General features: G+C 64.4%; 51 protein-coding genes and 2 pseudogenes (2 of these 53 only partly in view). 17 read left to right on the top strand and 36 right to left on the bottom strand.

Annotation, left to right across the window (positions count from 1 at the left end):
* The 8 genes from H7A19_13305 to H7A19_13340 all read right to left on the bottom strand — a co-directional run.
* On the bottom strand, positions 1-481 hold the 5' portion of the coding sequence (locus tag H7A19_13305; GenBank protein ID MCP5475806.1) for a (d)CMP kinase. 200 nt of this gene lie to the left of the window's left edge; 481 of the gene's 681 nt are visible here — the first part of the coding sequence; its start codon is at positions 479-481; its stop codon lies off the left edge, out of view.
* Positions 482-486: 5 nt separating this feature from the next.
* Complete coding sequence (aroA, locus tag H7A19_13310; protein MCP5475807.1) at positions 487-1,827, bottom strand: 3-phosphoshikimate 1-carboxyvinyltransferase; 1,341 nt, start codon at positions 1,825-1,827, stop codon at positions 487-489.
* Positions 1,824-2,954, bottom strand: coding sequence for a histidinol-phosphate transaminase (locus tag H7A19_13315; protein ID MCP5475808.1), 1,131 nt, complete (start codon positions 2,952-2,954; stop codon positions 1,824-1,826). Before H7A19_13315 ends, aroA begins: the two co-directional genes overlap by 4 nt.
* A gap of 35 nt (positions 2,955-2,989) precedes the next feature.
* Positions 2,990-4,093 carry a prephenate dehydratase gene (gene pheA, locus H7A19_13320; protein ID MCP5475809.1) on the bottom strand — a complete coding sequence of 368 codons (1,104 nt, stop codon included), beginning with the start codon at positions 4,091-4,093 and terminating at the stop codon, positions 2,990-2,992.
* A 45-nt stretch (positions 4,094-4,138) separates the two neighbouring features.
* The gene (locus tag H7A19_13325; protein ID MCP5475810.1) at positions 4,139-5,302 is read right to left on the bottom strand and encodes a phosphoglycerate dehydrogenase; all 1,164 of its coding nucleotides are present in this window, start codon (positions 5,300-5,302) and stop codon (positions 4,139-4,141) included.
* A gap of 17 nt (positions 5,303-5,319) precedes the next feature.
* Positions 5,320-6,402, bottom strand: coding sequence for a 3-phosphoserine/phosphohydroxythreonine transaminase (gene serC / locus H7A19_13330; protein ID MCP5475811.1), 1,083 nt, complete (start codon positions 6,400-6,402; stop codon positions 5,320-5,322).
* A gap of 284 nt (positions 6,403-6,686) precedes the next feature.
* Entirely contained in the window at positions 6,687-7,226 is a 540-nt protein-coding gene (locus H7A19_13335; protein ID MCP5475812.1) for a glycine zipper 2TM domain-containing protein, read from the bottom strand.
* A gap of 229 nt (positions 7,227-7,455) precedes the next feature.
* Positions 7,456-8,826 (bottom strand): formimidoylglutamate deiminase, encoded by a 1,371-nt coding sequence (locus H7A19_13340; GenBank protein MCP5475813.1) that lies wholly within the window; start codon positions 8,824-8,826, stop codon positions 7,456-7,458.
* Between the two features lie 98 nt (positions 8,827-8,924).
* On the opposite strand from H7A19_13340, the gene hutI reads away from it, so the two are divergent.
* Positions 8,925-10,169 carry an imidazolonepropionase gene (gene hutI / locus H7A19_13345; protein MCP5475814.1) on the top strand — a complete coding sequence of 415 codons (1,245 nt, stop codon included), beginning with the start codon at positions 8,925-8,927 and terminating at the stop codon, positions 10,167-10,169.
* Between the two features lie 27 nt (positions 10,170-10,196).
* On the opposite strand, the gene H7A19_13350 is transcribed toward hutI, so the two are convergent.
* The 3 genes from H7A19_13350 to H7A19_13360 form a co-directional block, all read right to left on the bottom strand.
* Positions 10,197-10,316 (bottom strand): 30S ribosomal protein THX, encoded by a 120-nt coding sequence (locus H7A19_13350; protein MCP5475815.1) that lies wholly within the window; start codon positions 10,314-10,316, stop codon positions 10,197-10,199.
* A gap of 71 nt (positions 10,317-10,387) precedes the next feature.
* Positions 10,388-11,365, bottom strand: a complete 978-nt coding sequence (locus H7A19_13355; protein MCP5475816.1) for an FAD-dependent oxidoreductase — start codon at positions 11,363-11,365, stop codon at positions 10,388-10,390.
* Entirely contained in the window at positions 11,365-11,805 is a 441-nt protein-coding gene (locus H7A19_13360; protein ID MCP5475817.1) for a DUF3429 domain-containing protein, read from the bottom strand. Before H7A19_13360 ends, H7A19_13355 begins: the two co-directional genes overlap by 1 nt.
* A gap of 97 nt (positions 11,806-11,902) precedes the next feature.
* Between H7A19_13360 and H7A19_13365 the strand changes: the two genes are divergently transcribed.
* Together H7A19_13365 and H7A19_13370 are read left to right on the top strand one after the other, a co-directional pair.
* Complete coding sequence (locus H7A19_13365; protein MCP5475818.1) at positions 11,903-12,406, top strand: nuclear transport factor 2 family protein; 504 nt, start codon at positions 11,903-11,905, stop codon at positions 12,404-12,406.
* Between the two features lie 41 nt (positions 12,407-12,447).
* On the top strand, positions 12,448-12,879 hold the full coding sequence (locus H7A19_13370) for a VOC family protein (protein MCP5475819.1): 432 nt from the start codon (positions 12,448-12,450) through the stop codon (positions 12,877-12,879).
* A gap of 298 nt (positions 12,880-13,177) precedes the next feature.
* Here H7A19_13370 and H7A19_13375 read toward each other — a convergent pair whose 3' ends face one another.
* Together H7A19_13375 and H7A19_13380 are read right to left on the bottom strand one after the other, a co-directional pair.
* Entirely contained in the window at positions 13,178-14,035 is an 858-nt protein-coding gene (locus tag H7A19_13375) for a serine protein kinase RIO (GenBank protein MCP5475820.1), read from the bottom strand.
* 88 nt (positions 14,036-14,123) lie between these two features.
* On the bottom strand, positions 14,124-17,396 hold the full coding sequence (locus H7A19_13380; GenBank protein MCP5475821.1) for a PDZ domain-containing protein: 3,273 nt from the start codon (positions 17,394-17,396) through the stop codon (positions 14,124-14,126).
* A gap of 403 nt (positions 17,397-17,799) precedes the next feature.
* Here H7A19_13380 and H7A19_13385 point away from each other — a divergent pair, with 403 nt between their 5' ends.
* The 5 genes from H7A19_13385 (at position 17,800) to H7A19_13405 (ending at position 24,046) form a co-directional block, all read left to right on the top strand.
* Positions 17,800-18,531 (top strand): RNA-binding protein, encoded by a 732-nt coding sequence (locus H7A19_13385; GenBank protein ID MCP5475822.1) that lies wholly within the window; start codon positions 17,800-17,802, stop codon positions 18,529-18,531.
* Between the two features lie 152 nt (positions 18,532-18,683).
* Positions 18,684-20,750, top strand: a complete 2,067-nt coding sequence (locus H7A19_13390; protein MCP5475823.1) for a hypothetical protein — start codon at positions 18,684-18,686, stop codon at positions 20,748-20,750.
* A 286-nt stretch (positions 20,751-21,036) separates the two neighbouring features.
* Positions 21,037-21,735: a DUF502 domain-containing protein gene (locus H7A19_13395; protein ID MCP5475824.1), complete on the top strand. Its 699-nt coding sequence runs from the start codon at positions 21,037-21,039 to the stop codon at positions 21,733-21,735.
* Entirely contained in the window at positions 21,732-22,490 is a 759-nt protein-coding gene (locus tag H7A19_13400) for an SDR family oxidoreductase (GenBank protein MCP5475825.1), read from the top strand. Before H7A19_13395 ends, H7A19_13400 begins: the two co-directional genes overlap by 4 nt.
* Before the next feature lie 38 nt (positions 22,491-22,528).
* Complete coding sequence (locus H7A19_13405) at positions 22,529-24,046, top strand: alanine:cation symporter family protein (protein ID MCP5475826.1); 1,518 nt, start codon at positions 22,529-22,531, stop codon at positions 24,044-24,046.
* Positions 24,047-24,101: 55 nt separating this feature from the next.
* Here the strand turns inward: H7A19_13405 and H7A19_13410 are convergent, their stop codons facing one another.
* Genes H7A19_13410 through prpC form a run of 3 tightly spaced genes read right to left on the bottom strand, consistent with a single transcriptional unit; the run spans position 24,102 to position 27,639 of the window.
* Positions 24,102-25,577 (bottom strand): rhomboid family intramembrane serine protease, encoded by a 1,476-nt coding sequence (locus H7A19_13410; GenBank protein MCP5475827.1) that lies wholly within the window; start codon positions 25,575-25,577, stop codon positions 24,102-24,104.
* Between the two features lie 31 nt (positions 25,578-25,608).
* Positions 25,609-26,445 (bottom strand): hypothetical protein, encoded by an 837-nt coding sequence (locus H7A19_13415; protein ID MCP5475828.1) that lies wholly within the window; start codon positions 26,443-26,445, stop codon positions 25,609-25,611.
* 39 nt (positions 26,446-26,484) lie between these two features.
* Positions 26,485-27,639 (bottom strand): 2-methylcitrate synthase, encoded by a 1,155-nt coding sequence (gene prpC / locus H7A19_13420; GenBank protein ID MCP5475829.1) that lies wholly within the window; start codon positions 27,637-27,639, stop codon positions 26,485-26,487.
* Between the two features lie 187 nt (positions 27,640-27,826).
* Between prpC and H7A19_13425 the strand changes: the two genes are divergently transcribed.
* Positions 27,827-29,701 (top strand): SLC13 family permease, encoded by a 1,875-nt coding sequence (locus H7A19_13425; GenBank protein ID MCP5475830.1) that lies wholly within the window; start codon positions 27,827-27,829, stop codon positions 29,699-29,701.
* A 104-nt stretch (positions 29,702-29,805) separates the two neighbouring features.
* Here H7A19_13425 and H7A19_13430 read toward each other — a convergent pair whose 3' ends face one another.
* The 3 genes from H7A19_13430 to H7A19_13440 form a co-directional block, all read right to left on the bottom strand.
* Positions 29,806-30,027 (bottom strand): hypothetical protein, encoded by a 222-nt coding sequence (locus H7A19_13430; GenBank protein ID MCP5475831.1) that lies wholly within the window; start codon positions 30,025-30,027, stop codon positions 29,806-29,808.
* A gap of 73 nt (positions 30,028-30,100) precedes the next feature.
* Positions 30,101-31,114 carry an alpha/beta hydrolase gene (locus tag H7A19_13435; GenBank protein ID MCP5475832.1) on the bottom strand — a complete coding sequence of 338 codons (1,014 nt, stop codon included), beginning with the start codon at positions 31,112-31,114 and terminating at the stop codon, positions 30,101-30,103.
* Between the two features lie 279 nt (positions 31,115-31,393).
* A complete protein-coding gene (locus H7A19_13440; protein MCP5475833.1) occupies positions 31,394-32,899 on the bottom strand; it encodes a mechanosensitive ion channel in 1,506 nt (501 codons plus the stop codon).
* 190 nt (positions 32,900-33,089) lie between these two features.
* On the opposite strand from H7A19_13440, the gene H7A19_13445 reads away from it, so the two are divergent.
* The 4 genes and pseudogenes from H7A19_13445 to H7A19_13460 all read left to right on the top strand — a co-directional run bounded on the left by H7A19_13445 (position 33,090) and on the right by H7A19_13460 (position 37,395).
* On the top strand, positions 33,090-33,803 hold the full coding sequence (locus tag H7A19_13445) for a YebC/PmpR family DNA-binding transcriptional regulator (protein ID MCP5475834.1): 714 nt from the start codon (positions 33,090-33,092) through the stop codon (positions 33,801-33,803).
* A gap of 199 nt (positions 33,804-34,002) precedes the next feature.
* The gene (locus H7A19_13450; protein ID MCP5475835.1) at positions 34,003-36,444 is read left to right on the top strand and encodes a zinc-dependent metalloprotease; all 2,442 of its coding nucleotides are present in this window, start codon (positions 34,003-34,005) and stop codon (positions 36,442-36,444) included.
* A gap of 16 nt (positions 36,445-36,460) precedes the next feature.
* The gene (locus H7A19_13455; protein MCP5475836.1) at positions 36,461-36,817 is read left to right on the top strand and encodes a TfoX/Sxy family protein; all 357 of its coding nucleotides are present in this window, start codon (positions 36,461-36,463) and stop codon (positions 36,815-36,817) included.
* A 40-nt stretch (positions 36,818-36,857) separates the two neighbouring features.
* Positions 36,858-37,395 (top strand): annotated as a pseudogene (locus H7A19_13460) (DUF2058 domain-containing protein).
* A 517-nt stretch (positions 37,396-37,912) separates the two neighbouring features.
* Here H7A19_13460 and H7A19_13465 read toward each other — a convergent pair.
* From H7A19_13465 to H7A19_13475, 3 genes are read right to left on the bottom strand one after another with little or no spacing between them, the layout of a single operon-like run.
* Complete coding sequence (locus H7A19_13465) at positions 37,913-38,239, bottom strand: DUF1840 domain-containing protein (protein MCP5475837.1); 327 nt, start codon at positions 38,237-38,239, stop codon at positions 37,913-37,915.
* 40 nt (positions 38,240-38,279) lie between these two features.
* Positions 38,280-39,821: a PH domain-containing protein gene (locus tag H7A19_13470; protein ID MCP5475838.1), complete on the bottom strand. Its 1,542-nt coding sequence runs from the start codon at positions 39,819-39,821 to the stop codon at positions 38,280-38,282.
* Positions 39,818-40,309 carry a PH domain-containing protein gene (locus H7A19_13475; protein MCP5475839.1) on the bottom strand — a complete coding sequence of 164 codons (492 nt, stop codon included), beginning with the start codon at positions 40,307-40,309 and terminating at the stop codon, positions 39,818-39,820. The genes H7A19_13470 and H7A19_13475 overlap by 4 nt, the downstream gene beginning before the upstream one ends.
* 130 nt (positions 40,310-40,439) lie before the next feature.
* Here H7A19_13475 and H7A19_13480 point away from each other — a divergent pair, with 130 nt between their 5' ends.
* From H7A19_13480 to trpC, 4 genes are all read left to right on the top strand, one after another.
* The gene (locus tag H7A19_13480) at positions 40,440-40,646 is read left to right on the top strand and encodes a hypothetical protein (GenBank protein MCP5475840.1); all 207 of its coding nucleotides are present in this window, start codon (positions 40,440-40,442) and stop codon (positions 40,644-40,646) included.
* A 303-nt stretch (positions 40,647-40,949) separates the two neighbouring features.
* Positions 40,950-41,546: an aminodeoxychorismate/anthranilate synthase component II gene (locus tag H7A19_13485; protein MCP5475841.1), complete on the top strand. Its 597-nt coding sequence runs from the start codon at positions 40,950-40,952 to the stop codon at positions 41,544-41,546.
* A 123-nt stretch (positions 41,547-41,669) separates the two neighbouring features.
* Positions 41,670-42,683 (top strand): anthranilate phosphoribosyltransferase, encoded by a 1,014-nt coding sequence (trpD, locus tag H7A19_13490; GenBank protein MCP5475842.1) that lies wholly within the window; start codon positions 41,670-41,672, stop codon positions 42,681-42,683.
* Positions 42,680-43,468, top strand: coding sequence for an indole-3-glycerol phosphate synthase TrpC (trpC, locus tag H7A19_13495; GenBank protein MCP5475843.1), 789 nt, complete (start codon positions 42,680-42,682; stop codon positions 43,466-43,468). The genes trpD and trpC overlap by 4 nt, the downstream gene beginning before the upstream one ends.
* A gap of 420 nt (positions 43,469-43,888) precedes the next feature.
* Here trpC and H7A19_13500 read toward each other — a convergent pair whose 3' ends face one another.
* The 14 genes and pseudogenes from H7A19_13500 to H7A19_13565 form a co-directional block, all read right to left on the bottom strand.
* Entirely contained in the window at positions 43,889-44,449 is a 561-nt protein-coding gene (locus tag H7A19_13500; protein MCP5475844.1) for a ribonuclease HII, read from the bottom strand.
* 17 nt (positions 44,450-44,466) lie between these two features.
* Positions 44,467-45,605: pseudogene (gene lpxB / locus H7A19_13505) on the bottom strand (lipid-A-disaccharide synthase).
* Between the two features lie 190 nt (positions 45,606-45,795).
* Positions 45,796-46,569 carry an acyl-ACP--UDP-N-acetylglucosamine O-acyltransferase gene (lpxA, locus tag H7A19_13510; GenBank protein ID MCP5475845.1) on the bottom strand — a complete coding sequence of 258 codons (774 nt, stop codon included), beginning with the start codon at positions 46,567-46,569 and terminating at the stop codon, positions 45,796-45,798.
* A complete protein-coding gene (gene fabZ, locus H7A19_13515) occupies positions 46,569-47,039 on the bottom strand; it encodes a 3-hydroxyacyl-ACP dehydratase FabZ (protein ID MCP5475846.1) in 471 nt (156 codons plus the stop codon). The genes lpxA and fabZ overlap by 1 nt, the downstream gene beginning before the upstream one ends.
* 5 nt (positions 47,040-47,044) lie before the next feature.
* Positions 47,045-48,055 (bottom strand): UDP-3-O-(3-hydroxymyristoyl)glucosamine N-acyltransferase, encoded by a 1,011-nt coding sequence (gene lpxD / locus H7A19_13520; GenBank protein MCP5475847.1) that lies wholly within the window; start codon positions 48,053-48,055, stop codon positions 47,045-47,047.
* Positions 48,052-48,609 (bottom strand): OmpH family outer membrane protein, encoded by a 558-nt coding sequence (locus tag H7A19_13525; protein ID MCP5475848.1) that lies wholly within the window; start codon positions 48,607-48,609, stop codon positions 48,052-48,054. The genes lpxD and H7A19_13525 overlap by 4 nt, the downstream gene beginning before the upstream one ends.
* 25 nt (positions 48,610-48,634) lie before the next feature.
* Positions 48,635-50,968: an outer membrane protein assembly factor BamA gene (bamA, locus tag H7A19_13530; GenBank protein MCP5475849.1), complete on the bottom strand. Its 2,334-nt coding sequence runs from the start codon at positions 50,966-50,968 to the stop codon at positions 48,635-48,637.
* 94 nt (positions 50,969-51,062) lie between these two features.
* Positions 51,063-52,409 carry an RIP metalloprotease RseP gene (gene rseP, locus H7A19_13535; protein ID MCP5475850.1) on the bottom strand — a complete coding sequence of 449 codons (1,347 nt, stop codon included), beginning with the start codon at positions 52,407-52,409 and terminating at the stop codon, positions 51,063-51,065.
* A gap of 1 nt (position 52,410) precedes the next feature.
* Positions 52,411-53,589, bottom strand: coding sequence for a 1-deoxy-D-xylulose-5-phosphate reductoisomerase (locus H7A19_13540; GenBank protein ID MCP5475851.1), 1,179 nt, complete (start codon positions 53,587-53,589; stop codon positions 52,411-52,413).
* Positions 53,586-54,449: a phosphatidate cytidylyltransferase gene (locus H7A19_13545; protein ID MCP5475852.1), complete on the bottom strand. Its 864-nt coding sequence runs from the start codon at positions 54,447-54,449 to the stop codon at positions 53,586-53,588. Before H7A19_13545 ends, H7A19_13540 begins: the two co-directional genes overlap by 4 nt.
* Positions 54,442-55,149 (bottom strand): di-trans,poly-cis-decaprenylcistransferase, encoded by a 708-nt coding sequence (gene uppS / locus H7A19_13550; protein ID MCP5475853.1) that lies wholly within the window; start codon positions 55,147-55,149, stop codon positions 54,442-54,444. Before uppS ends, H7A19_13545 begins: the two co-directional genes overlap by 8 nt.
* A gap of 77 nt (positions 55,150-55,226) precedes the next feature.
* Positions 55,227-55,793, bottom strand: a complete 567-nt coding sequence (gene frr, locus H7A19_13555) for a ribosome recycling factor (GenBank protein ID MCP5475854.1) — start codon at positions 55,791-55,793, stop codon at positions 55,227-55,229.
* Between the two features lie 413 nt (positions 55,794-56,206).
* Positions 56,207-56,935 (bottom strand): UMP kinase, encoded by a 729-nt coding sequence (locus H7A19_13560; protein MCP5475855.1) that lies wholly within the window; start codon positions 56,933-56,935, stop codon positions 56,207-56,209.
* Between the two features lie 125 nt (positions 56,936-57,060).
* On the bottom strand, positions 57,061-57,205 hold the end of the coding sequence (locus H7A19_13565; protein MCP5475856.1) for an elongation factor Ts. 737 nt of this gene lie beyond the right edge of the window; 145 of the gene's 882 nt are visible here — the last part of the coding sequence; its start codon lies beyond the right edge, outside the window; its stop codon occupies positions 57,061-57,063.

Consider the following 57,205-nt stretch of genomic DNA (forward strand, 5'->3'; position numbering starts at 1 on the left):
TATGGCGGCGCCGGGCACGTTCTGCCGCACTGGCAGTCAGGAAAACTTTCAATTCGGCCTCGGGAAACACGATGGTTCCCATGTCCCGACCATCGGCCACCAGACCGGGTGCGACCTGGAAAGCCCGTTGCTTGGCCAGCAGCGCCGCCCTCACGGCCGGCTGCGCGGCCACTTTGGAAGCGGCCTGGCCGGCCTCCTCGGTGCGGATATCTGCAGAGATGTCCTCGTCTCCCAGCCAGACATGCGGTTCGGAGTCGATGCGGTCCTCGAAGCGGATATCGGCATCCAGCGCCAGCCTGGCCAGCGCCTGCTCATCGGCCAGATCAGCACCGCTGCGCACCGCCGCAACGCCGACCGCCCGGTAGAGCGCCCCCGAATCCAGGAAATGCCAGCCCAGCGCCCGAGCCACGGCACGGCTGATGGTGCCCTTGCCCGAGCCGCTCGGCCCGTCGATGGTGATGACCGGTGCGGCCTGTGGCAATGGACTCACGCTGAAAGCTCCGGACTACCCTCACGGACCTGCATGGACAATCCGGCGAGTGTCGCCAGTTCGGAGAAGCCCGGGAAGCTGGTATCGACGTTGGCGCAGTCGAGTATGCGGATGACGCCAGTGGCACGCAGCGCGGCTACAGCGAAGCTCATGGCGATGCGGTGATCTCCGTGACTGTCGATATGTCCACCGCTCATCTGTGCCCTGCCCTCTATGGCCATGCCGTCGTCGAATTCCTGTACCTGCACGCCCAGTGCCTCGAGGCCGCGGGCCATCGCCGCAATCCGGTCGCTTTCCTTCACCCGCAACTCGTGGGCGCCGCGGACGCTGCTGGTGCCCTCGGCACAGGCGGCGGCAATGGCAAAGGCCGGGAATTCGTCGATCATATCGGGCACGCGCTCGATCGGCACGTCCACGGCGCGCAGCGCGCTGGCGCGCACGCGCAGATCCCCGACCGGTTCGCCCGCCACCTCGCGTTGATCGAGGATCTCGATGTCGGCGCCCATGTCGATCAGGGTCAGCAACAAGCCGGTTCGGCGCGGATTGAGCCCGACGTTCTCGATGATCAGTTCGCCCTCCGGCGCAATCGCGCCTGCAACCAGAAAAAAGGCCGCGGAGGAAAAATCTCCCGGCACAGCGATCGGCTGCGCGCGAAGCGTTTGACCCGGGTTGAGGCGCACCCGGTTGCCTACAACGGACACATCGGCGCCCAGCGCGGTCAACATGCGCTCAGTGTAGTCGCGGGTGGCGGCGGGTTCGGTGACCTCGGTGGGACCGCTGGCGTACAGACCCGCGAGCAGCACGCAGGACTTGATCTGGGCGCTGGCCACCGGGCAGCGATAGTCGATGCCGCGCAATCCGTCGACGGCATGAATCTGCAGGGGCGCGGTGCCGGCGGTGGTGCACTCGATGCGCGCGCCCATCTGCAGCAAGGGGTCGATGACCCGGCGCATGGGTCGACGCGATAGCGATTCATCACCGATCAGGGTGCTGGCAAAGCGCTGGCCGGCGAGCAAGCCGGTGAGCAGACGCATCGCAGTACCGGCGTTGCCGCAGTCGAGCGCCGCGGCACTTTGCCTGAGGCCGTGCAACCCTACCCCATCGATCCGCAACCCGGTCGCTGCAGTGCGCTCGATGGTGACGCCGAGATCGCGAAGGATCTGCGCGGTCGCCAGGGTGTCGGCGCCGGGCAGGAAGCCGCTGACCTCGGTTCGGCCTTGTGCGAGCGCGCCGAACATGACCGCCCGATGGGAGATCGACTTGTCACCGGGTACGCTGAAGCACCCCTGGACCCGCCGCGACGGCTGACACAGAAACTCGCGCGACGAAGCGCTCATGCCAGGTCCTCCTGCAGCACCTGGGCGAGAATGCCCAGAAACTCGCTGTTTTCCTGCGCCAGCCCCACCGTGATCCGCAAACAGGTCGGTAAACCGTAGCCGCCCATCGGCCGGACGATGGCTCCGCGCCTGAGCAGAGCCTCCTCGATGACCTTGGCCGGGCGCTCGAAATCCACCAGCACGAAGTTGCCCTGCGACGGGAACACGAACAGGCCCAGGGCCCGAAGGCCGGCACTGAGCGACGCGCGCTCTGCCGCATTGCTGCGGCGCACGTCCTCGACATGGGCCACATCGGCGATGGCCGCCGCGGCTGCCGCCTGGGCGTACAGGTTGACATTGAAAGTCAGGCGCGTGCGCTCCAGCACCGCGGCCAGATCGGGATGGCTGATGGCGTAGCCGACCCGCATCGCCGCCAGTCCATGGGCCTTAGAGAAGGTCCGAGTCACCACCAGATTCGGGTGCAGCGCCTGCAGCGACAAGGCATCGGGGACTTCCGCCTCGTCTACGTACTCACGATAGGCCTCGTCGATGACGACCACGGCATGCCGCGGCACCTGGGCCAGGAATTGCGCCAATGTGGCCCGGTCCCACCAGGTCCCCGTCGGGTTGTTGGGATTGGCCAGATACACCAGCTTGGTTCGGGGACCGAGTGCGGCGGTCATGGCGATGGGATCCGCCCCCAGCGGTTGCAGACCTGATCGCGGCAGCGCCGGCACTTCCACGGGCTGGCCACCGCTGGCAATGGCGGCGAGCTTGAACACGGCAAAACCGTGCTGCGCAAAGACCACTTCGTCCCCGGGAGCCACAAAGGTTTCGGCAATCAGCACCAGCAGCTCGTGCGAACCACTGCCGAGCGTGATGGCGCCGGGATCGACCTGCCAGCGCGCGGCGATGGCCTGGCGCAGCTTGCGCGCGGCGGCATCCGGATAGCGGATGGCATCGGCGAAATCGCGCGAGCGCAGCAGTTCGGTGACCGCAGGACTGGCCCCGTATCCGTTTTCGTTGGAGCCCAGTTCGAGCATGCGCGGCAGACCGAGCATCCGACGGATGGTCTCTGGATCGTAGCCGGGATCGTAGGCGGTGAGCTTCTGCACGCCGGGCGCTGCGAGGTCTTCGATACGCATCATGGGCCTGAATGAGGTGAGTAGTGAATGATGCCGAGTCAGACAATCGCTGCCGGGTAGGCCCCCAGCACCTTCAATTGCGCGGCCACCGGGCCCAGGTCGGCCAGCGCCGCCTGCAAGGCGCCGCTCTCGACATGACCCTCGACATCGATGAAGAACACATATTCCCACTTGGCGCCGCGCGCGGGTCGCGACTCGATCCGGGTCATGCTGATGCCGTGCTTCGCCAGCGGCGTGAGCAGTTGATAGAGCGCCCCGGGTTGATCCTTGACGGCCAGCAGCAGCGAGGTCTTGTCGTGACCGCTGGGTGGAAACAGTTCTCGCCCCAGCACCATGAAACGGGTCGTGTTGTCGTCCCTGTCCTCGATGTTGGGCGCCAGCACCTTCAACCCGTAGACCTGGGCTGCGGACAAACCGGCGATGGCCGCGGCGTCTTCGGCATTGCGCGCCCTCCGTGCCGCTTCGGCATTGCTGCTGACGGCAATGCGCTCGGCCTTGGGCAAATGGCGCCGCAGCCAGCCGCGGCACTGCGCCAGCGACTGGGCGTGCGAATAGACCCGTTCGATGTGCTCCAGATCGGCGGCGCGCGACAGCAGGTTCTGATGCACGCGCAGCTCGATTTCACCGCAGATCTTCAGCGGCGTGGTCAGAAACATGTCGAAGGTGTGGTGGACCGCGCCTTCGGTGGAATTCTCGACCGGGACCACGCCGAAGTCTGCGTTGCTGTTTTCGACTTCGCCGAAGACCTCCTCGATGCTGGCCATCGGAATGGCGATGACCGAATGCCCGAAGTGCTTCTGCACGGCGGTCTGACTGAAGGTACCTTCCGGTCCCAGATACGCGATCTTCAGCGGATTCTGCTGCGCCAGGCAGGCCGACATCAGCTCGCGAAACACCCGCACCAGCTCTTCATTCGACAGCGGACCGTGATTGCGGTCAGCGATCGCCCGCAGCACCTGGGCCTCGCGCTCGGGCCGGTAGTAATCGATGGCCTGCTTCAACGGTCCCTTGGCCACACCAACCTGACGGGCATAGCCGGCACGCTCGCCGATCAGTTCCTGGATCTGGCGGTCGACCGCATCAATGCGCTCGCGCAGTTCCGGCAGCGAAATCTTGGGTGTCTGATCAGCTCGCTTCGGCATGGACGGGTCCTTGGCGGACAAGAGATTTCTCGGTCTGGCCCGAAACTACAGTACGCGAACCGCCAGAATGCCTTCAATCTTCTTCACCGCTTCAATCAACTCCGGCGTCATCGGCTGATCGAGATCGAGGATGTTGTAGGCCAGCTCACCGCGCGAGGCATTGTGCATCTGGGTGATGTTGGCACCGGATCCGCCCAGCAGCTGCGACAGCTGACCGATCATGTTCGGCACATTGCGGTTGGCGACGGTGAGGCGCTGAGCCCCGGCGCGGGCCAGGCGCACGCTCGGGAAGTTCACGGCGTTGACCACATTGCCGTTTTCCAGATAGTCGCGCAGCTGATCGGCAACCATGATCGCGCAGTTCTCCTCGGCTTCCGAGGTCGAAGCCCCCAGATGCGGGAAAGCGATGACCTTGGGATGGGCGATCGTGCGCGGGGTCGGAAAATCGCTGACATAGTGACCGAGCTTGCCGCTGTCGAGCGCGGCGATCACGGCTTCTTCGTCGACCACGCCTTCGCGGGCGAAGTTCATCAGCACCAGTCCATCACGGGCACCGGCCAGCGCGGTGGCGTTGATGGTGCCGCGGGTCGCAGCGTTGAGCGGCACGTGCAGCGAGATGAAATCCGAGGCGGCGAGCAATTCGCCCAGACTGCCGGCCTTGTCGACATCGCTGGAGAGCTGCCAGGCGCCTTCGACCGTCATGTGCGGGTCAAAACCGATGACGCGCATGCCGATGCCCTTGGCCGCGTTGGCCACGCGCACACCGATGGCGCCAAGGCCGACCACGCCGAGGGTGCGCCCGACCACTTCGCTGCCCACAAAACGCTTCTTGCCGTCCTCGACCTTGTGCTCCAGTTCCGGATCGGCCGCATCCAGGCCATGCACGAACTCGGTGGCTTCGCGCAGATTGCGCACCGCCATCAGCATGCCGGCCAGCACCAGTTCCTTGACCGCGTTGGCGTTGGCGCCCGGCGCATTGAAAACCACGATGCCGTGCTTGCTGAGCTGGGTCACCGGCACGTTGTTGGTGCCGGCGCCGGCTCGGGCCACGGCCTTCAGCTCGGGATTGACCTCGATGCTGTGGAGATCAGCCGAGCGCACCAGAATCGCATCCGGGTTCTCGAGCTTGTCGCCAATCTGATACAGATCCTTGGGCAGGCGCTCGGTGCCGCTGGTCGAGATCTTGTTGAAAGTGCGGATCTTGAACATCTGGGCTGACTCCTTGATTAGCCGTGGCTGCGCTGAAATTCGCGCATGTAGTCGATGAGGACGCCGACGGCTTCTTCGGAAATGGCGTTGTAGATACTGGCGCGCATGCCACCGACCGCTCGATGACCCTTCAGGCCCAGCAGACCCTGTGCTTCGGCACCCTTGAGGAAGGCGCCGTCCAGATCGGGGTTGGCCAGAATGAAAGGCACATTCATCCAGGAGCGGTAACGCGGATCGACCTTGTTGGTATAGAAACCGCCGGAACCATCGATGGCGGCATACAGGGCCTGGGCCTTGCGCTCGTTGCGCTCACCCAGCGCCTTCAGGCCGCCCTCGCTCTTGACCCAGTCGAACACCAGCGCCGCCACGTACCAGCCGAAGGTCGGCGGCGTGTTCAGCATCGAGCCGTTGTCCGCATGAGCCTTGTAATTCAGGATCTGCGGCATCGGCCGCGGCTTGCGTTCGAGCAGGTCGTCGCGGACGATCATCACGGTGATGCCGGAAGGACCGATGTTCTTCTGCGCACCGGCGTACAGCACCCCGTAGCGGGAGACATCCAGGGGCCGCGACAGGATGGTGCTGGAGACATCGGCCAGTACCGGCGCCGAACTTTCCGGAAGGTCGTAGAACTCGACGCCGTGGATGGTCTCGTTCGGGGTGACGTGCAGATAGGCCGCGTTGTCACTGAGCGCCCAGGTCGACACCTCGGGTACGGTGGTGAAATTGGAGTCGACGCTGCTGGCCGCTGTCCGCGCCGAGCACAGGGTCTTGGCTTCCTTGAAGGCCTTCTCGCCCCAGGCACCGGTGATCACATAGTCGGCGGCTTGATCCGGCGCCGCAAGATTCATCGGCAGCAAGGCGAACTGGGCGGTAGCACCGCCCTGCAGGAACAGCACCTTGTAGTTGGCCGGTATCGCCATGATCTCGCGCAGCGAGGCTTCGGCTGCTTCCGCCAGCTGGACAAAAGCCTTGTCGCGATGGCTGATTTCCATGACCGAGGCGCGGGCCCCGCGCCATTCCAGCATTTCTTCCTGTGCTTGACGCAGCACTGGTTCGGGAAGTGCGCCGGGACCGGCGCTGAAGTTGTAGGCACGGCTCATGGGCGCGCTCCTGTCAGGGCTTGATGCGCCGCAGCATATGACAGCCCCCGCACGCGGCGGAAGGCTTGCGTATTCGAATACACTCAGGTTCAGGAAATTGCCCGCGAAGCGCCCGAGCTCGTATCAATGCGCTAGCGCATCGGATACGGGCGATCCACGTGCGGTTGCAGGTCCAGACATGTACGGGGGCCACCTGCAATCTACAGGTCCAGACTTGTCTGGACGCTCTTTACGGCACCTGTGGGCCAGACTCTGCTCCGGACCCACCAGCGCCCGACAGCCGCCTAGGGATCAGCCGGCTCGACCGACACGCGCACTCGCAGCTTCTCGCCCGGGTCATAACCCAGCCTGGAGAAGAACACTTCGCCGCGATAGCGGTACTCGACGTCGTAACCCACGATGCGGCGCTCGTCATAACCGCTCTCGACCACCCGACAGCGGGTTTCCACGCCGCGACGGCTGCGCGAGGGGTTGTCGTTGGCGTCGACTTCGCGGCCCACGCCTGCGCCGATGACGGCCCCGGCGATGGTGGCAGCCTTGCGGCCATCACCCTTGCCAACCTGATTACCGAGCGCGCCGCCAACCAGTGCACCGACGATGGTACCGGTAGTGGTGTTCTCATAACGACCGCTGGAGCGCGTCACTTCCGCGTCGTAGCACTCTTCGCGCGGCTCATTGATGCGGACGACATCGTAGATCGGATCCACACGCAGCACGTCGGCATAGACCAGACGCACATTTTCGTCCCCTGGATATCCCTGCGGTGGCAGGCGGTCCCGCGGTTGAGCGCCAGCGATGGCCGGCAGACCCAGAACTGCAATCATCAAAACAAAGGACTTGCGCATCGGAGCATCTCCGTGACGGCATGGGTGCCGCTCTCTCGTGGGGGGCATTACATCAGCAGGGCGCTGAATGCTGTCTGAGAATGCGTTCCGGTTCCAGCCCCCTGTTCAGGCTTCGCGAGGGAGCCCGCGAACCGGTACCGACCGGCCCTTGCCGACCAAGGCCACGAGCCGGCGGCGAGCGCAGCGGATTTCGTTCGACACCGCGCACTCAGGCAAGACCAGCGCCAGCTTGCATCAGCTCCCGGTACTCGGATTCGAAGCGTTCGCGCTGCCGATGGCGGCCGGCCTGCACGTATTCCCGTCCGCGGACACCGACTGTGGCGATCGGACGGCGAGCCGGGCCAAACATCCACGAGCCCATCACCTGGTCAACCGTGCACCCGGCCAGGGTCGCATCCTCGGCATCCAGCACCAACCAGTCAGCGTCTGCGCCGACCTGCAGGCCACCACTTCCAGACCCTGCGGCCTGGGAACCACCCTGCACCGCCTCGTTCCACAGATTGACGCCGACGTCTGCTGCGCCCGCATTTGCCAGAACCGTACGTCTGCCGGTGGCCAGACGTGCCTGGTATTCGAGCCAGCGTAATTCCTCACGCGGATCGAGACCGATATGACTGTCCGAGCCTATGCCCCAGGCGCCACCTCGGGCACGTAGATCGGCCAGCTCGAACAGTCCATCGCCGAGATTGGCTTCGGTGGTGGTGCAGATGCCCACCACCGCGCCCGAACTGGCCATCAAGGCGCGTTCGTGGGGCAGCGCATGGGTGGCGTGGACCAGACAGAAGCGCTGGTCCACCGCCAGCGTGTCAAAGAGAAGCTCGATCGGGCGGCGAGCGTGCCGCTGCAGGCAGTCCTCGACCTCCTGGCGCTGCTCGGCGATGTGTATGTGCAGGGGGCGGTCATGCCAGAAATCGTCCGCCAGCAATTCTGTCAACGTCGGCGGAGCCACGGCCCGCAATGAGTGTATGGCCGCGCCAACTCGGACGCCCCCGCCTTCGTGGGCCACGGCCAGCGCTTCGCACAAGCGCATGAATGTCTCTGTAGCGTGCTGGAAGCGCCATTGGCGTGGGGACAAGGGCTGATCTGCGAAACCGCCACGCTGATACAGGGTCGGCAACAGGGTCAAACCGATTCCGACCTCGCCGGCCGCAGCCACCAAGGCGTCGGCCATGGCTGTTTCCGGCTGGTAGGCCTTGCCGTCGGCCTGATGATGGACATAGTGGAACTCACAGACCCGCGTGTAGCCCTGTTCGAGCATTTCCGTGTACAGCCATCGGGCGATGATCCGCAGACGCTCCGGATTCATGCCCCCGGCATGCTGATACATGGTCTCGCGCCAGCTCCAGAAACTGTCGTCGGGCCGGGAATAGCGCTCAGCCCGGCCAGCCATGGCGCGCTGGAAGGCATGGGAATGCAGATTGGGCATGCCCGGCAGCACAAAACGCCCCAGCGAGGGCAAGTCAGCACGCGGCGTGTCTGGAACCACCTCGGCCCAGCGACCGCTGGCATCGGCCCTGAGTGAGACATTGGCGTGCCAGCCGTTCGGCAACAATGCGTGGTCGCAGTGACCGTGGATCATGTGCTATCCCTCATTCCGTGGGCATCGATGCTACGACGCCCGGGCGGCCGTGGGAGCGGATGGCCGAAACCTGCCGATGCTGATGGAACGAGGTTCGCATGTGGGATTGTTTGTGGATTGCTCCCAGGCTCTGGATGGGTGGCCCATCGATGGCCTTGATCGAGGATGCTGCGCTGGCTGTCCAGGGCGACCGGATTGCCTATGTGGGCGCGGTCAAGGATCTACCCGATGCACCCTCGCAACTGGCGCGCGAGGTCAGACGCTATGCCGATGGCCTGCTGACCCCCGGCCTGATCGATTGCCATACCCATATCGTCTTTGCCGGGAACCGCTCCGACGAATACCAGCAGCGGCTGGCCGGTGCGAGCTATGCCGATATCGCCGCCAGAGGCGGCGGCATCGCCCGCAGTGTGCGCCTGACCCGCGCGGCCAGTGTTGACGAGCTTTACGCCCAGGCCCTGCCGCGCGCACGGCAACTGGTGGCTGACGGCGTGACCACGCTGGAAATCAAGAGCGGGTACGGTCTGGATCTGGAAGCCGAGCGCAATATGCTCAAGGTGGCCCGGCGCCTGGGGCGGACGCTCGGGATCACGGTACGCACGACCTACCTGGGATTGCACAGCCTGCCTTTCGATGTAACAGATCGCGCTGCCTACATCGACGACGCGGTCAACGAATGGCTGCCGCAGCTGGCCAGCGAGGGTCTGGTCGACGCAGTCGACGCCTACCACGAGGGCATTGCCTTCAGTGCCGAAGAAGTCGAACGCCTCTATATCAAGGCAGCAGCGCTGAATCTGCCCCTGCGCCTGCACGCCGACCAGCTGTCGAACCAGCAGGGCGCCGCGCTGGCGGCGCGCCATGGCGCGCTGTCGGCGGATCATCTCGAATACACCGACGCCCGCGGCGTCAAGGCCATGGCCGGCGCAGGAACCGTGGCGGTGCTGCTGCCCGGCGCCTTTCTGGTGCTGAAGGAGAAACGCAAGCCGCCGGTGTCCGCGCTGCGCGAGGCCGGTGTCGCCATGGCCGTGGCCACGGATCTGAATCCGGGCACGTCGCCATTGCTGTCGCTGCGGACGGCCGCGCATCTGGCCGTCAGCCTGTTCGATCTGCAGGTGGAGGAAGCGCTGCGTGGCGTGACCGAGCATGCGGCCAGCGCACTTGGGCTGCACGGCAGCCACGGCACGCTCGCAGTCGGCAAGCGCGCCGATTTTGTCTGGTGGGACGCGGAGTTCCCCTCAGATCTGATCTATTGGATCGGTGGCACGCTGGCGAAAGAGGTGATCGCCGGCGGCAGCGTCATCCAGAATCGTGCCAAGGCCAACGGGGCTTCAGAGCGTTACTGAACTCGCAACCCGGCGACGCAGAGACGATCAGGCCTTCTTGGCAGCCTTGACCGGCGCGGCGGCCTTCTTGGCGTGCTGCAGACGGCTATTGCCATAGGAACCCCGGAAAATCTTGCCTTTGCGGCTGCGCTTGTCACCACGACCCATATCAAACTCCAGTTGCTGAAGTCGGCGACAAGCCGACGGAAAGGGCGCGAAGACTAACAGTCACCAGAGCGTTAAGCCAGCTTTGATGCCCATTGCGCCAACAACAGGCCGCTCATCCAGGCACCCTCGATGCGCGAGCCATGGCACCAATCGCCGCCGAGGGCGATCCGCCGCGCCTCGTCCGCGATGATGCCGAGTTCCAGCGGCGGTTGCGCCAGCGCGTATCCCCAGCGGTGCAAGGCACTGCGCGCCGGATCTACCGGGGCTGATCCCAGCGTCGAATGGAAGGCCGAAAGCAATCTCGCCTCGACCTCGGCCGGTGGCAGATCGAAGGTCTCGCGGCTGAACACCGGTCCGGCATGGACCAGCCAGCGTTCGCCCAGCGGTCGCCCCGGCTTGCTGCTGTCCCGGGCGATCCAGGACAAGGGCCCGTCGTTGATGAAGGCCGCATCGAAGTCGACCGGCAGGGCTTCTGCAAAACTCAACATGAGGGCCCAGCACGGACCGAACTGCACGGCTCGGGCAGGCTCGACCACGGACTCGAGCGGCAGAAGTTCCACCGCCTGTGCCGGCGGCAAGGTGCACAACAGTGCCGAAAATGGTCCTCTGGTCGACGCGTCCTTGAGGTGTAGCAGCCATCCCCGGGCTGAATACTCGACCCGCACCACTCTCTGACTGCATTCCAGATCGATGCCCTGCAGCAGATCGGTGGCCAGCTCACGCATCCCGGGCACGCCGACCCAGCGGATCTCGCGCGAATCGAGACGCTGCACGCCCTTCGCATCGATGCTGGCCAGGCGCGGCTGCCAGGCCTGCACCACCCCGGAGGTACGCCAAGCCTGGACCTGCTCCAGAAACCGCGGATCGCGCGCCGTGAAGTACTGGGCGCCGTGATCGAAGTGCGCGCCCTCGCGAGTGCGGGTCGCCGCGCGCCCACCCGGGTTTCGACCCTTGTCGAAGACCCGGACGGAAAAGCCGCGACGGTGCAGTTCCCGGGCTGCGCTGGCACCGGCAATGCCGGCGCCCAGAATCGCCATCGGTAGATTCATCAGCCCTGCCCGGTGGAGGCCAGGAACAACACCAGATGCATGACGACCACCGCTCCCGACAGGCGCGCCCGCAGCTTCATGAACCACGCCGGCCACTCGGGTGCTGGTCTGCGCATGACGTCAAAGACGCCAAGCGCCGCGTACAGCAGGCCGAGTACCTGGACCGCGTCCATGGGATCGATCAGCAGGCAGGCGCAGGCGAAAAGACTGGGCAGCACCGACAGCGTCAGAGGTCGCCAAGAGACTTCTCCGAGCGCCGCGCCCCAGCGCACACCACCGAGAAAGGCCAGAATGACCGCGGAGTAGGCGACAAAGCCACGAAGAGCGATGGCCCGCAACTCGGCGTCTTCGGCGATCATCGCCATCAACGCCGCGAGCGCGAACGGAATCAGCCCCGCGCCACCGAGCCAGGCGGCTGGGGCGGGAATCTGACGAGACATGAATGCGCCTGGTGCTGCCAATGCCCTACTCCTTCACCGGGAGCTGACGCCGGTTGGCATCAGCTAGAGAACTGTTTGAACCATCGCTGGGAGACGCATGATGGAATATCTGGATGTGCTGGAAAGGTGCAAACGCGAGCTGCCACGGGCTTTCGAGCGCGGATCGGCCGAGGAAAAGGCGGCACTGGCGCGTTTCGGCAAGTTCTTTGCCGACTTCTCACCGAACAAGATCGAAGGCCTGCTCGACCAGACCTATGCGCCGGACATCTGGTTCAACGATACGCTGAAGACCATCCAGGGTCGTGATTCCCTGCGCCAGTACCTCAAGCACAGCGCCGAGGCGGTGCAGAATTGCCAGGTGGAGGTCCTCGACACGCTGTCCAATGACCAGGGCGACTATTTCCTTCGTTGGACCATGGTGATCCGTTTCCGCCGTTTCAAGCGCGACCAGGACACCCAGACCATCGGCGTCTCGCATATCCGCTTCGACAGTAACGGCCTGGTGCGTCTGCATCAGGACTACTGGGACTCGACCGCCGGACTGTTCGAGCACATCCCGGTGCTGGGCGCGGGCATTCGGGCGATCAAGCGTCGGGTGTAGACTTTTGGCAAGCTCTGCACCTACCACGCAGGAGTTCCGCCATGACCCAGCCTGCTGCCACGACTGCCACGATCATTCCCACTTTGCGCTATCGCAAGGCGCTGGAGATGATTGACTGGCTGGGCAAGGCCTTCGGCTTCACGCCCCACGCGGTCTACGCCGAGGGCGAGGTGGTGCATCACGCCCAGTTGGTGTTCGGAAACGGCATGATCATGCTCGGCAGTGCACAGGCAGACAGCGAGTGGGGTCAGTTCAGTGCACAGCCCGATGAAGTCGGCGGACGCAACACGCATGGTTGTTGCGTGATCGTGGACGATGCCGATGCGCACCACGAACGCGCCCTGGCCGCTGGCGCCGAAATCGTCATTCCGATCAGCGATCAGGACTATGGTGGTCGCGGCTACGCCGCCCGCGATCCCGAGGGCTTCGTCTGGTGGTTTGGCAGTTACGATCCCTGGGTGGGCTCGAAATAGCCTCGAGCGGCGAAGGCGGTTGAACCTGAAGCCGTTGGTCGCGGATGAATCCGCTCCCACAGGTGCAGCACTATCCTGTCCGTGAGGACTCTGCCCGCGGGAGCTTCCGAGCTTGACCCTGTAGGTCTCCACGCTCTTCTTCGCGTCCTCTCTGCTTTTCCTTTGCGTACTCTGCGTCCAGCCTTTTGGCCTCGATCTGCCTCAGGACAGGATTGCCGTGGCACCAGCCCCGACCTGCCTCAGGACAGGATCGTCGCATAGCCAGTCGCGCCGCAAGGGTGCTCCTGCAGTCCGCAGATCAGGGCTCTTCCGCAGCCGCCTCACGTCCCTGCTGGCGGATCAGCGCCACCTGGCGGGCATCCTCGATCGAATCGAGCACTGCATACAGATCGGCGGTGTGCTCGTCGAACTCGAATTCGCCGGTGAGCGGGGTGTCGGGCTTGAGCTCGCCGTGTTCGTACAGCGCCCACATCTCTTCGCCGTAGTAGGTCTTTGCCAACTCGGGCGCGAAGCGCGACAGGCTGGCGCGCAGATTGTTGACGTCACGCAGCAGCATGGTTCTGGCGGCATTGTTGCCAGCAGCGCTGACCACCTGCGGCAGATCGATGATCACCGGGCCATGGGGCGCCACCAGCACGTTGTACTCGGACAGATCGCCATGGATCAGGCCCAGACAGAGCATGCGCACTACATCGCGCACCAGTCGTTGGTAGTAGTCGCGAGCCTCGTCGGCCGTCAGCTCCACCTCACCCAGGCGCGGCGCGCTGTGGCCATCGGCGTCTGTCACCAGCGCCATCAGCAGCACACCATGAAAATAGCCGTGGGGCCTCGGCACGCACACTCCGGCATCGGCCAGCCGGTAGAGCGCATCCACCTCGGTGTTCTTCCACTCCTCCTCCTGCTCACGACGGCCGAACTTGCTGGCGCGGCTGATCGCCCGCGCCTGCCGGCTGCCGCGCACCTGGCGCCCTTCCTGGTAGCTCACGCGCGCCTGGAAGCTGCGCTGCGCCATGTCCTTGTAGACCTTGGCGCAGAGCACGGCATCGCCGGCGCGAACCACGTACACGGAGGCTTCCTTGCCGCTCTTCAGCGGCAGCAGCACTTCATCTATCAAGCCATCGTCGACCAGCGGTTGCAGGCCCTTGGGAGTTTTCATCGAGTTTTCTGGTAGTCAGCTGTCGCAAGTATGGAGGATTCCACCGATCCACCGATGAACGCTGCGACAGCTTTGCGCCAGGCCAAGGTCAGGAGCCATCATGCGCGGGTTTTCCGCGGGGCGGTATGGGTTGGGAGTCGGGCTGGATGACGGGCTCGGCCTTGAGCTTGTCCGCCAGATACTGCAAGGCGGCTGTCAGCTGTGCGTCCTCGCCCAGCGCGGTGGCGTGGGGTGGATTGTCGACCTCGATGTCGGGCGCCACGCCGGTGCCCTCGATCAGCCAGCGGCCCTGGCGATCGTACTGGGCGTACTCGGCGACTCGGGCCAGACCCTTGTCGAGCAGGCGGTTGCGATCCGACAGCCAGATCCCGGCGCCGGCCGTGCGCATGCCGATCACGGGCCCCAGCTTCAGCGCCTTGATCCCGGCAGCAAAGGTTTCGCCATCGGAGTAGGTGAACTGGTCCGCCAGCACCACCAGATGGCCGCGGAAGCTCTGCTGCTGATTCCAGTAGGGCGCTGCGTCCACCGGATCCCAGTAGGCCCAGGTGCGGCGCAGAAGCTTTTCGATGATCCAGCTGTCGATGTTGCCGCCGCGATTGCGGCGCACGTCAATGATCAGCCCTTCGCGGTCGAACTGGGCATAGAAATCACGCACGAAACTCGCGATGTCGCCTGGACCCATGGCCCGCAGATGCAGATAACCGATGCGGCCCTGGCCGGTCTGCTCCACCGCATCGCGAGTGCCCTGCACCCAGTCCAGATAGCGCAACTGGGCTTCGCGATCGAGATCGATCGGCCGCACCACGGTGCGATGTGCTGCAGCGCCCTTTCGACTCAGCTGCAGCAATACCTGCTGCCCGGCCTGCTGCTGCAGGGCAGCGGCCAGATCGGCCCTGCTCGCAAGCGCTCTGCCGTTGACGGCCACGATACGATCGCCCTCGCGGGCATCGACGCCGGGTTGCAGCAAGGGGGCGCGCTCGGAGGGCAGTTCCGGATCGGTGCGATAGATATGCTCGATGTAGACCCCGTCGGCGGCGATCCGCATTGCCGCGCCCAGCGCGGAAGGTGTGGGCGCGTCGGGATCGGCGCGCAACTCGCTGCCGCGAACCTGCGAATGCAGGATGCCGTGCTCGGCCATCATCTGTGCCAGCAGGTCGTCCAGGTCGGCGCGATCGGCCAGCCGCGGCAGCAGGGTCTCGAAGCGCTGGCGGATGGCTGGCCAATCCTGGCCACGCATGCCCGGATCGAAGGAGAAACTCCGGTGCATGCGCCAGGCATCAGCGAACATCTGCCGCCATTCGGCCACCGGGTTGATCTGGACCGACCAGTCGGCAATGCGCACCTGAGCCTGGTCCAGCGTCTCAGGAAGCTTCTCCGGAGCATCCAGCAGCAACAGCTCGCCGATGTTGCCAGCGTCTCCCTGACGAGCCAGAAACAGGCGCTTGCGATCGGCTGTGAGACTGAAGTCAGCGACGCCCTCGGCCAGCAGCGCCAGCTTGGGCGCCTCGGCATCGATGGCCAGCACCGACAGCCGCGCCTTGGAGCCTGGCCTGGCATCCTGGTCGAGCACATAAAGGCGCTCGGGATGTACCGCCAGCTGTTGGTAATTGGCCGCCGGCACTGGCACTTCGAAGAGTCGATCGGTCAGTCCGTCGAAGGCGATGGCAGGCAGATCCTTGGTGACGTCGGCCTTCGCATCGGTGTCTTCCTTGGCAGTCGGCATCAGCTCGTCCCGCGGCGCAAAGGGAAAGCGCAAGCCCGGCTGCAGCGCCAGCGCGTAGATCCGCGCCCGCCGGTCGAACATCGGGCCGGTGTTGCGATCGCCCCAGGGCGAGGATGGGGTTGGTTCGAAATTGCGGTTGGACAGGAAATACAGCCACTGGCCGTCGGCTGAGAAAGCCGGCGAGTAGGATTCATAGCGATTGCTGGTGACGGTGGTCTTGCGCCCGCTGCTGACCTCGATCAGCACGATCTGGTGGCGCTGCTGCGCACTGTCCGGGCGCGCCAGTGCCAGATAGCGACTGTCGGATGACCAGACCACGGCCGAATAAGGATCATCGCGATCATGCTCGGCGCGCTCGAGCAGTCGGTTCTTCCCGCTGGCGAGTTCCAGCAGACCCAGTCGGCCACCCTTGGCGGTGTGCGCCAGCCAGCGACCATCCGGCGACAGATACAAACGCCAGCGATGTTCGCCGCTGTCGGCCACCAGACGCTGACCGGGACTGCTGCCATCCGCCGGATAGGACCAGATCTCGCTGAGGCCGTCGTGATCCTGAATCGTCAGTACCTGTTTTCCGTCCTGACTCAGGACCGCCTCACGCAGCCGGGCATCGGCAGGACCGGCAATATCGATGCGCCGGCGACTGCCGGTGCTGGCAATGGCCACCTTGCCGCGGGCGCTGACCACCACGGCGTCGCCGGCCGGGGACATGTGTGCCGATTCCAGGTAGTCCAGCGGCTTCTTCAGCCAGCGTGGCTGTCGCTGCTCGAAGTCGGAGACCAACTGGATGTCGATCTTCCGATCCTGCCCGCTGGCGATGTCGTAAAGGCGCAAGTCGGCGCCATGCTGATAGACGATGCGGCCTTGATCCAGACTGGGCGAGCGCACATCAAAATCGGTATGCCGGGTCAGCGCCACGGGATCACCACCGCTCTCCGGCAAGGACCACAGATTGGGTCGGCCATCGGCATCGGCCAGCAGATAGACCCTGCCCTGCCACCACATCGGCCGCGACTGGTTGGCATTCCAGTTCGGCGCCAGACGCGTGGCTTCCTGGTCGGCACCGAGGTTGAAGCGATACAGCTGCGCCATGGCGCCACCGCGGTAGTCGAGGGCGTTGTCGCCGCTGACGTGCAATCCAAAGCGCGTGAACCACAGCCGCTTCCCGCTACTGTCGAAACTGGCCTCGTTGGCGTCGGCCAGCGGCAGGTCACGGCTTTCACCCGTCGCCGGATCCAGCACGCGCAGCACCCGGCGGCCACTGGGGCCGACCACACTGTCGCTGGCGTAAACCAGTTCGCCACCGGGCATATAGCCCTGCAGCGCAATGCGGCCGCCGTCAAAGCTCAGCTGCCGGGGTTGACCGCCGCTCATCGGCATTACATGGACCTCTTCGTCGCCGCCATAGCTGGCAACGAAGGCCAGTTCGCGACCGTCCGGCGACACCGCCGGCTGCGTCTCCTGGGCCGGATGCGTGGTCAGCCGGGTGGCCTGGCCGCCGCTGACGGGCACCGACCACAGGTCTCCTTCGGCCACGAAGACCACCTGATCGCCGTGCAGGGCGGGTTGGCGATAGTAGGCACCGGTGGCGCTCGCCGTCTGGGCGACAGCAAGGAGCAGGAACGGCAACAAAAGACGCATGATCAGGATCCCGACAGCTGGTTTGCCCCGAGTCTCGCGCATCGACCGAGAACTTCAAGTGCTTCTGGTCAGGTTCCGGCGCCACCTCGACAGGTCAAGGCCATTTCCTCGCGACCGCATCAGGTAGGCTGCTAGCCCGCATTTCTCACACCTGTTGCGGAAGATCGCGCAGGGCTTTGCGACTAGCGCAAGGCGCGACGACGAGGAATGGTGATTCCATTGCGAGGAGGAGCAACGCAGCGATAGTCGCAAAGAACCAGCGAGGTCCGCAAAGCGGGCAGATGCAGCCAAACACTCTGTGACTGGTGCGTGCCTCGGAATCCCCTTTTTTCACCACAAGATTGAGGGCATCTGCTCGCGCAGGTGTGAGAAATGCGGGCTAGCATGGGCAATGACCGATCCAATGCCCCCCAAATCAGAAGCAGTCCGCCTGTCCCGGCGCGTGATCGAGCTGTTCCAGTGCTCCCGCAGCATGGCCGAGATGTATATCGAAGGCGGCTGGGTACAGGTCGACGGCGTCGTCGTCGAGGAACCCCAGTTCAAGGTTGGCCCACAGACCATCACCCTGGATCCTGATGCCCAGGTGGCCCCGCTGCGACCGGTCACGCTGATCGCCCACAAGCCGGCCGGTGTCAGTGCCGATGCGCTCATCGACGCCCGCACGCCCTGGGTTAGGACTGGCAATCGGTCGGCACTGGACCAGAGTGCGCAGAAACTCCTGAAGCGTCATACCCGGCACCTGCAGCTGGCGCTGCCGCTGGACGCACAGGCCAGCGGCCTGCTGGTGCTCACCCAGGACACCGGCGTGCTGCGCAAACTTACGCAGACGCAACCCGGCCCCGAACAGGAATACGTGGTCGATCTGAACGCCGAACCCGCGCCGGCAGCGCTGGAACGCTTGCGTCAACCGGCAGGCTCCGGGCCTTACCGACGCTCGGCGATCAAGGTCAGCCTGCAGAGCGAAGCGCGACTGCGCATGGTCGGCAAGGCGCTGAGCGCCGCCAGCATCCGCGAGCACTGCCTGGAAGCCGGCCTGCAGGCCAGCGCGATCAAGCGCATCCGCGTCGGCAGCATTTCCATGGCCAAGCTGGCCAGCGGTGAATGGCGTTACCTGAGCGAATCCGAGCGCTTTTAGGGTCCCCCGCACCTGGACTCGGCAACCTGACCCCTGTCGATTCCTGCTACCGTTTTCAATCGGGTGCAACAGCCAATTCTGTCGTCGGATGAGCATTACCGACGGCTTGAGCCACCTATCATCGAATCGACGCAGACCAGGGAGACTCCATCATGACCCCTAAACTCTGGCTGGCATTGGGACTGACCTGGGCGCTGCCGCTCTGGGCGGTCACCGAAGTCGACATGCCCGGCAATGACATCAGTCGCGCCAGATCCACGGCCGTGGGAGAGACCGTCCAGTTTCAAAGCATGCCGATCGCCTCCGATCAGACAGCTGCGGTGCGCATGAAGCGCATCGACGTCTACGCCAGCGACGCCCGGATTCTGGTGCCGGATGGGGATGGCTTCCGCGAGGTGCCACGCAGCGACTGGCTGCATTTCGTGGCTGATCGCAGTGATCCCGCGGCGCCGCGACTTGGTCTGTCCTTGAGCCCGGATGGGCGTCAGGCCGAGGGGCTGCTGCTGGCCAACGACGGCCTCAGCTACGCCATCGACGGCGTGGTTTTCGGCGATGGGCTGAGACTCAGCCTGAGTGATGCCAGTCGCGATCGCCGCGGCGCCCCGACCGATTTCGTCTGCAGCAATGACCGCGGTGGCTGGAAGTCTCTGGTCCTGCCCGACACCAAGTCGCTGCAGCTGGACCCGGCGCTGATCAAGCTGACGGAGAGTGCATCGCGCTCGGCGGTGGTGGCCGTCGACACCGACAACGAATTCATGCTGCAGAAGTTCAGCGACAACACCACCAACGCCACCAACTATCTGGCGGCCTTGTTCGTGGCCATGAACGTGCTTTACGAGCGCGATCTGGACCTGACCCTGACGCAGGGCACGACCCTCCTGCGCACCTCCGGCACACCGGATCCCTTCGCCGACCCGGGTACCAACGGTCTGGACCAGCTCGACGAGTTCGGCGAAGTCTGGGCGGCCACCCAGAACGCCACGCCGCGCGCGTTTGCGATGCTGCTGTCGGGCAAGAGCCCCAACGCCTTTTCGGCCAGCGGCATTGCCTGGGTGCTGGGCAACGGCAACTACTGCAACCAGAAGAACAACACCTTCCCCAGCGGGGCCTGCAGCGACGGTCAGTGCACCAGCGGCCACTACAGCGCCTCGCAGGTGTTCAAGTTCAATGGCTCCACGGCCGCCAATGACGTACTGGTGATTGCCCATGAGCTGGGCCACAACTTCGGTGCCAATCACACCCACTGCTCGGATGCCAGCACCGGCGCCGGGCCGCAGAGCAGCAACACCATCGACCAGTGCTTCAATGGAGAGAGTGGCAGCGGCTGTTTCGGCGGCACCCAGGTCTGCCCAGCCGCTACCACGGTCAATGGCGTTACCAATGTCAAAGGCACGCTGATGAGCTACTGCCATCTGAATGGCATCAGTGGCTGCACTTCCAGCCAGGTCTTTGCCACCGCCCATCGAACGCTGCTGACGCCGCGCGTCACCAACAACGTCAACCTGGGCTGCTTCAGCTCGACCGCCGCCGTCAATCAGGCGCCGACCTTGAATGCCATCTCCAATCCGGCGGCCATCCTTGAGGATGCGGCTCAGCAGACCGTCAACTTGAGCGGCATCGGCGATGGCGATGGCGGCACCCAGGGGATCACGGTCACGGCCAGTTCCAACAATACCGGTTTGATTCCCAACCCGGCGGTCAACTACACCAGCCCCAACAGCAGCGGTTCGATCAGCTACACCCCCGTTGCCAATCAATCCGGCAGCGCCCAGATCACGGTGACCGTCACCGACAATGGCGGCACCGCCGGCGGCGGCGTCAACAGCTTCTCGCGCAATTTCACGGTCAATGTCACGGCCGTTAACGACCCCCCAACGCTCAACGCCATCAGCAATCCGCCGGCGATCGCCACCGGCGCGGGCTTGCAGACGATCAATCTCAGTGGCATCAGTGCCGGCCCGGGCGAAACCCAGACGCTCACGGTCACGGCGTCGTCCAACAACACCAGCCTGATTCCCAACCCGGCGGTCAACTACACCAGCCCCAACAGCAGCGGCTCGATCAGCTACACCCCGGTCGCCGGGCAACAGGGCAGCGCCACCATCACCGTCACCGTGACCGACAATGGCGGCACCGCCAACGGCGGCCAGAACAGCGTGTCCCGGCAGTTCGTGCAGACTGTGAACGGCAATGCCCTGTTCAGCAATGGCTTTGAGTAGCCAAAGCCTGACCGGGCGACCGATTCGCGGCTGAAGTCGCTCCCACCGTAGGAGCGACCTCGTGTCGCGATCGCCTTCCCGTCCGCCGTCGCGAATGCCGGGACTTTCCATGAACCCATATCGCAAGTTGTTGATGCGTCATTACGAGCCACCTGTATCGGCCTGAAACTGCCCATGGGCCATGAACCACAGGCTTGCCTGTAGGAGCGACCTTGCGTCGCGACCGGCAGACCGGCCCACGGTCTATGCTGGGAGCCTCACCATCCACTGGATGCAGTTCTCGACGATGCTGATCCCGCGATTCAAACGATATCTGCTGACTGGCGTGCTCACGGTGCTGCCGATTGGCCTGACGGTGTTGCTGTTCACCTGGATCTGGTCGCAACTGGCGGCGCTGGGGGCGCCCATCGTTGGCGCTCTGGTCCGGCTGCTGGATCCCTGGGCGCCGCAGGCGTCGGCATTGCTGCGTGACTCTGTGTTCACCGGCGCCATGGGCGTGGGACTGGTCGTGGCTGCGGTCTATTGCATCGGCTGGATCGCCTCCAACATGCTTGGTCGACGTCTGCTCAACTGGGTGGATGCGGTGATGGAACGGCTGCCGGTGGTGGCTCAGGTGCACGGCGCCATCCGCAAGACACTGGCCGCGCTGCAAACACAGCCCACCTCCGGGCAGCGCGTGGTGCTGATCCCCTTCCCTTCGGCCGACATGCTCACCGTCGGGCTGGTGACCCGGGTGTTCCGCGACAGCAACTCGGGCCGCGAAGTGGCGGCCGTCTACGTGCCGACCACGCCCAATCCGACCTCGGGCTATCTGGAGATCGTGCCGCTGGAACTGGTGCAGGACACCGGTTGGAGCGTCGATCAGGCCATGACCTTCATCATTTCCGGCGGCACGGTGGGTCCGGATGAATTGCCCTTCGATCGCGTCCCCCTTCCAGATACCGAGTCCAAAGCGAATGCGGACCAGGAGACCAGCAAGCCATGAATCTACCGCTCGCAGACAAGTACGCTCTGATCACCGGATCGAGCAAGGGTGTGGGTCTGGCCGCCGCCCGATTGTTTGCAGCGCAAGGCGCACGAGTGGTCATGCATGCCAACACCGCCGTGGACACGGCTCGTTCGGAAGCTGCGGCGATCGGGGCCCAGGTGCTGGGAGTGGTCGCCGCCGACCTGTCGCAGCCGGGTGCCGGCACACGGTTGTTCGAACAGGCTGACGCCCTGGCCGGTGGGCGCCTCGGCATCGTCGTCAACAACGCCGGCATCTATCTGGCCAACGAACTCGCCGCCGACGAGGCGCAATGGCAGCATGCCTGGGCCAGCGTACTGCAGGTCAACCTGCTCGCGCTGGCCGATGTGTCGCGGGCCGCCGTTCGGGCCTTTGTCGGCCGCGGCGGCGGCAGCTTGATCAATATCGCCAGCCGCGCCGGCTATCGCGGCGACGATGGTGATCACACGGCCTATGCCGCGTCCAAGGGCGCGGTATTGGCGCTGACCAAGACCCTGGCTCGCGCCTACGGCAAGGATGGCGTGCTGGCCTACGCGCTGGCGCCAGGCTGGATCGATACCCGGATGGCCCCGCAGAACGCCGCCGGCCTGGCGGCGGCCAAGAGCGAGATTCCGATCGGTCGCATGGCCTCCCCCGAGGAAGTGGCGGCCATGTGCGCCTTCCTCGCCAGCGGCGCCTGCGCCAGCGCCACGGGGGCCTGCATCGACATCAACGGCGCCAGTTACGTGCGCTAGCGTGTACCATCGCCGGACTTTTGGCCCGGATCCTGACCATGCATCGATTCATGACCATGATTTTCCTGCTGCTCGCCACTGCCACGGCGTCTGCACAGGAAGCCACCAGCATCGACCAGCGCATCGAAGCGGCGGTGGCGCCCATTTCGCAGGCGATTTCGAATTTCATCTTCTACGCCGTCACCGTCAATGGCGCTGAACTGCCCTTGATTCTGGTCTGGCTCATCGCCGCCGGCGTGGTCATGACGCTGTATTTCAAGTTCGTCAACGTGCGCGGCTTTGCTCACGGTTTCCGACTGATCCGGGGTGACTACGCCGAGAAGACCGGCCCGGGTGAAGTCAGTCATTTTCAGGCGCTGACATCGGCCGTATCGGGCACCGTGGGCCTGGGCAACATCGCCGGCGTGGCCGTTGCCATCACCATGGGTGGTCCAGGCGCTACCTTCTGGATGATTCTGGCCGGCGTGCTCGGCATGTCCACCAAGTTTGCCGAATGCACCCTGGGTGTGATGTACCGGCTGGAAAAGCCCGATGGCACGGTGTCTGGCGGGCCGATGTACTACCTCAGCCGCGGCATTGGCGAGAACTATCCGCGTCTGCGCAAGTTTGGCTGGTTCCTGGCCATCGTCTTTGCCCTTTGCGCCATGGCTGGCGCCATCGGTGCGGGATCGATGTTCCAGGCCAATCAGGCCTACTCGCAGTTCCTCAACATCACTGGCGGCGCCGAGGGCCCGCTGGCTGGTCGAGGCTGGCTGTTCGGACTGGTCATCGCAACGCTGGCAGGCGTGGTCGTCATCGGTGGCATCACCCGCATCGGTGCGGTCACCGCCAAGCTGGTGCCGGGCATGGCCGCCATCTACATCGTGGCCTGTCTGTTTGTCATTGGCAGCCACGTCAGTCATCTGCCGGAAGCCATCGGCTTGATCATCACCAGTGCCTTCAATCCCGAGGCGGTGTCCGGTGGCTTGATCGGCGCCCTGATCGTCGGCTTCCGCCGCGCTGCCTTCTCCAACGAGGCGGGTCTGGGTTCGGCCTCGATTGCGCATTCGGCAGTGAAGACCCGGGAGCCCGTCACCGAAGGCTACGTCGCTCTGTGGGAGCCCTTTGTCGATACCGTGGTGATCTGCACCATGACCGCGCTGGTGATCGTCATCAGCAAGGAATACGTGGGTGGCGGCGCCGATGGCGTGCAGCTGACCTCCAACGCCTTCGCGGGCGCGATCTCCTGGTTCCCGTACCTGCTGGCCTTCGTGGTGTTCCTGTTCGCCTTCTCCACCATGATCACCTGGGCCTACTACGGCGCCAAGGCGGCCAGCTTTCTGGCACGCGAGTCCAAAGCGGTGCTGTACGGTTTCAAGTTCTTCTATCTGGCGATGGCCGTGGTCGGATGCACCATGAACCTGAAGAGCATTGTCGACATTGCCGACGCGCTGCTGTTCATCATGGCCATCCCCAATCTGATCGGCGTCTATCTGTTGCTGCCGGTGTTGCGCAAGGCGGTCGACAGCTACGATCGACGGATCGCCAGCGGCGAGATCCAGTCGAGTCGTAGCTGAGTCCGCCTTCAGCTCAGCTTGCTCGCGCCCGCGAGCAGGCTGAGGACGGGGCGGGCTAGATCTCCCCGAACAGCCGTTGCAGATTGCCGGCTTCGGCGCTGTTCGGGCACCGTGCGTACAGGCGCCCGGCGATGCGCCGGAAGGCCTCGGCATTACCGGCCTCCTGCCAAGCCAGCGCCAGACGCATGGCCAGGCGGCGACTGCCCTCCTCGGGCTGGGCAGCGCCCAGCAGCGCCAGGCAGATGGGCTCGGCCGCGGGGAGTCTGCCGGCTTCAACCCAGCGATTGGCCAGCGTGAGCAGGTCGACGCTGGCGAGGCGCAGTTTGCGGCCGCTTTGCTGCAGGTAGTCGTTGAAAGTGGCAATCTCCTGGTCCACGCCAACGGCCGGTTTCAGCCTCTCGATCAGCAATCGCCGGGCGGCATCGTGAAAGGCGGGATCATCGACACGATCTCGCCAGGCGCGCCAGCGCAGCTGCCAGGCCTCGCGTTCGTCCGGGTGTTGCCTTACCAGGCGAGCTGTCAACTCGCGCGCCGCGGCGAATTCGAGCTTGCCCAGCGCCGATCGCGTGGCCGCATACAGATCTGGCCGCTCCGCCTCGACCTCGCTCTCGTCCATCACTTCGCGGCGCTCCCAACCGAGCTTGCGGATGGCAAAGCTCGCCAGTGCGCCGGTCATGATGCCACCGGCATGGGCGTCGAAGGCTATGCCCGCGTCCGGACTGGCCAGCATTTGCCACAGTTCCCAGCCCAACCAGAAAGGCAATAGCCACAACGCCGGCACGCGCACATAGTCGAAGATGATGAAGAACCAGTAGAACACCCGGATCTTGCGCAGTCCCCAGACTACGCAGCAGGCGCCCATCAGTCCGGCAATGGCGCCGGAGGCGCCGAGCGCGCTGCCAACCTCACCCAGATGCCGCACCAGACTGAACAGACCTCCGCCGACGCCGGCCAGCAGGTAGACCGACAGGAACAGCCACGGCCCCAAGGCCAGTTCCGTCATCAGGCCGAGCAAGCCCAGAAACAGCATGTTGCCGAACAGATGCCCGGCGTCGCCGTGCAGGAACATTGAAGAAAGCAGCCCGCCCAGACTGGGCTGGTGGTAATGCAGCGAATGCCTGGGCGTGACGGCTCCCTCCAGCAAGGCCTCCAGTCTCTCGCGATCGCGGTGCCAGCGTTCCAATCCAGCCTGATCATGGTTGTCTACCGGCGGCTGACGCATCAACTCGGCACTGATGCCGGTGTCATGAGCTTGCAGTTGCACCGCGGCCATTGCCTGCTGCGCTGCCGGCATTCGCTGCAGCTGCGGCACCAGGTTTTCGCGGCCGTTGTCCTGCAGATACTGCAGCAGCCTGGGCCATTCCACACTCAGCAACTGCGAGCGCTGGTAGAACTCGGCTGCGCGCTCGAAGGCCGGACCATCGCGCGATTGGATACCGAAATAGACCAGCACGTTGACCGCGATCAGCAGCGCCGTCACCCAGGGGAAACGGTCCAGACTGAGTCGCTGATGCAGGGGAATGATCAGCATGACGGGTGTCGCTCAGGCAAGCCCGCCATGTCTACCAGCGCCAGATCAACGCGGCCTGGGCGCCGGACAGGTCCAGTCGCAGGCGACCGCTGAGGTCTTCCCGGTCGGTGTCGGCATCCAGGCGGGTGCCCGAATAGCGCCCGGCCAGCACCCAGTTCGGGGTCAGCGCGAATTCCAGGCCGGCTTCCAGATCGTAAACCGTGCCGTCGATGTCGTTCAGGCTGGCCTTGAACACCGCCGCGCGCAGCACCAGCCGCAGGCGCTCGCTCAGCGCTTCGCGGTACTCGGCGCCGAGCACCAGCACCGGCAGTTCCTCGCTGACCTCGGCACTCACCGGTATTGGCTGGGCGCCACCTGGCAGGTTGTCAGCGGCCAGATCCAGGCGCATCCGATACTGCAAGGCTCCCGCGCTCAGCCCGAAGGCACGCTGATCGCTGGCCAACAGCCAGCCGGTATAGCTGAAGGACAGCAGATCCAGATCGATGGTGCCGGACACCCTGGAGTTGACCGCAAACACCTCGCCATCAAAAACGATATCGCGGCGGATGATCTGATCGGCACTGCGCCCGAAACGCTGCGCGCGCAGGCCAAAGCCATGTCGCTCCCAGGGTTGCCAGCGCAGCGCGAACAATCGGCTACGATCGCGCCCGGCCAGATCCAGATCACGATCGAGATCGATCTCGGTGCCGAGCGCACCGGCACTGCCATCCACAGCCACACTGCCGCCGAGGTCGCTGGCGCCGACACCGATCTCGATCGAGCCCTGATCGATCACGCCGAACTCGCTGGCGCTGGCTACAGCAGCGAAGCCTGCCCAACTGCAGACCAGCGCCGCCAGACTCACACAAAGGTGCTGGCACGGGCTCATGCGGCTCTGCGTCGCAACGGGACCTGCACGGACTCCATCTCAGCGCTGATCGATCGGCAGCCAGGCCTGGTCATCCGGCCCGTTGTAGTGCGCGCTCGGGCGAATGATCTTGCCGTCCTGGCGCTGTTCCATGATGTGCGCAGTCCAGCCGCTGGTGCGCGAGATCACGAACAGCGGGGTGAACATGGCTGTGGGCACACCCATCATGTGATAACTGGAGGCGCTGTACCAATCCAGGTTGGGGAACATCTTCTTCAGCTCCCACATCAGCGATTCGATGCGCTCGGACACCGAGTACAGGCGCATGTTGCCGCCATCCTCGCAGAGCGAACGACTGATCTCCTTGATGATCACATTGCGCGGATCCGACACCGTGTACACCGGATGGCCGAAACCGATGATGATTTCCTTGCGCTCCACCCGAGCGCGGATGTCGGCCTCGGCCTCGTCGGCATTGCGGTAGCGGGCAATGATCTCCATGGCCACTTCATTGGCACCGCCGTGCTTTGGACCGCGCAGCGCGCCGATCGCACCGGTTACCGCCGAGTACATGTCCGAACCGGTGCCGGCAATGACACGGGCGGCGAAGGTACTGGCGTTGAATTCGTGTTCGGCGTAGAGAATCAGCGACTGGTCCAGCGCGCGCGCATGCAACTCGCTGGGCCGGCGGCTGTGCAGCAGGTGCAGGAAGTGCGAAGCGATGCCGTCGTCATCGGTTTCGACATCGATACGCGCACCGGAATGGCTGAAGTGATACCAGTACAACAGCATCGAGCCGAAGCTGGCCATCAGCCGATCGGCGATATCGCGGGCTTCGGCCAGCGGATGCGAGTCCTTTTCCGGCAGGATGGCACCGAGCACCGAAGCGCCGGTGCGCATCACATCCATCGGGTGGGTGGACGGCGGCAGCATCTCCAGCGCGTCCTGGACAATCGCCGGCAAGCCGCGCAGGCGCTTGAGCTTGGTCTTGTAGGCTTTCAGTTCGGCCGCATTGGGCAGGTGTCCATGAACCAGCAGATGCGCCACTTCCTCGAAGCAGGCGTGCCGGGCCAGATCATGGATGTCATACCCGCGGTAGCTGAGATCGTTGCCGGTCCTGCCGACGGTACACAGGGCAGTATTGCCGGCGGCCACGCCCGACAGGGCTACGGACTTCTTGGCCTTGGGCAGGACCTGGGCTGCAGACTCGCTCATCGGATCGCCTCTTTGTTTCAGGAACCGGCCATTCTACGGCGGGCTGAGCTCGTTCGCTCCCCGTTCGAACAAGATTCGGCGCCGAGCTGCTGGCCGCAGATCGGGGCCGACTTGCGCGTGCCCGGGCCCAGGCCTGTATCGTTTGCGGAATTCCGAAAACTCGAAGACCAGATACCCTGAAAGCGCCATGAGTTCCTCGCAGATCCTCATATTCGCGCTGGTCCTGGCGGCGGGCGTGCTGTTCATGTGGGGCCGCTGGCGCCATGACATGGTCGCAATCGCCGTGCTCCTGGCTGCCGTGATGCTGGGTCTGGTCGCGCCGGCCGTGGCCTTCAGTGGATTCGGCCATCCGGCAGTGATTTCCGTCGCCTGCGTGCTGATCCTCAGCAAGGGCCTGCAGGACTCGGGCGCCGTGAACCTGATTGCGCGTTATCTGCTGCCGGGCAAGGATGCCGGATACCTCAGCAGCGTGGCCGCCTTGACGCTGCTGGGCGCCGCCCTGTCGGCGTTCATGAACAACGTGGGCGCTCTGGCCCTGCTCATGCCAGTGGCCCTGCAGATGGCTGAACGCCAGCAGCGTTCGGCTGGACAGTTGCTGATGCCGCTGGCCTTTGGTTCCATCCTTGGCGGCATGGTCACGCTGGTGGGCACGCCGCCCAATCTGATCGTGTCCGGATTCCGCGCCGAACTCGGTGGCAGCGGCTTTGCGATGTTCGACTTCACGCCGGTTGGCCTGGCGGTGGCGGCGGCGGGTCTGGTGCTGGTGATCTTCACTGCCCGCTACCTGGTGCCTTCCCGCGAGCGTGCAGGCGCTGACAGCTTCGAAATCGGCACCTATCTCACCGAAACCCGGGTGCTGCCCAACAGCAAGCTGGTGGGCAAGCAACTGCGTGAGATTGAGGCAGCGCTGGAGCCAGCGGATGGTCAGATCGTCGGACTGATCCGCAATCAGGTGCGCCTGACGGCCCCCAACATGCGGCGCACAGTGCTGGCCGGCGACATCCTGATCATCGAAGCCGACATGGCAGCGCTGACCCGGGTGCTGGGAGAACTGGGGCTGGTGCTGGAGGAAGCCCATGTCAAGTCCGGCAAGAGCGACAGCGCGTCGGCGGAAGGCCAAGAGGCGGAGGATCCGGTCGACGCAAAGGCCGAGGACACCGTCGAAGTCAAACCGACTGCGGAAAGCCGCTCATCGGAAGCGCCTCAGCTGGCCGAACTGGTGCTGTTGCCGCACTCCAGTTATGCGCGGCGCTCGGCTACCGATCTCAGTCTGCGCACTCGATTTGGCATCAATCTGCTGGCGATCTCGCGCCAGGGCCGCAGATCGACGGCGCGTCTGCGGACAATGACCTTCAAGCCCGGCGATGTCCTGCTGGTCCAGGGCTCAGCCGAAGCCATCGCCGATTTCGCCACCGCCAGCGATAGCGCGCCCCTGGCCACGCGCAGCATCAATCTGCCTGATCGCCGCCGCGCCTGGACAGCCGCGCTGATCCTCGCAGCCTCGATCGGCGCCGCGGCCAGCGGTCTGTTGGCCGCGCATATCGCCTTTGCCGCCGGCGCACTGGCATCGATGTTTCTGTCCACCGTACCGGCCAGGGCGGTCTACGAGGCCGTGGACTGGCCGGTGATCGTCATGCTGGCAGCATTGATCCCGGTCGCCGGTGCTCTGCAAACCACCGGTGCGGCCGACATGCTGGCGCACACGCTGCTCGACCGCGTGGCTCAGGGCCACCCTGCGCTCGCGCTGACTCTGATCCTCGTGGTCACGATGACGCTCTCGGACTTCATGAACAATGCCGCCACGGCGGCCATCATGTGCCCCATCGCCATCGGTGTGGCTGCGCAACTCGGGGTCAGCACCGATCCGTTTCTGATGGCGGTCGCAGTTGGCGCTTCATGCGCCTTTCTGACGCCAATCGGACACCAGAACAACACCCTGATCCTGGGCCCGGGTGGTTTTCATTTCGGAGACTACTGGCGCCTGGGTCTGCCCCTGGAGCTGGTCATCGTGCTGGTCAGTGTGCCCACGCTGCTGTGGGTGTGGCCGCTGAGCCCCGTGTAGGCCTCGCCGGGCGCCTCGCGTATCGAGCATTCCGCCCGATCGATCCACGCGGACGCGAGGAGCCGGCCTACAGCGGACGTAGCTCGGCTCCGGCGCGCGCAGCGCTACTTGACGACCTTGGGCGGCAGCAGGCGCGCCCTCAACATGGCATCGGCGTAGGCGTAGGCTGCCATCGCCATGCCGTCAGGGGTCAGCGGCAGTACGCCCGGGACCTTGGGTGCCGGAATCATCCCGGACAGCGCGTGGCAGGCGGCCAGATCCCGCAGGGTGATGGCCTCAGGCTGCGCAGCCGGGGCGGATGCCGTGGACGGGTCGGTACTGGTCATCGGGCGCTACCTGTTGGCTGAAAACCCCACGTTACACCCTTTGCCCTGCGTCCAGTCGATCGCGACCGAATGTTTACTGCGGTATCGCGCTGGCCGCAGGCTCAGTTGTTCCCATCGGGCGGGCGTCGGAGGGCAGACAGTCGAGGAAGCGTCTTGCGGCCGCCACCGTGACTCGGGGGTCCTCTTCCTGGGGCACGTGGCCCAGCTGCGGAAACACGCGCAGCTCGCTGCCCTGGATGTCGCGGTGGAAGCGCTCGCCGTTCTCGGGCGGAATCAAGCGGTCCTGTCCGCCCCAGATGATCAGCGTGGGCAGCTTGAGCTCGGCGATGCGGTCGGCGCCCTCGTCGTACCGAGTCTGTCTGAATCGCTGAATCAGAGCATCGCGATTGCCAGCTCGCAAGTTCAGCTCGAAGTAGCGGTCGATGAGGTCCGGGCTGACCCGATCAGGGTTCCCGTAGGTGTTGCGTACGCTGGCTGCCACCAGAGAGCGCGGCAGCAGATAACGGGCGATGGGCGCCGTCCAGTCGGAGCGGGCCAGTCTGAAGCCCAGGGGAATCGACTTGGGCTGGAATGCGTAGCCGGCCGAATCGATCAGGATCAGTCCGTCGACCCGTTCGGGGTGCTCCAATGCCATGGTCAGGGCAATCTGTCCGCCCAGCGAGTTGCCAACCAGCACCAACTGCGAAACGGGCACCTGATCGAGAAAACGACGCAGGTGCTCGACATAGGCCTGCAGACTGTAGTCGCCCTCGGGGCTGGGTCCGGTGAGACCAAACCCGGGCAAGTCCAGGCGAATCACCCGATGCGCCGGGGCCAATGTGGCAACCCACCCATCCCAGGTATGCAGACTGGCCGAGGTGCCGTGAATCAGGACCATGGGCCGGGGGTCGTCGCGCCGCCCTTCATCACGCCAATGCACCTGCATGCCGTCCACGCTCATCCACAGCGACGGCGGCGGCGCCCAGCGCGCCTTGAGGTCATCCACCGGACGATCCGGCTGCCAGGCATAGATCAAAATGCCCGACAGAAGCAGCAGCACCGCAAAGGGGATCGCCAGCCAAAGGCGCAAGCGAGAGCGACGCGTCATGTGTTGCCTCCGATGAAACCGACAGGTTGCAGAGTATTGGTCACTAGGACATGAGGGCACGAGGGCGGGAGGGCACGAGGGCGGGAGGGCACGAGGGCACGAGGGCAAGAGAAGGCAGGTGGCTTGCCAGATTGAGGCTCGTCGTGCCCGATCAATGCCCCGCCGTCACGTAGGCCCTGCGGGTCAACGAAACCTGCCGGGCGCAGTTCTCCAAACCAGCAGCCAGCTACAACTGCGCCGCAACGTCGGTCCCCATGCCCCCTGCCCCTTGCCCCGGCTTTACTGATCCAAACCGAAAAACGCCAGGATCCTCGCCCCGATGGCTTCCTGCTGCGATTCCTTCGAAGCCGCCGCATTCGCCGACTTGCGCGCGACATCCAGTTCGCTCTGGCGCGAGGTGATGACCTTGGAAATCTCGTGGGCAATCTCCGGGCGAGCCAGCAGCACCTTCTGGAAACCACTCTTGCCCAGTCGCAGCGCTTCCACATCGGTACGGGCCGTGATCGTGGCCCGCCGAGGTTCGCCGGTCATCATTCCCATTTCACCGACCACGCTGCCAGCCTCCAGTGTGGCGAGATGGGTGCGCTTGCCGCCCTGCTCGATCCAGACATCGACCTCGCCGGAGACCAGCAGATACAGCCAGTGCGCCACCCGCCCCTGACGGGTGATGGTGCTGCCCTTGACGAAGGGCGCCAGCACCAGATTCTCGGCCAGCGACTGCAGCTCCTCGGGACTGAATCCGCTGAACAGGTCGACCTCGGCCAACAGCGCCTGGCGCCGGGCCAGCTCGCCCGCTTGCAGGGCGGCACGACGACGTTCGTTTTCCTTGATCACCAGCCGCTCTTCCTGGACCACGGCCAGGTGCACGTTCTGACGGGCAAGTGCCGCCAGCGCATTGCGGCGGACATCGGAATCCGTGGGATCGTCAGGCCGCGGATCACCCAGCCAGTAGCGCAGTGCGTAACGCGCATAGCCACCACTGGTGTCCATCAGCACCGCGCTAGGCGGTGGTTCCAGCAGCACATTGGGCGCTTCACAATCGCGCACCGAGTCTTCCAGCAGTTGCAGCACCTCGCTGGGATTGGCCTCGAGGTCAATGTTGAACCACAGCCATCGGCGCCAGCGCACGCGGCTGTCGGAGCGCGAACCGATGACAGTGAACCGGTTTTTCACCAACCAGCCGTTGGGAATGATCACGGTCTCACGATTGCGGGTCTCGATGGCGGTATGACGCCAGCGCACATCGACGACCTGACCGCTGATGTCATCGATCTTGACCCAGTCGCCGACCCTCAGTGAGGCATCCAGCTGCAGCACCACGCCGCCCAGGACATTGCCCAGCGTGTCCTGCATGGAAAAGGCCAGCACCGCGGTGATCACCGCGGAGGTCGCCAGCAGACTGCCGAGATTCACGCCCGCACCATGCAACCAGTACAGCACCCAGGCCGCAGCCAGCGCCGTGACCACCAGATCCTCGACGATCCGAGGCATCTCCATGCGCACCGCCGGCATCACCAGGCGGAAAGCCAGCACCGAGCCCAGTCGGATGATGACGGCGCCGACGCCGACCGCGGCCAGCGATACCGCAAGAGTGCCGGCCCGAGGCGATTCCCAGCGGCTCAAGTTCAGCCCCGCGACCAGCAGCAGGCCAAAAATCACACTCATCACCAGCATGTTGCGTATGCCTGCGCGATCCTTGGGCTTGAGCGCCAGCAAGAGCAGTCCCAAGGCCAAAGCAATGGCCAGACCGATACCCGTCTGCGTACCCAAGGCGTTCACGTCCATCCATGGCTCCCTGGCTGTGTATTCGTGTCAGTGTAGCGCCTGGAGCGGCACGACGGCGGCGATCATTCGACCGGCGAAACCGGCAACCGGCGCTACCTGAAGTCCGACAGGCTGCTAGCATTCGCGCCTCCATTTCTTTGCATGGGCGCCGCCAAGACGCCCGGCGTGACTAACCAGGAAGGACCAGGTTATGGGCAGAGGCCCGAGTATCGAAGGACGCAAGAACGCCGAAGACGCCAAGCGCGCCAAGGTCTTCACCAAGCTGATTCGCGAAATCACAGTGGCCGCGCGCGGCGGCGGCGATCCCGCCACCAATCCCCGCTTGCGCATCGCCGTCGACAAGGCGCTGTCGGCGAACATGACCAAGGACACGGTCGAGCGCGCGGTCAAACGCGGCTCTGGCGCCGAGGGCGCCGACAACATGCAGGAAATCCGCTACGAGGGCTACGGTCCCGGCGGCGTGGCCCTGATCATCGACACCATGACCGATAATCTGGTTCGCACCGTGGCTGATGTCCGCCATGCGCTCAGCAAGCACGGCGGCAATCTCGGCACCAGCGGTTCGGTCGCCTTCCAGTTCAAGCACCTCGGGGAGATTCGCGTCAGTACGCCGGATGCAGCCGCCGAAGAGCGTTTGATGGAACTGGCACTGGAGGCCGGTGCCGACGACGTGCAGAGCGCTGACGGCGAGAGTCTGGTGTTGTGTGACTACGCCAGTTTCGAAGCGGTCAAGAAGGCGCTGACCGACGCCAGCCTCCCGGTACTCAGTGCCGACGTGGTGATGCGCCCGGACAACCGCGTCGCCGTCGCCGACGAGGACGCACGCGAAACCCTGCTCGATCTCATCGACTGGCTGGAAGGCCTGGACGATGTGCAGGAGGTCTATCACAACGCGGCGCTGTAGTCCTCACCGCAATTTCGTCTACGAATTCTCGGGGACAGGTCGGTGACAGCTGTTGATCCTGCAGGTCCAGACTTGTCTGGACCTGCAGCAGCCGCTGGTGTCTCGATCAGGCTGGGTTCGAGCGCCACAGCTGTGCTTCCTCGCGACCTCATGACTCCGCGGGCTAGACTCTGATCCTCATTCCAGCCCGAGGGCGCCCATGCTCCAGTCGTCGCGTGTCCTGCTGTTGCTGTTGCTGATCTGGACGGCGCCGTCGGCCCAGTCCAGCGACGCTGCTGCCGATCCTCTGCAGGGCAGCACGCTTGAAGCCGGCTTTGTCGACGTCTACCGCGATACCGAAGGTGGCCGGGTTCTGATCGGCGTGCACGAACTCGATCAGCCCTTTCTGCTGGTGACCTCCCTGCCCGGCGGCCTCGGATCCAACGATGTCGGCCTGGATCGCGGCCAGGGTGGCAAGCAGTACATTGCCCGATTCCGCAAGGTGGGTCCGCGCGTGCTGTTGCTGGCCGACAATGCCCGCCATGTGGCGCGCTCGGACAACGCCGATGAACGCACCGCGGCCACCGACGCTTTCGCGCCGGCGGTGTTGTGGGCTGGCACGATCGTGAAGGACAGTGGCGGCAGCAGATCGCGCCGACGCGGAGCGAACGCGGGCAGCAGCGGCGCCGTGATTGTCGACATCAGCGGCTTTCTCGCCAGTGATCGGCACGGCATTGCAGCCGCCTTGAAGGCCGTCGATCAGGGTGACTATCAGCTGGATCCCGAGCGCAGCCTGGCGCTGCCCGAGGCGGCGCGCAGTTTTCCGGACAATGCCGAGTTCGAGGCGCTGCTGACTTTCCAGGGTCCGGGTGAGGCCGAGTTCGTCAAGCAGGTAGCCGCCGATCCGCAGTCCATCAGCTTGCGCCAGCACATCAGTTTCGTCCGTTTGCCGCCCCCCGGATTTCAGCCCCGGCCCTATCACCCGGGGTCAGGTGCATTCAGCACTGGCCAGATCGACTTCGCGCAGCCGTTGGCCAGTTCGATCGACGTTCGCTGGCAGCCGCGATTTCGCATCGAGCGAGACGCCTCCGGCCGGGTGCTCAAGCCCATCGTCTTCCATCTTGATCGCGGCACGCCGGAGCCGGTGCGCTCGGCGCTGCTGGAAGGCGCCAGCTGGTGGTCCAGTGCGTTCGAGCAAGCTGGTCTCACAGGCGCCTTTCGGGTCGAGCTGCTGCCGGAAGGTGCCGATCCCATGGACATCCGCTACAACATCATCACCTGGACCCACCGCGCCACCCGAGGTTGGTCCTACGGCTATGCGCTGAGCGATCCGCGCACGGGCGAGATCATCAAGGGCATGGTCAATCTGGGTTCGCTGCGCGTGCGTCAGGACCTGCTGATTGCTGAATCCCTGCTGGCGCCCTATGACCAGCCCGATACCGAGGGCCGCGCCGTGGCTGCCCAGGAGATGGCCCTGGCGCGCCTGCGGCAGCTGGCGGCGCACGAGGTCGGACACGCACTGGGTTTTGGCCACAACTTTGCGGCCAGCCGCCACGGCAATGGATCCGTCATGGACTATCCGCATCCGCAGATCACGCTCGGGGCCGACGGCCGGGTCGATTTCGCGCAGGCCTACGGCGTGGGCATCGGCCCCTGGGATGTGTTCCTGGTGCGCCACGGCTATGGAGTCTATCCCGACGAGTCGGCAGCGCTGGCCAGGCTGCGAGCCGACATCCGCGCCGCCGGCTACGAATATGTCGGCGACGCCGATGCCCGTGCGCCGGGCGACGCCCATCCCGCCGGCGCCCTGTGGGATCTACGGGGTACGGACACCCTGGCCGGTTTCGACCAACTGCTGAAGGTGCGCGACCATGCCTTGCGGAATTTCAGCATCGGGGTATTGCCTCCCGATCGCCAGAGCGGCGAACTGGAAGCACGCCTGGTGCCGGTCTACTTGTTGCATCGCTACCAGACCGAGGCCGTGGCACGCTTGTTGGGTGGCGCGAGTTACGCATCGGGATGGGCCGGCGATGGTCAGGCTGGAACCACTCGGGTCAGCGCAGCCGCGCAAATGGCCGCGCGCGAGCGCCTGTTGGCCACATTGCGACCGGAATTCCTCGCGTTACCGCCCACGCTGCTGGACCTGTTGACGCCCCCGGCACTGGAGTACACACGCGATCGCGAATACTTCAGCACGCGTGCCACCCCGCTGTTCGACCCACTGGCCGCCGCCGACGCTGCCGCCATGCTCACGATTCAGTTCTTGCTGGCGCCGCCGCGGCTGCAGCGACTGGCCCTGCAACATGCGCGCGACAGCGGCTACCCGGGCGTCGGCGATACCATTGACGCGCTCCTCGCCGTCACCTGGCGCACGGCCCTCGCCGATGATCCGCGACTGGCGCAGATTCAGCGCAGCACCCGCTGGCTGGTGCTGGACGCGCTGCTGGCACTGCTGGACGCAGGCGAACTGCATCCCCTGGTCGATACTGAGCTACGATCGCAGTTGCAGGACTTCGCGAGTTGGGCCGAGGCACCGGCGCGATCGGGGTCCACGAACCCGGATCTGGGCATCGCCGCCGATCGGGTGCGACGCTATCTCGCAGACCCTGCCGCGGTGAAACTCCGACCCTTGCCCCTCGTGCCACCCGGCGCGCCGATCTGATTCCGGAGGCCAGAGCATGCTTGCGCATTTCCAGGAGCTGTTGGCACCGTTGGGACACATTCGCACGCGGGCGATGTTTGGCGGCCACGGCGTCTATTGCGACGAGGTCTTCATGGCCATCATTGTCGGCGATCAGCTCTATCTCAAGGTCGATGCCCTGACCCAGCCGCGTTTCGAGCAGGCTGGAAGTCAGCCCTTCATCTACCAGAGCAAGGGCAAGAGCGCCGCCATGAGCTATTGGTCGGTGCCAGAAGACGCGCTGGAATCGCCGCAATTCATGCAACCCTGGGCCGAACTGGCGCTGCAGGCTGCGCAGCGCAAGCAAGGCAAGATCGGACCGCCGCGCAGCACACTCCGCGCCCGACCGCGCTGAAGCCACCCTCCCCCACTCCTGAACAACGCAATCCGCATTCATGGCCAACCCACTCCAAGACCAGCTGCTCAAGGCCGGTCTGATCAAGAAACAGAAACTCGACGCCGCCGTGCGCCAACAGAACCGGCAGAAGGACGGCAAGGCCCCACCGCCACCGCCCTCCGAGCAAGTCAATGCCCAGAAACTGCTGGCCGAACGCGCCGAACGCGATCGCGCCCTGGCGGCCGAGCGCAACGCCCAGGCCCGCGCCCGGGAGCTGCAGGCGCAGATCCGCCAGATCATCGAAACCCACCGACTGAAACGCGAGGGCGAGTTGGCCTACCGCTTCGAACACGAGGGCAAGATCAAATCGCTGCTGATCGACGACAGCTCAGCGCAAGCAACTGGCCAAGGGCAGCCTGGTGATCGTGGCTTTCGATCAGGGCTATGAGCTGTTGCCGCGCAGCGCCGGCGCCATGATCACCGAGCGCGGCGGCACCCTGGCCGTGGATCATGCGAACACGCCGACGACGACCGATTCAGCCGCAGACGACGACTACTACAGCCAGTTCGTGGTGCCTGATGACCTGATGTGGTGAGCGCAGGGCACGGGTCACGGGTACGGGTCACGGGGCACGGGTCACGGGTCACGGGTCACGGGGAGGTTACGGGGTTCGGGTTCTTGCAGGTCCAGACTTGTCTGGACGCTCTTGGCGACTTGCTGAAAAAGCGTCCCGACAAGTCTGGACCTACAAGAGCCAGCGTCACAACGTACCTCTCCATGAACCCATATCGTAAGTTATTGATGCGTCATTGCGAGGAGCGCAGCGACGAAGCCATCCAGGGTAGCGCCGCACAGCCCTGGGTTGCTTCGCTATGCTCTCCATGAACCCATATCGTAAATTGTTGATTTGCTGTTGTAGGTCACGTTGCTCGCGCAGCGAGCTACGTGACGCAAATGGATGTCACCTAGTCCGCTGACGCGGACAACATGACCTACGACGGAGGGTTCATGGCCCGTGGGCAGTTTCAGGCCGACACAGGTGGCTCGCAATGACGCAGCCAGGACCTGCCCCTGCTTCCTGCACCAACAGGGGCGCCACAAAGCCCGCTCGCCTACAGCCCCCACACCACCGGCTTGTCGGCTTCCAGCGCGCGCTTCAGCATCTCGACCAGCGGATACGCACGTTGCGACAGGCCGACCTGATTGGCGTTCACATCCTGGTCGTCGTCGCCATCATTCTTGCTTTCCGATTCCTCGTCTTCGCGGCGATGGCGGTCGCGCTCACCGGCCGCCGTCAGCGCCGCAATGGCTGCCGGCATTTCCGCAGGCGTGATGACCCCGCGCTCGCCCAGCTCCTTGCCGATGGCCTGGAGCAACATCTCGGCGTGCGGCTGCAACATCTGCACATCACCGGTGGCGCTGCAACTGAACTTGATCATGCCGGTTCTCCTGCTGCTCAAACCTCGAAGTATGGCGCAATCAGCTCCGACCATGCCCGCAGTTGCCAACTTCCCGGCGCAAATTCATGGCAAGTACCTGCGCCTCGTTCACATCCAGGTAGCGAATCTCGCAGCGTTCACCCGGACCGGCGCTGCGCAGATCGAGCAGCAGCCTGGCGGTGCCGTGGCGGCGATCTGCGGGAGAGCGCCTGAGCTCGATCGACTCGATCCGGTCTACCGGCACGATCCATTCCTCGCGGTCGAGAATGCCCGATCGAAAGGCGAGAAATCGGCCATCGAAGGCATGGGCGGAATAGCGCTGGTAGCTGCGCGCGGTGAGCCAAGCCACCATCCCCACGACTGGCATCAGCAACAAGGACCAGGCACCGAACTTCAGGGCCACCGGTATCAGCAGGAACAACCACAGCAGTTCCAGCCGGAACACCCGTAATCGACAGCTCGGATGCAGTGGCTGCCAGCTCAGACCGGCGCGCTCGCAGCCGGGAAACACCGCCTTCACCAGGTCGTTCACCCGGTCCAGCGCCAACACGGGCGCCACCCAGATCAAGGCACTGTGCTCGCTCTGCGATTCGCGCTGCCCGGCAACCCCGACCCTGATGGCAACGCGGTTCATCAGTCGATGCCCGAGACCATCGGCAATCAACAACTTGCTGACACGATCGCGGGTGGCGCTGGCATGCACGCGCGTCAGCGCCCCGTAGTCGCTGCGCAGCTTGTCGCCTTCCAGACTGAGACGAAAATCCCAGTAGATCAGCAGCCACCAGCTCACCGACAGCCCTCGCATCAGCACAAATCCGATGCCGACGATGAAGATCGCAAGCGCAGCCCAGAACAGCAGACCATGATCCAGACCGACTTGCTGCGCCAACGCCCTCGGCCACCCCGTGATCCAGTCCCAGAAGGGCAGCACGTCATCCAGCTGCGAGGCCAAGGCAAAGGCGGCGGCGATCGCCAGAAAACCGCGATTGGAGATCAGACCGGCGCGCAACAGTTCGCCCGCATCCAGCTTCAGCAAGGGTTGCGAGTGCTCACGCTTGCCCGCGACCTCGAGCCGGGCATCTGTCCTGAGGCCACCGCGGCGCTCACCCAGCGCCGTCTGCAAGGCCAGTGCATCGCGCCGTGACAGCACCCGCAGGGCCGCTTCGGCCTCTTCGCCGCCGCCCGATTCGATCGACACCTCGGCCACGCCCAGCAGGCGATGCCCCAGCCCGCGGGTGACGGTCAGGTTCTCGATCCGTGTCCAGGGTATGCGCCGTACCGTCTTCTCCAGCCAGCCGTTGCGCAGCACCAGCTGGGTGTCGGTAATCCAGTAGCGGAAGATCCAGACCTTGGCGACGCTGGAGATCACCACGAAAACTGCCGCAATGACCATGCCTGCCACGGCGTAGTGACCAAAGCGGTCGCTGAAACTGCCGAGCAGCAGCGGAAAGGCCCAGCCCGCCACGCCGCGCAGCTCGGCAAACAGCTCGAACAGCAGCGACCACGCGTGCAGTCGCTTTCCGGGCCCGTCGGGCAAGCCTTCGGCCAGCGCCTGCTGGTGCGGAGCGTCGCCGACGTTCATGCGGGACCCTGATCCGCTCCAGCGAGACTCGGCTGATTTCCTGCGCTCAGCAGCGTGTCACGCAGTTGCATGGCACGCTCTGCGGCCAACCCGGACACCTGCACATGCGGCACATGCGCACCGGCGGTGTAGAAGCTCAGTTGCGCCAGCCCGTAGCGCCGGGCTATGGGGCCCACCACCACATCCACATGCTGGATCTTGTCGCGAGGCACAAAGATCTCCGACTGCCACCAGACCCCGTGACGCAGGAAAAAGCCGTCCTCGTTCAAGGCATAGCGCAGATGTTGGTAATGCCGATGCACCACGCGCGAGGTCATCCATACCAGCAAGACGGCCAAGGCCACGGCGGCCACGAGCGCCAAGGGAAGGGACCAGGCCGACAGCAGCACGGCCAATCCGATGGGCAGAGGGAGTGCCCCCAAACGCGCCTGCCAGATCCACAGCCTCGGCGCGCGCTCGTCCACAGCCTGAAATTCGATAGCGTTCATGCGGCCACTCTTCCTCAGTCCTCACCCAGCGTGCAGTCCCAGAAGTCACTTCGTGCCTTTGGAAACCACTGCCGCCTGCGGCAGCTCATACTGGCTCAGGCCACGCCCGTGGCCGCTGAGGAGATTCGATATGGGCAGCACCGCCGGACTGTTGTGGGGAGTGCTGTTCAGCTCCATCGGCCTCGGCTACTTCCTCTACGGCAAGAAGCAACGCGCGATTTCACCGATGGTCTTCGGCGTTGCCCTGATGATGTACCCGTACTTCCTGGCAAACACCTGGATGCTCGTCATCGTCGGCACCTTGCTCACGGCCGGCCCCTACTTCATCCGCCTCTGAAGTTCGCGCCCGCCAACGTACTTCCAGGCCATCAGCCCGACATCGCCCATGGGCCCTGAACCTTGCGGCAGACTCGAAGCGGCTTCAAGGAGGGAAGCGCGCCTGCGCGGCCGCTCTTGATCGTCCGGCACACGCAGCGCGGCGCCCTCCTCAGCACCCGCCCGCATGGCCGACACGCGTGCCACGTCGCTCGAACTCAAGATTTCCGCAATAGCCTAGACTCGCGCCTCTGGGTTAGTTTCTGCTTCAGGCGGCAGTGGCGACTACACCTGCAAGGCCAGCCACACCAAAGGACATCGTGACATGCTGCTGATGATCGATAACTACGACAGCTTCACCTACAACCTCGTGCAGTACCTGTCCGAGCTGGGTGAGGATGTCCGGGTGTTTCGCAACGATGCGCTGACGCTGGCGGACATTGCCGCGCTGGCGCCGCACCGGATCGTGATTTCGCCGGGGCCGTGCACGCCCAATGAGGCCGGTGTGTCGTTGGACGTGATCCGCGAATTCGGTGGGCGGATTCCGATTCTGGGGGTTTGTCTGGGTCACCAGAGCATCGGCCAGGCCTTCGGCGGCGAGGTGGTCCGGGCCCGGCGGGTCATGCACGGCAAGACCTCGATGATCCGCCATGGTGGTGCCGGCGTTTTCGCCGGGCTTCCCGATCCTTTCGAGGCCACCCGCTACCATTCGCTGATCGTTCGTCGCGAATCGCTGCCCAATACGCTGGAAATGACTGCCTGGACCGAGAACGAAGACGGTTCGGTCGACGAGATCATGGGGCTGCGTCACCGCGAACTCGCCATCGAGGGCGTGCAGTTCCATCCGGAATCGATCTTGACGCGCGTCGGCAAGCAGCTGTTGGGCAATTTCATCCTGCAGTCGCAGCGCAAGGCCGCCTGATCGGCCCGCTTCGTCAAACACCCCTTTACCCCGGCACCGTCGAGAACCTAGATTCCACGGGTCCGTGCGCGCAGATCTGCCCCAAGCTGGCGCCCTGCGCTGCCCCCATTGTCTGGAGCCCCCATGTTGAATGAAGTGTTGAACAAACTGGTCAGCGGTCAGGACCTCAGCAGCGCTGAAGCCGAAAGCGCGATGCGTTCGATCATGTCGGGCGAAGCCACGTCGGCACAGATCTCGGCTTTCCTGGTGGCGCTGCGCATGAAGGGCGAAACCACCGACGAAATCGCTGCAGCCACGCGCGTCATGCGTTCACTGATGACGCCGGTGGAACTGCCGACCGAGCATCTGACCGATCTGGTGGGCACCGGCGGCGACCACGCCAGTACCTTCAATGTCTCCACTGCAGCCAGCTTCGTCGCCGCCGTGGGCGGTGCTCGCATGGCCAAGCACGGCAATCGCTCGGTGTCGAGCAAATCCGGCAGCGCCGATCTGCTGGAAGCGGCGGGTGCGCGACTGGATCTGGGGCCAGACGCGGTACGCCGCTGCGTGGACGAACTCGGCTTCGGCTTCATGTTTGCGCCCATGCACCATGGCGCCATGAAATATGCGGCGCCGGTGCGCCGCGAGCTGGGCCTGCGCACGCTGTTCAATCTGCTGGGACCGCTGACCAATCCGGCGCACGCGCCGCATCAGGTACTGGGCGTGTTCGATCGCCGCTGGCTGGAATCGCTGGCCCGGGTGCTGGGCGACCTGGGCAGCAAGCACGTGCTGGCGGTCCATGCCCTGGATGGCCTCGATGAGCTGTCGATCGCCGCGCCGAGTCAGATTGCGGAGCTGAAGGACGGCAAGGTTCGGGTCTATTCCATCGCCCCGGAGGATTTCGGCATCGCCCGTGCCTCGATTGATTCGATGCGCGTGGATTCACCGTCGGAGAGTCTGGCGATCATCGAGCGCGTGCTCGGCGGCGAAAGCGGCGCTGCCGCGGATTTTGTCGCCCTGAATGCCGGCGCTGCGCTGTATGCCGCTGACCGTGCTGATACCCTGGCGGACGGCGTGGCCGCTGCGCAGCAGATCCTGAAAACCGGCGCCGCGCTGGAGCGCATGCGCCAGTACGCCGAGCTGACCCAGACCCTATGAGCGATATCCTCGAGCGCATCCTGGCCCGCAAGCGCGAGGAAGTCGCGGCCCGCCGTGCCGCCTGGCCGCTGGAGAAATTGCGCAGCCACACGGCCGAGGTGCCCACCACCCGCGGCTTTGAAGCCAGCCTGCGCGCGCGCATCCGTCACGGGCAACCGGCGGTGATTGCCGAGGTCAAGAAAGCCAGTCCCAGCAAGGGCGTGATCCGCCCCAACTTCGATCCCACGGCCATCGCCCAGAGCTACGCGTCGGCTGGCGCCGCCTGTCTGTCGGTGCTGACCGACGAGGACTTCTTCCAGGGCCATGACCGCTACCTGACCCAGGCCCGGCGCGCCTGCGTACTGCCGATCCTGCGCAAGGATTTCACCATCGATGAATATCAGATCTACGAGTCGCGCGAACTCGGTGCCGATTGCATCCTGCTGATCGTGGCCGCCCTGCCCGACTCACGTCTGTCCGAGTTTACCGATCTGGCGCTGGAACTCGGAATCGATGTGCTGATGGAGGTGCACGATGGTGAGGAACTGGAGCGCGCGCTGACCACGCGCGCCAGCCTGATCGGCATCAACAACCGCAATCTGCGCACCTTCGAAACCAGCCTGGACACCACGCTGGCGCTGAAGCCGCGCGTGCCGGCCGATCGCCTGCTGGTGACCGAAAGCGGCATCGCCACCCGCGCCGACGTCGAGCGCATGCGCTCGAATGATGTGCACGCCTTCCTGGTCGGCGAGACCTTCATGCGCGCCCCGGATCCCGGTGCCGAGTTGGAGCAGCTGTTCTTCTAGCCTTGCCGAAGCCCGGAGGGTCACCGCCATTGTGAGGACGCTGTGGGAGCGGCTTCAGCCGCGAACCGGGATGCTTCAGACAGTGGCAGGATCGATCGCGGACTGAGTCCGCTCCCACAGGTTCACGGGCCGTAGCTGAGGTAAAAACCGTCGCCAGTTCTCTGCCCTCTTGACGCCCTTCTTCGCGTTCTCTCTGCTTTTCCTTTGCGTACTCAGAGTGCAGCTTCTGGCTACAACCTGCCTCAAAACCGGACAGGCGCATCGCTGGTCGCGCCGCAAGGGCGCTCCTACACGGGACGGGCGCATCGCTGGTCGCGCCGCAAGGGCGCTCCTACACCGGACAGGCGCATCGCTGGTCGCGCCGCAAGGGCGCTCCTACACGGGAACAGGCGCATCGCCGGTCGCGCCGCGAGGGCGCTCCTACAGCAGGCTGCCCTGAAGCAGTTCGCGCACGGGCGCAAAACTGCGGCGGTGAATCGGGCACGGCCCCCGCTCGCGCAGGCACTGCAGATGGTCGGGTGTGGGGTAGCCAAAGTGCTGGGCGAATCCGTAACCGGGGAATTGCCGGTCGAACGCGCACATGAGCGCATCGCGGCTGGTCTTGGCCAGGATCGACGCCGCCGAGATACAGGGCTCGCTGGCATCGCCCTTGACGATGGCGCGCGCGGGCAGGTGCAAGTCGCGCGGCACCTTGTTGCCGTCGATCAGTACCTCGGTGGGCGTGATGGCCAGCGCCAACGCGGCGCGGGTCATGCCGGCCATGGTGGCCTGGAAGATGTTGATCCGGTCGATCTCCTCGGCATCGACCACGATCACCGACCAGGCCAGCGCCTGAGCCTTGATCAAGGGCGCCAATCCGTCGCGCTGACTGGCCTTGAGCAGCTTGGAATCACCCAGACCTGCGATCGGGCGTTCGGGATCGAGAATCACCGCCGATACCACGACCGGGCCGGCCAGCGGCCCACGACCGGCTTCGTCGATGCCGGCGATGCGCGTGCTCAAGGCAGCAGTTCCAGCACGGCTGCAGCCGCCTGGGCAGAGGCATCACGGCGCAGTTCGAGGTGCATGCGCGCGAAGACCTGTTGCAGCACTTCGACAGCGCCGGGCTGGTCGAGCCAGTGTTCGAGTGCGGGGGCCAGCACCTCGGGCCGCACCTGATCCTGGCTGATTTCCTCGACCAGGCCGCGGCCGGCGAGCACATTGGGCAGCGAGTAGTTCTGCACCTTGAGCACGCCGAAGGTCTTGACGATCCAGTAGGTCAGCGGTGCCAGTCGGTAGGCCACCACCATCGGCCGCTGACTCAAGGCGGTTTCCAGCGTGGCCGTGCCCGAGGCCACCAGGACCACATCGGATGCCGCCAGCACCTGCCGCATCTGCCCGACCACGATCCGCCAGCGCGGTGCCGCAGCCTCGTCGCCCAGCAATTCCCGAAGGCGGCCGGCGATGCGTCGTTGGCGGCGGCGATCAGCGTGTGCAGACCCGGACGCTGCTGCATCAGTCGTCGAGCCGTGGCCAGAAAATCGGGTGCCAGTCGTTCGATCTCGCCGCGACGACTGCCCGGGACCAGCGCCAACAGCGTTTGCGCGTCCACGACACCCAGGTCCCGCCGCGCCTGGGCTCGATCGACCTCCAAGGGCATCTCGTCGGCAAAGGGGTGACCGACGAACCGGGCATCAACGCCATGGCGTTGGTAGAGCGCGGGCTCGAAGGGGAACAGGCACAGCACCCGATCGGCGCTGTGCCCGATCTTGCGGGCACGCTGCTGGCGCCAGGCCCAGATCGACGGGCTGACGTAGTGCACCGTACGCAAGCCCCTGGCCTTGAGCCTACGCTCGACACCCAGATTGAAGTCGGGCGCATCAATGCCGATGTACATCCTGGCGCCGCTGGCGGCGATGCGGGCGAGAAAATCGCGTCGCAGCCGCAGCAGCCGCGGCAGATGCCGCAGCACCTCGACCAGACCCATCACCGCCAGTTCCTGGGACTCGAACCAGATCTCCATGCCGGCGGCGCGCATGGCCGGCCCACCAATACCGACAAAGTGCAGTTCCGGCCGGGCTTTCCGCAGTTGCTCGATCAGTCCGGCGCCCAGTTGGTCACCCGAGGCTTCGCCGGCGCAGAGGACGATGGTAGTCATGGCTTTGTGCGGGGCAAGGGACAGGGGGCACGGGGCACGGGAAGAGCGGTGAAGCGGAAGTCCGAGGGACCTTGAAACAGAGAGCCACCGAGAAAGGGCCCACAATTCCACACCGCCGATTCTGCCTTTCCCCTGCCTCCTGCCCCTTGCCCAGTGACCCGCTTCACCAGACTTTGTCCCCTGCCCCGCTTCACCTGAGAATGCTGCGCTCGCTGGCGTCGATGAACTCGACCAGCAATTTCACCTCGGGGGCGGTCAAGGACTGTTCCAGCAGCTTCTCGCGCGCTTCCTTGAGACTCAGCCCGGAGAGATAAAGCGTCTTGTAGGCACGCTTGACGGCGGTGATCTGCTCCGGCGTATAGCCGCGGCGTTTCAGACCTTCGCTGTTGATGCCGCGCGGCACGCTCATGTCGCTGCCGACAACGATGAAGGGCGGCACATCGCAATTGATCTTGCTGCCCATGCCGGTGAAGGCGTGGGCACCCACCTTGCAGAACTGATGGATCAGCGAGAAGCCACCGAGGATCGCGTGATCATGGATGGTGACATGGCCAGCCAGGGTGACCGAATTGGCCAGAATCGTATGACTGCCGATGACGCAATCGTGGGCAATATGCACATAAGCCATGATCCAGTTGTCGTCGCCGATACGCGTGACGCCGCCACCCTGCACCGTTCCGCGGTTGATGGTGACGAATTCGCGGATGGTGTTGCCATCACCGATGATCAGCTCGGTGGGCTCGTCCGCGTATTTCTTGTCCTGCGGCGCGCCGCCGACGGCGGCATGGGCGTGGATGTGGTTGTTCCTGCCGATGACGGACGGGCCTTCCAGCACGCAGTGCGCGCCTATGCGTGAGCCGGCACCGATGCGTACGTCGGCACCGATGATCGCGTATGGCCCGACCTCGACATCGGCTTCCAGTTGCGCGCGGGCATCGACGATGGCGGTAGGATGCACCGCCATCACGGCCCCCTTTCTGCGCACAGCATCTCGGCGCTGGCGACCACCTCGCCGTCGACCTTGGCCTGGCAGACGAACTGGCCCATGCGCATGACCATGCGCTTCTGTTCCACTTCCAGATGGAGCTGGTCGCCCGGGCGCACGATCCTGGCAAAGCGCGCCTTGTCGATCTTCACCAGATAGTACAGCGGCTTGGCATCCGGCAACTGCTCCTGCGAGAGCTGCACCAGAATGCCGGAAGCCTGCGCCAGCGCTTCCAGGATCAACACGCCGGGCATCACCGGATTTCCCGGGAAGTGACCCTGGAAGAAATGCTCGTTGATGGTGACATTCTTGATCGCCGTCAGCCGCTTGCCGGGTTCAAAGGCGATGACGCGATCGACCAGCAGAAAGGGATAACGGTGGGGCAGCAGCTCGGCGATGCGGCGCACATCGACCGGCAACTCTGCCGGGGCCTTGCTTGTTTCGGTCATGATCGTCAGCGTTCTCGTTTGGGTGTGATCTGACGCGACAGTTGGTCCAGCTGCTTGAAGCGGACGGCACTGCGACGCCAGTCGCGATTATCCATGAGCGGCGTACCCGACGAATACTCGCCGGGTTCGCGGATGCTGTGGGTCACCAGACTCATGGCGGTGATGGTCACCCGATCGCAGATTTCGAGGTGCCCGAGCACGCCAGCGCCACCGCCGATCAGGCAATAGCGGCCGATTTTCGCGCTGCCGGCGACGGCAGAGCAACCGGCCATGGCGCTGTGGGCACCGATACGCACGTTGTGGGCAATCTGGATCTGATTGTCCAGGCGCACATCCTCTTCGATGACGGTGTCGCCCAGGGCGCCCCTGTCGATGGTGGTGTTGGCGCCGATTTCGCAATCGTCGCCGACGATCACGCCGCCCATCTGCGGCACCTTGAGCCAGCGTCCCTGATCCATGGCCAGGCCAAAACCGTCTGCACCGAGCACGGCACCGGGGTGGACCAACACCCGCGCTCCCAGTCGTACCCGCGTCACCAGCGTTACCCGCGCCACCAGGTGGCAGCCGGGGCCGACCTGGCAATCCTCACCGATGCTGCAGTGGGCGCCGATCACCGCGCCGGCGCCGATCGAAGCTCCCGCAGCAACGAACACGAACGGGCCGATGTGGGCACTGGCATCGATCTTGGCATCGGGTGAGACCACGGCACTGGGGTGGACTCCAGGCGGCCGCGCCGGCTGCGGCTCGAACAGCGCCGCGATCCGGGCGAAATCGGCATAGGGGTTGCGACTGATCAGCACGGGACAAGGTGCAGCGTCGACCGCCTCGGCCGACGCCACCACCGCTGCTGCAGCAGTGGCACCCAACTGGCTGCGATACTTGGGGTTGGCAAGGAAGCTCAGTTGCTCTGTCTTGGCGAATTCCAGCGTACCGACGCCTGCGATCAAGGTCTCGCCGGCGCCATGCAGCGCCAGGCCGAATCTCTCCGCCAGTTCTGACAGGCTGTACGCAATCACGGCTGCCGCAGTTCCTGGGCGTGGGCGTTGACCCGGGTCATGATCGCATCGGTGATGTCCAGTCGCGGATGGGCGAAACCCACGCCCGAGGTCAGCACCAGATCGAGACCCTGCTCGCGCGCAAAAGCGCCGATCTCTTCCTGAATGCGCCGGTCGATGGTCTCGGTCAATTCATTGATGCGCCGGTTCAGTGCCTGGTTGGTGTCATCACGACGGCGCTTGATGCTGCGCTCGAGGGTTTCTATTTCACGCCGAAGGGCCAGCGCGTCAGACGTAGACAAGGTGTCGATATCTCGATCGCGACGGGTTTCAAGCTCGCGCAGTCGGGCGTTTTCCAGCTCCAGCAGCTGGTTGCGGGCCGAGAATTCCTCGTTCAGCTTCTCCTGCCCGACCACAAAGAGCTGGGATTCCCGGATGATGCGTTCGGTGTCGACATAGGCAATCTTCGCTGCTGCTGTCTGCGCCCAACCCGAGCTCGCCAACAGCAACAGCAGCCCGGCTGCGGCCAGCACCCGCAAGGGGCGCACAAACCGCGATCGAGCAGACCTAGGCACGGGCGCCCCGCCTTGAGCTCCCAGCCTAGAACTGATTACCGAAGGAGAACTGGATGCGTTCGACGTCGTCTCCGGGCTTGTCGTTCAAGGGATAGGCCAAGTTGATCACAATCGGGCCCACGGGTGCACGCCATTGCATGGTCAAACCCGTCGAATAGCGCAATTCTCCTGCATCGAAGTCGTTGAAATCCTTGTAGACATTGCCGACATCGAAGAACAGACCCAGGCGAATGGTGTCGGCACCCTTGGCAAAGGGCGTCGGGAACAGGAACTCGACATTGCCAATCACGCTGAGCGCGCCACCCACGGGCAGCAGCTGGCTACCCGACAACAGGCGCGGCCCCAGGGTGTTGTCACGGAAACCACGCACCGAGCGCACACCGCCGGAATAGAAATTCTCCCAGAACGGGAAGCCCAGCCGCCCGCCCAGGGGATCACCATTCTCATCGGGTACAGGATTGGTCTTGCTGCCGCTGTAGGTGTCGCCGTAGCCAACTTCACCGTTGAGCATCAAGGTGAAGTTCTGGGTCAACGGGAAGTACTTCTGGTACTGAGCCGAGATCTTGTAGTAACGCAGCTCGCTGGGCGGCAACACCAGTTCGGCCGTGAGCTTGGTCAATGCACCCGCCGTGGGCGAGAAGAAACGGTTGCGGCTGTCGCGGAACCACGAGGTTTCAAGGCGCCAGGAGTTGAAGGTGCGGTTGTCGTACACAAAGGGGATGTACTCCGCCGGCGTCAGTCCCGGGTAGATGTCGATCTGGGTCTGGTCCAGCGCCAGGCGGAAGTTGATGCGGTCATATTCCGAGAGCGGCAAACCGTAGTTCATGCCGACCTGGGCTACGTTCGAGGTGTAGCTCGCGAGATTGGCCTGGGCCGAATCCAGTTCGCGGTAGCTGACGTTGAAGCCGCGGCTGACGCCCTCATCGGTGTAATAGGGATTGTAGTAGGAGGCATCGAAACGCTTGTACACCCGGTTGTTGCTGACCGCGAACCCCACCCGGTTGCCGGTACCCAGGAAGTTGTCGAAGCTCAGCGCCACCGACAGGATGGCGCCCTGAAGCTCGGAGTAGCCCACGCCGAACTGGAAGTTGCCGGTCTGCTGTTCCTCGACCTTGACGACCACATCGACCTGGTCGTCGCTGCCCGCCACCTTGGGCGTTTCGACCTCGACTTTCTTGAAGAAGCCCAGGCGTTCCAGGCGCACCTTGGAGCGATCGATCGCCGCCTGGTTGTACCAGCCGCCTTCGAACTGACGCATTTCCCGGCGCAAGACTTCGTCCAGGGTCTTGGCGTTGCCCTCGAAATTGATGCGGCGCACATACACGCGCTTGCCCGGATCCACCAGCATGGTGATGCCGACAATGCGCTTCTCGCGATCCACATCCGGCACCGGCGAGACCTTGGCAAAGGCGTAGCCAAAGTTGCCGAGCAGTTTCTCGATGTATTCGCTGGTCTGTTCCAGCTTCTTGCGGGAGAAGGTCTCGCCGGTCTTGAACACCACCAGCCGGTTGAGAGTGGCTTCATCGACCACGAACTTGCCGGTCAGGCGAACTTCACCGACGGTATAGACCTCGCCTTCGTTGACGTTAGCGGTGATGTAGACATTGCGACGGTCGGGGCTGACGCTGACCTGCGTGGATTCCACGTCGAAATCGACGTAACCGCGATCCAGATAGAAGGCGCGCAACTTCTCCAGGTCACCGGAGAGCTTCTCGCGCGAATACTGGTCGTCACGGCGGTACCAGGACAGCCAGTTGGTGGTGTCGAGTTCGAACTCCTTGCGGATCTCTTCATCGGTGAACGTGGTGTTGCCGACGATGTTCAGATGCCGGATCTTGGCGGCCTTGCCCTCGGCAATGGTGATGGTCACATCGACGCGGTTTCGATCGAGCGACTTCACCGAGGGCGTGATGCGCACATTGTACTTGCCGCGGTTGTTGTACTGCCGGGTCAACTCCTGGGTCACGCGCTCGATGTTGAGCTCGTTGTAGGTTTCACCCTCGGCCAGGCCGATGTTGTCGAGGCCCTTGGTCAGCTCCTCGGTCTTGATGTCCTTGTTGCCGACCAGCGTGATCTTCGAGATCGCCGGACGTTCGGACACGGTGACGACCAGGATGTCGCCCTGACGGTCCAGACGAACGTCCTTGAAGAAGCCGGTCTTGTACAGGGAACGCAGCGCGTCCGAGGCCCGCGAACGATCCAGCCGATCTCCCTTCTGCACCGGCAGATAGGTGAACACGGTACCGGCGGAGATGCGCTCCAATCCGTCAATGCGGATGTCGCTGATGACGAAGTCGTCGGCAGCCAGCGCCGCGCCTCCGGAAAGTGCCAACAAAATGGACGCGACCAACTTTTTCATGCGCGCAAAGCCTCAGGGCGAATCATCGTCAGGAAGAGCCACGCGTTGTGTTTATCAATCAGCTTGCGTGGTCTCGATGGGGGCGAGGTAGTGCCTAGGAACTCAACATCCGGCTGAAATCGTTGAAGAATGCCAGACACATCAGTGCCAGCAAGGCTCCAAGACCCAGATAGTGGCCTACGGCCTGGGCCCGATCACTCAGCGGACTACCTTTCACCCACTCAATAAAGTAATACAACAAATGGCCGCCATCCAGAATCGGAATCGGCAACAGGTTCATGATGCACAAGCTCAGACTGATCAGTCCAAGAAAACGCAGGAACTGGGTAAAGCCGCCTTCCGCCGAGTAGTTGGCGAACTGCGCAATGCTGATCGGACCGGACACGTTCTTGAGCTGTGCCTCGCCGGAAATCATGTGCCGGATGACTCGAAGACTGCCAACGGTCAGGCGCCAGGTTTCGCTGAAGGCCTGCGGGATCGCCGCCAGCGGCCCATAGTGGCGTGTGGTCTCGCGCATGTCGGGGGCCACGCCAACCACCCAGGCCGTCTGCTCCTCAACCGTGTGTTGCCGGGCCTGGATCACCAGGGTCTCGCGAATGCCGTTGCGGTCCACCAGCAGTCGTACCCGACCCTCGTGCGCGCCGGCCTCGGCCTGGATGGCATCGCGCATGTCGGCAAAACGATTCACCGGCGTGTCGCCGACCTGAACGATGGTGTCGCCGACTTTCAAGCCCGCGAGTTCGGCCGGATCGCCCGGGCTCAGTGCACCCACCTCGGTGGGCGGCACCCAATGCCAGGGTTTCAGGCCAAGTTGGGTGAGAAAGCGCGACTCATCTACCGGCTCGCCCAACTGGCCGAGATTCATGCGCTGGGTGGCGATACCACCGCCATCGCGGCGCACATCGATGTTGACCGTCTCGCCGCGATAGGCCTTGGTGGTCAGGTCGACCAGCACATGGGTCCAGTTGCTGACCGGATCGCCGTTGACGGCAAGAATGAGATCGCCGCGCCGCAACCCGGATTCGGCCGCGAATCCCTCGACCTCGCCCACATAAGGCGAATAGTCCTTGACCCCGACCAGCAGCATCAACCAGAAGGCGAACAACGCAAACACCAGATTGAAGATCGGTCCAGCGGCGACGATGGCCACCCGCTGGCCAATGGATTTGCGGTTGAAGGCCTGATGGACCTCCTTCGCCTCGACATCGGCCTCGCGTTCATCAAGCATCTTCACATAGCCGCCGAGCGGTATCGCGGCGATGACGTATTCGGTCCCATCGCGCCCGCGTCGGGTCCACAGCGGCTTGCCCAAGCCCACGCTGAAGCGCAGCACCTTGACGCCACAACGGCGAGCCACCCAGAAGTGCCCGAACTCGTGAAAGGTCACCAGCAGGCTGGTCGCCACCAGAAACCAGAAGATCGAGCCCAGCAACAATTCCATATCAGCTCCGCTTTCCTGAATCGATGACCGCAGTCGCCACGCTTCGGGCCTGCCGGTCAGCTTCGAGCACGTCAGCCACCGACTCTACAGACGATAGGGCACAACGATTTAAAGCCTCGTTAACAGTGGCGGCAATTCCGGCAAAGCCAAGGCTGCCGTTCAGGAATGCTGCCACCGCCACTTCATTGGCCGCGTTCAGCATGGCTGGCGCCGTGCCTCCAGCCTCCAGTGCCTGATAGGCGAGTTTAAGGCAAGGAAAGGCTTCAAGGTCAGGGGTGGAGAAATCCAGCCGCGCCAGCGCAGCGAGGTCCAATGTCGGCGCACCCGACTCGATCCGCTCAGGCCAGGCCAGTGCATGGGCAATCGGAATGCGCATGTCGGCGCTGCCGAGCTGTGCCAGGAAGCTGCCATCATGGTATTCGACCAGGGAGTGGATCGTGCTTTGCGGATGCACGATGACCCGGATCCGAGAGCTTTCGAGACCGAACAGAAAGTGCGCCTCGATCACCTCCAGCCCCTTGTTCATCAAGGTGGCAGAGTCCACCGAGATCTTCGGACCCATCGTCCAGTTCGGATGGGCGCAGGCCTGAGCGACGGTCACCTGTTCCAACTGGGCGCGGCTCCAGCCCCGGAACGGCCCACCTGAAGCTGTCAACCAAAGCTGGCGCACGCCCGCCAACGGACGCTGCAGAGGATCGGGCAGGCACTGAAAAATGGCGTTGTGCTCGCTGTCGATGGGTAACAGCTGCGCCCCACCCTGGGCCACCGCCTGCATCAGCAGGCCGCCGGCACAGACCAGTGCCTCCTTGTTGGCGAGCAGGATGCGCTTGCCGGCATGCGCCGCTGCCAGCGTGGCGGGCAAGCCGGCGGCCCCGACGATGGCTGCCACCACGGTGTCCACTGCAGCGTCGGCCACTACGGTCTCGATCGCTGACATGCCGCTGGCTACCGTTGTACCTGGCGCGCTGTTTCGCAGACGTGCGGCCAGGCGCAGACAGGCGTCGGCGTCGGCCATGACTGCCACCTCGGGTCTGAAGCGCTCACAGATCTCGGCCATGCCCAGATCATCTCGCGCCGCCACCGCACTGTGCAGACGAAATCGGTCCGGATGCCGGGCGATCAGATCCAGGGTGCTGCGACCAATGGACCCGGTGGCACCGAGCAGGCAGATCGACTTCATAGGCCGATCAGATAGCGGCCACAGACGAAGATCGGGAAGGCCGCCAGCATGCTGTCGATCCGATCCAGAATGCCGCCGTGACCGGGCAGCAGCGAACCGCTGTCCTTGAGATTCGACTGGCGCTTGATCAGGCTCTCGAACAGATCACCCACAATCGAGAACAACACCGTCACCGTGGCCAGCACCACCAGCAGCACATGGCCGACCGGAATAGGTTTCAGCAGCCACCCCGCCAGTGCGGCGAAGATCACGGTGCCAACGAGCGCACCATAAACACCCTCTCGGGTCTTGCCCGGACTGATCCGCGGCGCCAGCTTGTGCTGACCGAAACGCCGCCCGGCAAAATAGGCCGAAACATCCGCCACCCAGATCAGCATCAATACGAACAGCGTCCACCAGGGCCCGGTCACCGGCTCGCGATGGATCAGCCATGCTGCCACCCAGGCAGGGACCACCATGGCGCTGCCCACCAGCATCTTGAGTTCGCGATTGCGTCGGGTCGGCGCAGAGCCGAATTCAAAGGCGCGCAGCCAGAGTATGGCCAGACACCACCAGATCACCCCGATCCAGGCAATCGGCAGCAGCCAGTTCTCCGGGCGCAACAGGATCAGGGCCGCCATGATGCCGCCGTTGACCAGCACGGCCGCCGCGCGCAGGCCCCGCAGCCGGAAACCGATCACCCGCGTCCATTCCCAGATGGCGTAGCAGAGCACCAGGCCAAAACCGAAGGCGAAGGCCGTGCTCGGCAGATACAGCACCGCCAGTATCGCCAATGGTGCCAGCAGCAACGCGGTGCCCACGCGCGCGCGCAGGCCGCTGCTGACCGAAGGCTTCGATTCCAATGGTTGCGACTCAGACATTCACAGCCTCGGGTTTACCCGTTACCTGGGCGCTGGTCTTGCCGAATCGACGCTCGCGCTGGGCGAATTCGGCCAGCGCTGCAGCAAAGGCTGGCTCGTCAAAATCGGGCCAGAGGATCGGCGTGAAGTAGAGCTCCGTGTAGGCCAGGTGCCAGAGCAGAAAGTTGCTGATCCGGGCCTCGCCGCCGGTGCGGATGAACAGATCCGGTTCGGGCAGCGGCGCCAGCGACAGGTGCTGCTCGAAACTTGTCTGATCAATCGCATCCGGGTCGATCTGTCCCGCCACGGCCGCGCGGGCCAGTGCCTGAGCGGCGTTGACGATATCCCAGCGCCCTCCGTAATTGACGGCGATGTTCACCGTCAGGCGCACCACATCCAACGCGGCTGCTTCAGATTCCGCCATGGCGGCGCGCAGTTCCGGCGAAAACCGGCTGCGCTCGCCGATGAAACGCAGGCGCACGCCATTGCCCGCCAGTTCCCGGGCCTCCTTGCGCAGGGCGCGCAGGAACAAGTCCATCAGATGACGAACTTCGCCCTCGGGGCGCGACCAGTTCTCGCTGCTGAAGGCGAACAGGGTGAGCACTTCCACCTTGGATCGAATGCAGGCCTCGATGACTTTGCGCACGGCCTGCACGCCGGCTCGATGCCCGAAGGCACGCGGCCGACGCCTCTGTTTGGCCCAGCGACCATTGCCATCCATGACAATGGCCACATGCCGCGGCGTGGGCGCTGCGGGACCGGTAGCCGGCCCCTCAGGCGCCGGCGCGGCAGCTGCGCTCAAAGCTGCATCAACTCATCTTCTTTGTGCTTGACCACCGCGTCCACTTCCTTGACGAAGCGATCGGTGAGCTTCTGGATGTCGTCCTCGGCACGACGATCCTCGTCCTCGGTGGCGATCTTGGCCTTGAGCAATTCCTTGCAGTGGTGATTGGCATCACGACGCACATTGCGAATGGCCACCTTGGTGTTCTCGCCCTCGTGGGAGACCACCTTGGCCAGATCCCGACGGCGTTCCTCGGTCAGTGGCGGGATGACGATACGAATCACCTGACCCGCGGTGTTCGGTGTCAGACCCAGATCCGAGGTCATGATGGCCTTCTCGACGGCTGCGACCATGGGCTTCTCCCAGGGCTGCACGGTGATGGTGCGGGCATCCGCCACGGTCACATTGGCCACCTGGCTGATCGGCACGGGGGAGCCGTAGTAATCGACACGGAGATGATCGAGCAGTTGCGCCGATGCGCGTCCGGTGCGGAGCTTCATCAACTCCTGTTTCAGCACCTCGATGCACTTGTGCATGCGCGTTTCCGCGTCCGCCTTGATTTCAGCGAGTGAGCTAGTCATGGGTCCTTCCTTGTCACAGCCATGGAATGGCCGCGGAGTATAGCGGGATAGGCGGCCAGCGCTGGTGTTGCCGAGCCCATCGTTGTTCACGGAACAGATCGAGCATCCGCCATCGCGACGCGACAGCCGGCACTTCTCGCCCATTGTTGGACAAGAGCTTCAACGCAGAGCACGCAGAGGGCCGCTGAGAACGCGGAGAAAAGCCCATCCAGGACGGCTCTACTTCTCTCCGCGAGCTCTCTGCTTTTCCTTTGCGTTCTTGGCGTCCGGCGTCTGGCCACATCCTGCGTCCCAGCAGGATCGTCGCGGAGCCGTTCGCGCCACGAGGGCGCTCCTACCAAAGTGGCATATCGCCCATGAGCATGTCGTACCGACTCAGGCGGCAGAAGACGACGCCCCGCCAGATCCCTGGGCTAGCCGTTCTGATCGACCAGCGTGCCCACATTCTCACCCTGGACGATGCGCATCAGATCGCCGCGGCGGTGCAGATCGTAGACCCGGATCGGCATGCGATAGTCGCGACACAGCGCAAAGGCCGTGGTGTCCATGACCGCCAGCTTGCGCTCGATGGCGCTGTCGTAGCTGATCTTGTCGAAACGGACGGCATTCGGGTCCTTGTTCGGATCGGCCGAGTACAGCCCATCGACCTTGGTCGCCTTCAGCATCAGATCGGCGTTGATTTCGATCGCGCGCAGGGCGGCGGCAGAGTCGGTGGTGAAGAAGGGATTGCCGGTACCGGCGGCGAAGACCACGATACGGTTCTTCTCCAGATGGCGAATGGCGCGGCGGCGGATGTAGTCCTCGCAGACCTCGTTGATCTTGATGGCACTCATGACCCGGCAGGTCGCGCCCTGCTTCTCGATCGCGTCCTGCAGCGCCAACGAGTTCATCACCGTGGCCAGCATGCCCATGTGATCAGCGGTGGCGCGATCAATGCCACTCTTGGCCAGCCCGACGCCGCGGAAGATATTGCCGCCGCCCACCACCAGACCGATCTGCACGCCGATCTTGGAGACTTCGATGATCTCGGCAGCGAGGCGATGCAATACCTCCGGATCGATACCATAATCCTCCGCGCCCAGCAGTGCCTCACCGCTGAGCTTCAACAAGATGCGGCGAAATACCGGTGGGGCGCTGCTCATGCGAAGGGGTCTCCAATGTCCAGATGGCCGATACAATGCGCTCAACAGGCGGACGCCAGCCAACCATCCCGCCCGGCTACTGCTGATAAAAGAAGGCCCCGGAACCCGGGGCCTTCAGTGACTGCTTACTGACTCGCCTTGACCTGTTTCATCACTTCTTCGGCGAAGTTCTCTTCCTTCTTCTCGATGCCCTCGCCCACATTCATGCGCACGAAGCCGGTGACCTTGGCGCCAGCCTTCTTGATGGCCTCTTCCACACCCATGCCATTG

Source organism: Rhodanobacteraceae bacterium, from assembly GCA_024234055.1.
Lineage (GTDB): Bacteria > Pseudomonadota > Gammaproteobacteria > Xanthomonadales > SZUA-5 > JADKFD01.

What these genes read in the sequence shown, in the direction of transcription:
- H7A19_13415 (MCP5475828.1), bottom strand. Translation starts at nt 26,445, where the DNA reads ATGAGCCCGTGCCAGCACCTTTGTGTGAGTCTGGCGGCGCTGGTCTGC.
- hutI (MCP5475814.1), top strand. Translation starts at nt 8,925, where the DNA reads ATGTGGGATTGTTTGTGGATTGCTCCCAGGCTCTGGATGGGTGGCCCA.
- H7A19_13385 (MCP5475822.1), top strand. Translation starts at nt 17,800, where the DNA reads ATGCCCCCCAAATCAGAAGCAGTCCGCCTGTCCCGGCGCGTGATCGAG.
- lpxA (MCP5475845.1), bottom strand. Translation starts at nt 46,569, where the DNA reads ATGGCGGTGCATCCTACCGCCATCGTCGATGCCCGCGCGCAACTGGAA.
- H7A19_13455 (MCP5475836.1), top strand. Translation starts at nt 36,461, where the DNA reads ATGCTTGCGCATTTCCAGGAGCTGTTGGCACCGTTGGGACACATTCGC.
- rseP (MCP5475850.1), bottom strand. Translation starts at nt 52,409, where the DNA reads ATGGAATTGTTGCTGGGCTCGATCTTCTGGTTTCTGGTGGCGACCAGC.
- H7A19_13560 (MCP5475855.1), bottom strand. Translation starts at nt 56,935, where the DNA reads ATGAGCAGCGCCCCACCGGTATTTCGCCGCATCTTGTTGAAGCTCAGC.
- fabZ (MCP5475846.1), bottom strand. Translation starts at nt 47,039, where the DNA reads ATGACCGAAACAAGCAAGGCCCCGGCAGAGTTGCCGGTCGATGTGCGC.
- H7A19_13445 (MCP5475834.1), top strand. Translation starts at nt 33,090, where the DNA reads ATGGGCAGAGGCCCGAGTATCGAAGGACGCAAGAACGCCGAAGACGCC.
- H7A19_13440 (MCP5475833.1), bottom strand. Translation starts at nt 32,899, where the DNA reads ATGGACGTGAACGCCTTGGGTACGCAGACGGGTATCGGTCTGGCCATT.
- H7A19_13450 (MCP5475835.1), top strand. Translation starts at nt 34,003, where the DNA reads ATGCTCCAGTCGTCGCGTGTCCTGCTGTTGCTGTTGCTGATCTGGACG.
- H7A19_13375 (MCP5475820.1), bottom strand. Translation starts at nt 14,035, where the DNA reads ATGAAAACTCCCAAGGGCCTGCAACCGCTGGTCGACGATGGCTTGATA.
- H7A19_13360 (MCP5475817.1), bottom strand. Translation starts at nt 11,805, where the DNA reads ATGTCTCGTCAGATTCCCGCCCCAGCCGCCTGGCTCGGTGGCGCGGGG.
- H7A19_13425 (MCP5475830.1), top strand. Translation starts at nt 27,827, where the DNA reads ATGAGTTCCTCGCAGATCCTCATATTCGCGCTGGTCCTGGCGGCGGGC.
- uppS (MCP5475853.1), bottom strand. Translation starts at nt 55,149, where the DNA reads ATGGATGGCAATGGTCGCTGGGCCAAACAGAGGCGTCGGCCGCGTGCC.
- H7A19_13370 (MCP5475819.1), top strand. Translation starts at nt 12,448, where the DNA reads ATGACCCAGCCTGCTGCCACGACTGCCACGATCATTCCCACTTTGCGC.
- H7A19_13435 (MCP5475832.1), bottom strand. Translation starts at nt 31,114, where the DNA reads ATGACGCGTCGCTCTCGCTTGCGCCTTTGGCTGGCGATCCCCTTTGCG.
- H7A19_13465 (MCP5475837.1), bottom strand. Translation starts at nt 38,239, where the DNA reads ATGATCAAGTTCAGTTGCAGCGCCACCGGTGATGTGCAGATGTTGCAG.
- trpC (MCP5475843.1), top strand. Translation starts at nt 42,680, where the DNA reads ATGAGCGATATCCTCGAGCGCATCCTGGCCCGCAAGCGCGAGGAAGTC.
- H7A19_13430 (MCP5475831.1), bottom strand. Translation starts at nt 30,027, where the DNA reads ATGACCAGTACCGACCCGTCCACGGCATCCGCCCCGGCTGCGCAGCCT.
- aroA (MCP5475807.1), bottom strand. Translation starts at nt 1,827, where the DNA reads ATGAGCGCTTCGTCGCGCGAGTTTCTGTGTCAGCCGTCGCGGCGGGTC.
- H7A19_13335 (MCP5475812.1), bottom strand. Translation starts at nt 7,226, where the DNA reads ATGATTGCAGTTCTGGGTCTGCCGGCCATCGCTGGCGCTCAACCGCGG.
- H7A19_13390 (MCP5475823.1), top strand. Translation starts at nt 18,684, where the DNA reads ATGACCCCTAAACTCTGGCTGGCATTGGGACTGACCTGGGCGCTGCCG.
- H7A19_13405 (MCP5475826.1), top strand. Translation starts at nt 22,529, where the DNA reads ATGCATCGATTCATGACCATGATTTTCCTGCTGCTCGCCACTGCCACG.
- pheA (MCP5475809.1), bottom strand. Translation starts at nt 4,093, where the DNA reads ATGCCGAAGCGAGCTGATCAGACACCCAAGATTTCGCTGCCGGAACTG.
- H7A19_13400 (MCP5475825.1), top strand. Translation starts at nt 21,732, where the DNA reads ATGAATCTACCGCTCGCAGACAAGTACGCTCTGATCACCGGATCGAGC.
- H7A19_13365 (MCP5475818.1), top strand. Translation starts at nt 11,903, where the DNA reads ATGATGGAATATCTGGATGTGCTGGAAAGGTGCAAACGCGAGCTGCCA.
- prpC (MCP5475829.1), bottom strand. Translation starts at nt 27,639, where the DNA reads ATGAGCGAGTCTGCAGCCCAGGTCCTGCCCAAGGCCAAGAAGTCCGTA.
- H7A19_13355 (MCP5475816.1), bottom strand. Translation starts at nt 11,365, where the DNA reads ATGAATCTACCGATGGCGATTCTGGGCGCCGGCATTGCCGGTGCCAGC.
- H7A19_13475 (MCP5475839.1), bottom strand. Translation starts at nt 40,309, where the DNA reads ATGAACGCTATCGAATTTCAGGCTGTGGACGAGCGCGCGCCGAGGCTG.
- H7A19_13380 (MCP5475821.1), bottom strand. Translation starts at nt 17,396, where the DNA reads ATGCGTCTTTTGTTGCCGTTCCTGCTCCTTGCTGTCGCCCAGACGGCG.
- bamA (MCP5475849.1), bottom strand. Translation starts at nt 50,968, where the DNA reads ATGAAAAAGTTGGTCGCGTCCATTTTGTTGGCACTTTCCGGAGGCGCG.
- serC (MCP5475811.1), bottom strand. Translation starts at nt 6,402, where the DNA reads ATGAGCCGTGCCTACAACTTCAGCGCCGGTCCCGGCGCACTTCCCGAA.
- H7A19_13485 (MCP5475841.1), top strand. Translation starts at nt 40,950, where the DNA reads ATGCTGCTGATGATCGATAACTACGACAGCTTCACCTACAACCTCGTG.
- H7A19_13410 (MCP5475827.1), bottom strand. Translation starts at nt 25,577, where the DNA reads ATGCTGATCATTCCCCTGCATCAGCGACTCAGTCTGGACCGTTTCCCC.
- H7A19_13315 (MCP5475808.1), bottom strand. Translation starts at nt 2,954, where the DNA reads ATGATGCGTATCGAAGACCTCGCAGCGCCCGGCGTGCAGAAGCTCACC.
- H7A19_13325 (MCP5475810.1), bottom strand. Translation starts at nt 5,302, where the DNA reads ATGTTCAAGATCCGCACTTTCAACAAGATCTCGACCAGCGGCACCGAG.
- H7A19_13395 (MCP5475824.1), top strand. Translation starts at nt 21,037, where the DNA reads ATGCTGATCCCGCGATTCAAACGATATCTGCTGACTGGCGTGCTCACG.
- H7A19_13480 (MCP5475840.1), top strand. Translation starts at nt 40,440, where the DNA reads ATGGGCAGCACCGCCGGACTGTTGTGGGGAGTGCTGTTCAGCTCCATC.
- H7A19_13340 (MCP5475813.1), bottom strand. Translation starts at nt 8,826, where the DNA reads ATGATCCACGGTCACTGCGACCACGCATTGTTGCCGAACGGCTGGCAC.
- frr (MCP5475854.1), bottom strand. Translation starts at nt 55,793, where the DNA reads ATGACTAGCTCACTCGCTGAAATCAAGGCGGACGCGGAAACGCGCATG.
- H7A19_13350 (MCP5475815.1), bottom strand. Translation starts at nt 10,316, where the DNA reads ATGGGTCGTGGTGACAAGCGCAGCCGCAAAGGCAAGATTTTCCGGGGT.
- trpD (MCP5475842.1), top strand. Translation starts at nt 41,670, where the DNA reads ATGTTGAATGAAGTGTTGAACAAACTGGTCAGCGGTCAGGACCTCAGC.
- H7A19_13545 (MCP5475852.1), bottom strand. Translation starts at nt 54,449, where the DNA reads ATGTCTGAGTCGCAACCATTGGAATCGAAGCCTTCGGTCAGCAGCGGC.
- H7A19_13470 (MCP5475838.1), bottom strand. Translation starts at nt 39,821, where the DNA reads ATGAACGTCGGCGACGCTCCGCACCAGCAGGCGCTGGCCGAAGGCTTG.
- H7A19_13540 (MCP5475851.1), bottom strand. Translation starts at nt 53,589, where the DNA reads ATGAAGTCGATCTGCCTGCTCGGTGCCACCGGGTCCATTGGTCGCAGC.